This is a genomic window from Gordonia sp. DT218 (assembly GCF_049847105.1).
Taxonomy (GTDB): Bacteria; Actinomycetota; Actinomycetes; order Mycobacteriales; family Mycobacteriaceae; genus Gordonia.
The window spans coordinates 589321-646271 of sequence record NZ_JBNCNS010000002.1 but is presented as its reverse complement, the minus strand read 5'-3'; the positions used below and the strand labels follow the sequence as shown (position 1 = coordinate 646271).

Below are 56951 nucleotides of genomic sequence, written 5' to 3'. Positions count from 1 at the left end.
CGCCGTGACAGGGGGCACTAGTCTCGTGGGGATGAGCGAGTCACACGAGACCCTCGCGTTGACGGGCGAGCGAACCGTCCCCGGTATCGCCGAGGAGAACTACTGGTTCCGGCGGCACGAGATCGCCTACGCCCACGTCCTCGATCGCTGTTCGGGTGCGGACGTGCTCGAGGCCGGCTCGGGTGAGGGGTACGGCGCGGCCATGCTGGCCACCCGCGCACGCTCGGTGACCTGCGTCGACTACGACAGCAGCGCCGTCGAACACACCCGACGCAGGTACCCGGGGCTGATCGTCCACCAAGGCAATCTGATCGACCTCCCACTCCCCGACGAATCCGTCGACATCGTGGTGAACTTCCAGGTCATCGAACATCTCTGGGATCAGCCCGCATTCATCGCCGAATGCCGTCGGGTCCTGCGCCCGGGCGGACAGCTGTTCATCTCCACGCCGAACCGCATCACCTTCTCCCCCGGTCGCGACACCCCGCTCAACCCGTTCCACACCCGCGAACTCAATGCCGCCGAGATGACCGAGCTGCTCACCGACGCCGGGTTCGAGGTGACCACGATGTCCGGCGTTTACCACGGCCCGCGGCTGGTCACGCTCGACGAGAAGTGGGGTGGATCGCTGATCGACGCCCAGATCGAGCGAGCACTGGCCGGCGAACCATGGCCGGATGACCTCTCGGGTGACGTCGCGGCGATCGCCACCGACGACTTCGCCGTCCTGGATCCGGCTCGGGACGGCGTCGACATCGACGCCGGCCTCGACCTCTTCGCCATCGCCGTCCGGCCCTGATCAGCGGCGCCCGATGACCCCTCGATCCGGTTCCGCCGTACCCGGCCGATTCACGTTGGTCCTGCACTCCCATCTGCCATGGCTGGCCAATCACGGCCGGTGGCCGGTCGGTGAGGAATGGCTCTACCAGTCCTGGGCGGGCTCCTACCTACCGCTGTTCGCGATGCTGCGCCGGCTTGCCGACGACGGGGCACTGGATCAACTGTCTCTCGGCATCACGCCGGTCCTGGCCGCACAACTCGACGATCCGCACTGCGGCTCGTCGATGTACGAATGGCTCGCCGACTGGCAGCTCCGCGCCGTCGAGGCGGCGATCGCACCGGACCCGTCGCGGCGCGCACTGGGCAGTCGTGAGTACCGTGCCGCGGCGGATGCGATGGCCGAGTTCGAGACGCATTGGCGGCACGGCGCGAGCCCGCAGATCCGCACGCTGGCCTCGTCCGGCGTCGTGGAGGTCCTGGGCGGCCCGCTGGCCCATCCCTTCGCCCCACTCCTCGACCGCCGGCTGCGGCAGTTCTCGTTGGCCGAAGGCCTCGACGACGCGCGGGCACGGTGGGCGACTCGTCCGACGGGCATCTGGGCTCCGGAATGTGCATTCGACCCGGGGATGGAGACCGAGTACTCCGCGGCGGGCGTCGGGCATTTCATGGTGGACGGTCCGACACTCAAGGGCGACACCGCACTCGGCCGGCCCGTCGGTGACACCGATGTCGTCGCGTTCGGCCGGGATCTCAGCATCAGCTACCGCGTGTGGTCGCCGAAGTCGGGATATCCGGGGCATGCCGCCTACCGCGACTTCCACACCTACGACCACGCCACCGGCCTGAAACCGGCCCGGGTCACCGGACGGGGTGTGTCGTCGGCCGACAAGAAGCCCTACGACCCGGCGCGCGTGGACGCGGTGATCGACCGTCACGTCGACGATTTCGTCGACCACGTGCGACGCCGACTCGTCGACGAATCCGCACGACAGGGGCGACCGGCACTCGTGGTGGCCGCCTTCGACACCGAGTTGTTCGGCCATTGGTGGCACGAGGGTCCGGTCTGGCTCGAACGCGTCCTGCGTCGGCTCCCCGAGGCGGGGGTCGACGTCGGCACGCTCGCCTCCGCACGACGAGACGGCTTTGTCGGCACACCGGTGCAACTGCCGGCGTCGTCGTGGGGATCGGGCAAGGACTGGCGGGTGTGGAACGGGCCGCAGGTCGAGCACCTGGTCGCACTGAACGCCGAGGTCACCGAGACGGCGCTGAAGGCGGTCGACAAGATCCTCGCCCCGGGGGTCGGGGGTGCGCCCGGACACCCGGCCGGACGCAACCGGGTGGCCGATCAGATCATCCGGGAGACCTTGCTGACGGTGGCCTCCGACTGGCCGTTCATGGTCTCCAAGGACACCGCGGCCAACTACGCTGTGGATCGGGCACACAAACACGCGCACGCGACCCGCGAGATCTGCGACGCCGCACTCCGGGGACGCGACGACCTGGCGCACCGCCTTGCCGGCGCCTGGGCGCGCGCCGACAATCTGTTCGCCGGGCTCGATGCGCGACGACTGCACACCAGGGATGCGGTCGACGAGGTCCGGGGATGACCGCGACGGGGGATGGCAGATGAGGATCTTGATCGTCTCGTGGGAGTACCCACCCGTAGTCGTCGGCGGCCTCGGCCGCCACGTTCACCACTTGACGACCGAGCTCGCCGCCCAGGGGCACGACATCGTGGTGCTCACCCGCCGCCCGACCGGGACCGACGCGGTGAGTCATCCGACCACCGAGACCCGTGTCGACGGTGTCCGGATCATCGCCGCGGCCGAGGATCCCCCGGAGTTCGAGTTCGGCCGCGACATGATGGCGTGGACGCTGGCGATGGGCCATTCGTTTGTCCGGACCGGCCTGAGAGTTCTCGCCGGCGAGCGTAATTCGCCGGAACAGCAGCCCTGGCTGCCCGACGTCGTCCATGCCCACGACTGGCTGGTGGCGCATCCGGCCATCGCACTCGCTGAGTTCTTCGACGTTCCGCTGGTCTCGACCATCCACGCCACCGAGGCCGGCCGCCACAGTGGCTGGGTGAGCGGACCCACCAACCGGCAGGTGCACTCGGTGGAGTGGTGGCTGGCGAGCGAATCGGATTCGCTGATCACGTGCTCGGCGTCGATGCGCGACGAGGTCACCCGGCTCTTCGGACCCGACCTCCCGGATATCTCGGTGATCCACAACGGGATCGACATCAGGACCTGGCCCTTCGCGCCACGGCCGACGCGCTCCGGCCCACCGGAACTGTTGTTCGCGGGGCGGCTCGAATATGAGAAGGGTGTGCAGGATCTGCTGGCCGCGCTCCCCCGCATCCGCCGCACCCACCCCGGCACCACCCTGACCGTCGCCGGAACCGGCACACAACTGGAATGGCTGGTCGAACAGGCCAGGCGCCACCGCGTGACCAAGGCCGTCCGGTTCCTCGGCGCCGTCGACCACCAGGGTCTGATCGGGCTCATGCATCGATGCGCCGCCATCGTGCTGCCCAGCCGCTACGAACCGTTCGGGATCGTCGCCCTCGAGGCGGCCGCGACCGGCGCGCCGCTGGTGGTGTCCACAGCAGGCGGGCTCGGTGAAGCGGTGACCGACACGACGACCGGACTCACATTCGATCCGGGCGACGTCGCGGGCATTGCGACGGCGGTGCGCGCCGCGCTGAGCGATCCGGCGGCCGCCGCCACCCGCGCGGCCCGGGCGCGCGACCGGCTCACCGAGGAGTTCTCGTGGAGCGAGGTCGCCGAGCGCACCGCAGGCGTCTACCTGGCCGCCAAACGCCGGGTCCGTCATCCGGTCGGACGCCCCAGCATCCCCGAGCGGCCCCTGCCGGAACGCGATCCGGGGCAATCGGACTGAGAAATCACCGAGCAGGTCACCGCTCCCGTTCGGCTGCCGCCTTCTTCCGCTCGATGTCGGCCAGCGCACGTTCGAGCTCGGCTCGCTCCTCGGCGCTCGTGGCCCAATCGTCCTTGCGATTCTTCACGACCCGAGCAGGCGCTCCCACCGCGATCGAGAAGTCCGGGATGACACCTCTGACCACCGCGTGCGAGCCGAGTACGCAGCCGCGGCCGACGATCGTGTTGCGCAACACCGACACCTTGGCCGCGACCCACGTGTCCGGCCCGATCCGGACCGGGCCCTTCACGATGCCCTGGTCCTTGATGGGCAGCGTGATGTCGTCCATCTTGTGGTCGAAATCGCAGATATAGCACCAGTCCGCGATGAGGGTGGAGCCGCCGATCTCGAGATCGAGGTAGGAGTTGATGACGTTGTTGCACCCGAGAACTGTCTTGTCGCCGATCTTCAGGCTGCCCTCGTGACAGCGGATCGAGTTGCCGTCGCCGATGTGCACCCAACGGCCGATCTCCATCCTCGACATCTGAGGGGTCGCGTGGATCTCGACGTTGCGTCCCAGGAAGACCATGCCGCGCAGCACCACGTGCGGGTTGGCGACCCGGAAGCGCGCCAGACGGTAGTACCGGACGAGATACCACGGCGAATAGGCCCGGTTGCGCACCACCCACCGCAGCGAACCAAGGGTCAGAAACCGCGCCTGTGCTGGGTCTCGGCGCCGGCCCGCCGTCCACCGGGACCGATAGGAGGCATTCCACATCGTGGTCATGACGACAAACCCTAATCGACCCGAATTCCCGGCACGATAGGCTCTCTGCTGGCACGTCGTCCGACGGGGCAGATCGCGATGAGAACAGGAGCTTCGATGGCTGTGACGGCCGGTGGGCGTGGGGTTCCCCGTCGTGTTGCGACAACCTTCGCGGCGCTGCTGATGACCGTCATCGCCGTGGTGGCGTCGGCCTGCTCGGACGGCGAGGTCGATGTCCGTTCGGTCGCCGGACCGGGGTGGTCGAGCTATGGCGGCAACGCAGCCAACTCGAACTTCGCCTATCCCGCCGTTCCCGACGACCTCGCGCTGAGCTGGACCCGCCCCACCGGCGGCCCGGTGACCGCACCGATCACGATCTCCACCCAGTCCAACGTCGGCGTCACGTCGAACACGGCGAGCGGGTGCAATCTGCTGATCCTCGATCCGCACAGCGGTCGGAAGAACTTCTGCAAGCGGATGCGCCCGGGAATCGAGGTCAACTCTCTACTGTCCGACCAGTTCGACCAGCCGTACGTCGGTGAGGAGACAACCTTCCTGGCGTTCAACGCCGGTGGTGCGATCCGGTGGCGGATGCCCGTGCTGGGAGTCCCGTTGTCGGCGAAGTTCGCCGCACCGGGGCAGGTCCTCGTCGCCACCACCCAGGGGCAACTGCTCCTCATCGACAGCCAGACAAACGAACTCGTCGCACCCGAGGTTCGGCTGCGCGCCGATGCCAACCCCGACGACCCGACCTACGGCTTCGGCGAGTGCGTCACCAACGGCCCACGCTGCGCGGTCCCCGCACCACCGGCGGTCGACGAGGCGCATCAGCGGTTCTTCCTCAACTTCTGGCCGCAGGGTGCCATCGCCTCGCAGGTCCGCGCGATGTCCTACGCCGAGCAGAACGGTGCGCGCGTGATGCGCGAGGCCTGGCATGCCGACGTCCCCGGCGGTGTCGTCGGCTCCCCGACGCTGTCCGCCGACGGCGGCACGGTGTACACCTTCAGTCGTCTCGGCAAGCTCGTGGCGCTGGATGCGGCCACCGGCAAGACGCGGTGGACCTATGACAACGGCGGCTACGGCTTCGGCACCATGTCGGTGTCGCCGGACGGCCTGATCATGCCGACGGGTGTGCTCGGTGCCCCGCTCACCCTGCTGCGCGACCGCGGCGACCACGCCGAACAGGTCTGGCAACGCAAGGATCTCGCATCGGTGAGCCTGTCCACCCTGACCGATCAGGGCACCGCGTGGACCGTCATCCGAGACAAGGGCAAGGACACCTTGTCGCTGGCCGAGGTGTCGACCGCCGACGGCTCGACGAAACGCACACTGCCGCTTCCGGAATCGGGCGGATTCGCGACGGGCGTCGCCGTGTCGGCGAGGGGCCAGATCGCGACCGCGACGAATATCGGCAAGGTCTACTTCTTCGACAGCAAGGCCGAGATCGACTGATCAACGATGGAGCGGACTCGCCTCGGCCGCATCCGGATCGAGGAAGAACAGACCCGCGATCCTGCCATCGGTGTCGTAGGCGACCCGCATCGTCGTTGCTCCGGCTTCCTGTTCGATCGCCACGTCCACGACCGTATGCAACCCGTGTAGGCGCACGAAGGGCGAACCGATCGACTCCACCTCGCCACCGAGTGCGATCACCGACGCCCATGCGTCGGCCAGGCCGGGCCCGTCGATGGCGGCCGCCATCTGCGCCGTGAACCTCGACACGACAACCGCCCACTCACCACCGCGGATCCGGTCCAGCAGGTCCACCGCCATCACATCTGCCTGTGGTATCAACGTTTTCGTCATCGGTTCTCCCGTCCTCGGATCGATCGGCTTTCCGAAACGCTGGAAGGCCGCCTGTCGCGTGACGCCGACGACGTCACCGATCTCCTGCCAGGTGCATCCACACTCCCGCGCCCGCCTCGCGGTGGCGCTCAGCAACTCCTCGGCACGACGACCGAGTTGGAGCGCGTCGTACACCTGGGCCAGCGCACCGGTTTTCGCCACGGCGTCGCCACCGGATCCGATACTGCGCGCGTACCGCTCGACCTCGTGGGACAGTTCATGCACCTCACCCATGCGTAAACCGTAGATTTACACATACCTTGTTGTCAAGGTTTGGTTTACACGGTCGTCCCGGGTCGGAAGCGAATGCCCGCCTCACAGATGAACCCGACGCCCTTTCGTCCGATCCGGGTGAGTACGAGCGTCAAGGATCGTGACCCTTTGGGCTTCAACCGCTTACGCAGCCGATCCGGGTCCACATCGAGTCCGCGGACCAAGATCTCGAGGCTTCCGCAGTCGTGTGCGGCAAGGCGCTTGCGCAGCTCCTTCTCCGTGACACCGGTGGCCTCGATGACCCGAAAGCCTCGCTCGCCGACCGGCACGTCGTCGCCGGTGAGATAGGCGATCTGCGGGTCGAGCTGCCAGAGTCCTTGCCGGCGAGCATAATTGCGGACCAGTCCGGCACGCACAACTGCGCCGTCCGGGTCGACGATCCACTGCCCTACCTCCCCGACCGACTCCTGGTCGTCACCGTCGTCGACGATCTCGTAGCTCGCCACCGAGCCGTCCGGACGTGACCGCAGAACAGTCGCGCGCCGACTCGGCTCACCATCGCGTTCGGTCCACAGACATGCCTCGCGGACCGCCCCGTCCAGCGAGGTGATCTGCACCTGACCGGCGAATCCGAAGCGATCACGCAGCATCCGGTAGTCCAGCCCCGGAGCGCATTTCACAGCGATCGGCCGGCCGGCATAGGTGGTGAGCACATCGAGCAGCGGTGGCGTGAGCTGGTCGAGCCGGAACACCCGGCCCGCCCCGGAGCGACGGGCCGGATCGGCGAGCACCACGTCCGCGATGGAGGTCGGGGTCAGGGCGTCGGCCCGCACGATCGTGGTCGGGCGGTCGGACAACGATCCATTGTGGCGCGCCATGCGCAGGCGCACCGGGTCGATGTCGCTGCCCAGGACACCCGAGATCCCCTCGTTCGCCGCGAGCTCCATGACCTCGGCGCCGATCGAACATGTGACGTCGTGTACCACGGCCCCGGGGAAGCGGTCGGCGATCTCCGCCGCACGGTGTCGGGCCACCGCGCCGGCGGTCGCCTGTTGCAGCGCGTCATCGGTGAACAACATGTCGTCGGCCGCCCGAAGTCTCGCGCGCCCCCGACGACGGCACAGCACCGTCTCGATCAGCGCGCCGTCGTATGAGCCGTACCGTCGGCGCAGATCACCGATGTCGGCGAGCATCGACGCCGCCGACAGGTCGAGCATCGAGGTGGAGTCGAGCGCCGTGACGCCCTGTCGCGACCGTAAGAAGGCGACGTCGTCGAGGGTGAACCGGTACCCCATCACCGATATCCTTCCCGGCCGACGTCCGTTGCACAGACCCCCGTGTTACCGCTTCGTACCGGTGACGATGGCGTTGTAGAAGAACTTGGGCGGCACCACTTTCCGCAAGACCTTCTCGTCCAGCCAGGACAGCCGCTTCCACCCGTTGAACGCGAACATGGCCCAGCCCCAACCGAGCTTCGACGGCGGGACCGCCGCCTCGAAGGTCCGGACCGGCCACCCGAGCATGGCCGCGGCGAGTTCCTCGGTCGCGGTCTCCACCTTCGTCGCTCCTGCGGCGCGCGCCATGCCCTCGAGCTCGGCGGGATCGAAGGTATGGATGTCGACGACGGCCTCGAGAGCAGCGGCGCGCGACGACTCGTCGAGTTCCTCCTGCGGACGTCGCCACGACTGCAGCGGTCCGAGCTTGGTGATGTTGGTGGTGGCCGCCCAGGTCGCCCGGCTCATCCACCGAGCATAGAAATCGCCGATGGTCGTCGGTTCCCCGGCAAACACGAAGCGACCGCCCGGCTTGAGTACCCGCAACACCTCGCGCAACGCCTGCTCGACATCCGGGATGTGATGCAGCACAGCGTGTCCGACGACGAGGTCGAACGTATTGTCGTCGTAGGGGATCTTCTCGGCGTCGGCGACGCGGCCATCGACGTCGAGGCCGAGGTTCTCCGCGTTACGCAACGCCACCTTGACCATGCCGGGCGAGAGGTCGGTGACCGAGCCCTTCTTCGCCACACCCGACTGCATGAGGTTGAGCAGGAAGAACCCGGTGCCACAACCGAGTTCCATCGCACGCTCGTACGGCAACTCCACGTCCGACGCGACCGCATCGAAACGTCCACGCGCATAGTCGATGCAGCGCTCGTCGTAGGAGATGGACCACTTGTCGTCGTAGGTCTCCGCCTCCCAGTCGTGGTAGAGCACCTGCGCGAGTTTGGTGTCCTCGAGGGCCGCTTTGACCTGCTCCTCGGTGGCGTGCGGATTCGGCTCCGGATCGATTCCCGGCGTCACATTCGTGGTCATTCCTCGGCTACTTCCTCGTCGTCGGGGGTGAATCGCGGTCGGTGGGTCACTTGCCGGTGAACTGGGCCTTGCCGGGCCCGTTCTCGATGAAGGACTTCATCCCGACGGCACGGTCCTCGGTGGCGAACAGGGCCGCGAAGAGCTGTTCCTCGATCTTCAGACCCGTCGCGAGATCGACTCCGAGTCCCTGATCGACCGACTTCTTGCCGGCTGCGAGCGCGATGGATGCCGCATTGCGGAACTGCCCGGCCCACGTCAATGCCGCGTTGTAGACCTCGTCGGGAGCGACGATCTCGTCGACAAGCCCGATGGCGAGCGCTTCTTCGGCCCCGACGAAGCGACCCGTGAAGATCATGTCCTTTGCCTTGGCCGGCCCGACCAGTCGGGCGAGCCGCTGGGTTCCGCCGCCACCGGGGATCACACCGAGCAGGATCTCTGGCACGCCCAGTTTGGCGTTGTCCCCGGCGATGCGCCGGTCCGCGCCGAGGGAGACCTCGAGACCACCACCGAGCGCGTAGCCGGTGATCGCGGCGACCGTCGGCTTCGGGATGTCGGCGATGGAGCCCAGAGCGGACTGCAGACGACCGGCGACCTTGCTCATCTCGGCGTAGGTCATGTCGTTCATCTCTTTGATGTCGGCGCCTGCGGCGAGCACCTTCGGTCCGCCGTAGATGACCACCGCCTTGATGTCGTCACGCCGGGTCGCTTCCTCGGCGGCCGCGGCCAGTTCCGTCTGCACCTGCCGATTCAGCGCGTTCATCGGAGGACGGTTGAGCAGGATGGTGCCCACGCCGGGATGATCATCGGATGTCTCGAGGGTGACGAACTCAGCCATGGTCGAAGGCTACCGTCTGTCTTTCGTGTGCAGCCCCGCCGGGGGAGGTCACGGCTCTACAGTTGGCTCATGGCGAAGGCCTCGCAAGCCGGTGAACCGGTCGAGCTCGGGGTGGGCGACCGGACGATCCGTCTGTCCAGTCCCGATCGCGTGTACTTCGCCGAACGCGGCGAGACGAAACGCGACCTGGCCGAGTACTACCTCGCCGTCGGAGACGGGATCGTCCGCGCGCTGCGTGACCGACCGTGCATGCTGCATCGGTTCCCGACGGGTGTCAGCGGGAAGAAGGTGCACCAGAAGCGGATCCCGGCCGGTGCGCCCGACTGGCTGGAGACCGTCGAGATCTGGTTCCCGCGCTTCGGCCGCACCGCAGACGAACTCTGCGTCACCGAGTTGGGCAGCGTGATCTGGGCCGTCCAGATGTCGACGGTCGAGTTCCATCCGTGGAACTCGCGGCGCCCGGATCCCGAGTGCCCCGACGAATGGCGGATCGACCTCGACCCCATGCCCGACTGCCCGTTCTCCCGGATCCAGCGCGTCGCACACGTCGTCGAGGAAGTGCTCGACGAACTCGGCATCCGCGGATTCCCCAAGACGTCGGGCGGGCGGGGACTGCACATCTACGTGCGGATCGAACCGGAATGGGGCTTCCCGCAGGTCCGTAGCGCCGCGCTCGCCTTTGCGCGTGAGGTGGAACGCCGCGCCCCGGCCGACGTGACGACGACCTGGTGGCGCAAGGACCGTGACCCGGCCGCGGTGTTCGTCGACTTCAACCAGAACACCCGTGATCACACCATGGCCTCGGCATACTCGGTGCGTGGGAACCCGCGCGCGACGGTCTCTGCACCCATCCGATGGACTGAGATCGACGACGTGGCGCCCGACGATTTCACCATCGCGACCATGCCGGCGCGGTTCGCCGAGATCGGCGATCTCCACCGCGAGATCGACGATGTCGCCCACCGGCTCGACACCCTGCTGGAGTGGGCCGAGCGCGACGACTCGGCCATCGACGACGTCGATGCCGACGGCGTCGTCGACCTCGATTCCTGAGCGACCCGGCTGTCCGAGCTCAGCGACTGAGGCCGGGTACCTCACGGTCCGCGGCCACGGCGAAGTACCGATCCGATCCGGCGAACTTCAGACCGGCCAGCCCTGCGCCGGGCGTGACGGACGGTTCGATCGGCTCGATCACCCGATCGGCCGCCAGCAATTCCGCGACCGAGGAGAACTCGGCCAGATGATTCAGCTGCGCCCAGGTCGGCGGGAGTAGGGTGTGCTCGTTCGCGATCCACGCGTCGAGGGCGGCCCGCGGCGTGGCCCAGGCGGTCACCTCGGCCTCGGTGGTCTTGCCGTCGGCCGACTGTCCCGCCGGCAGCGCGGCCAGGAAGAAGCGGGTGTCGTAGCGACGCTTCTCGATGATCGGGGTGATCCAGTGGGCCAGCGGGCGCAGGAGATCTGCCCGCAGACTCAGTCCCTCCCCGCGGAGGAGATCACCCAGGGACAGCGTCTTGTCGACGAGTTGGTCGCGATGGGACGCGTACGACTGCGGATCGACCGGGGTGCCGTCGGGTCGGCTGGCCAGCAGGACGCCGCACTCTTCGAAGGTCTCGCGGACCGCGGCACACACCAGCGCCTGCGCCGTCTTGGCGTCGGTGTGGAACGCGTCGGCCCACCACTGCGCGTCCGGCCCGGTCCAGTCGATGTCGGCGTCCGCATCGCGCGGATCCACCCCGCCACCGGGAAAGACCGTCACCCCGCCCGCGAACGCCATCTGCTTCACCCGGCGCTGGAGGAAGACCTCGACCCCGCCCTCCGAATCACGGACCAGGACCACCGTCGCCGCCCCGCGCAGCGGGGCCGGTTCGGTTGACGTCGGTTCCGGGGCGGGCTCGGATGGGCTCATGGCAGACACTCCTGTCGAACGATCACCGTATGACGGTAGCGCGCGACGATCAGCCCGCCGCCCGGCGATGCCCACCGGGACGCCGGGTCCGCCGAGCGAAATAGCGTCCGTCGACCTTGCTGAGGGTAATCTGCTGCCGGAACGCCGTCGACAGGTTCTCGCTGGTGAGGACGTCGTCGAGAAGCCCCTGCCCGACGATCTCGCCTTCGGCGAGAAGCATGACGTGGGTGAATCCGTCGGGGATCTCCTCGACATGGTGGGTGATCAACACAATCGCCGGCGCCTCCGGATCGGACGCCAGCCGGCCGAGGCGGTCCACGAGTTCCTCGCGGCCGCCGAGGTCGAGGCCGGCGGCCGGTTCGTCGAGCAACAGGAGTTCCGGATCCGTCATCAGGGCGCGTGCGATCAGGACCCGTTTGCGTTCGCCTTCGGACAAGGTGCCGAACAGGCGGTCGGCGAGGTGTTCGGCACCCAGCGACTCCAGGGACTCGACGGCCTGCGCGCGGTCGATGTCGTCGTAGGTCTCGCGCCATCTGCCGATGACCGAGTACCCGGCCGAGATCACCACGTCGCTCACCACCTCGTCCGCGGGCACCCGCTCGGCCAGTGCGGCGCTGGACACGCCGATGCGCGTCGAGAGCTCCCGGACCTCTACCTTCCCCAGCGGCTCGTTCAACACGAAGGCCATACCGGCGGTCGGGTGGACCTGCGCGGCGGCCAGCCTCATGAGCGAGGTCTTGCCCGCGCCGTTCGGCCCGATCACCACCCAGCGTTCATCGAGTTCGACCTGCCAGGAGACGGGCCCGACCAGGGTGTTGCCACCACGGACCAGCGTCACGTCGCGGAAATCGACCAACAGGTCCGGATCGGATTCGTACACCTCGTCATCGTCGGTCGCATCTGTCACTCCCCCATCGTGCCCTACGACGATGGCGGCCGCGTGGAGCCATGCGACACATGGTCGCCGACAAGGGAATCCGTCCGACCGGAATACACCGGGGCGCCGGCGCCTTGACCACTACATGAGTGTTGATCTGTCCATCCTCGACCTGGCACAGGTCGGCCCCGGTGAGACCGTGCATGACAGCTTCGTCGCGAGTGTCGACATGGCGCAGCGCGCGGAGCGCTGGGGCTTCCGTCGCATCTGGTACGCGGAGCACCACAACATGTCGTCGATCGCTTCGGCCGCGCCTGCTGTCCTCATCGCACATGTGGCCGCGCACACCGAATCTATCCGCCTCGGCGCGGGAGGTGTGATGTTGCCGAATCACTCCCCGCTCGCCATCGCCGAACAGTTCGGAACTCTCGGCGAGCTCTACCCGGGTCGCATAGATCTCGGGCTCGGCCGTGCGCCGGGCGGCGATCAGCAGACCTTCGCCGCGCTGCGACGCACGATGGCGTCGGCCGATCGGTTCCCGTCGGATGTGCTGGAACTGCAGGGGTACCTGCGTGGTCAGTCCCGCGTCGAGGGTGTGGCGGCGACGCCCGGCGCCGGCACCGACATCCCGCTGTACATCCTGGGCTCGTCACTCTTCGGTGCCCAGCTCGCCGCCGCGCTCGGCCTTCCCTATGCGTTCGCATCGCATTTCGCACCGCAGGCCCTCGAGGAGGCCGTCGCGGTGTACCGGCGCGAGTTCCAGCCGTCCGAACAACTCGAGTCCCCCTATGTGATCGCCGGCGTCTGTGTGATCGCCGACGACGACGAGGCGCTCGCCCAGGACCAGCTGCGCCAGGCGAAGCGCCATCGCGTCAATGCGCTCTTCGGCCGCGGCCGAAAGTTCACCGACGAAGAGGCCGACATGATCCTCGACATGCCGCAGGGCCGCCAGATCGATTCGATGATGACCTACGCGGGTGTCGGCACCCCGACACAGGTCCTCGACTACCTCGACTGGTTCGCCGGCCACGCCGAAGCCGACGAACTCATCGTCGCGTCCATCGCTCCTGATCGCGAGATCTGGCGGAACACCTTGGGGCACATCGCCCCGGCGACCGCGCGCACCGCAACGTCCTGACGTCCCGGGCGCCGGCCCCTTGCCGTTCGTGGCGGCCGGGCGTGGCGGCGGGTCAGGTCGCGTCCGGGGCCAGACGGAAGTCCGCGAAGTCGAATCCGGGCAGCACCAGACAGCTGACCAGCGAAGGCTCGTCGCCGACCGGTCGCGCGCGCTGCCAGGTACCGGGCGGCACGACAGCCTGAGGCAGGTGACCCGCGGCGATGTCGGCACCGACCACGACTTCTGCCGGCGCATCCGGCCCCGATCCGTCGCCACCGAGTTCGAGCAACACCGGCGAGCCGCGGTGGTACAGCCACAACTCCGCACCGCGGACCGTGTGCCACGCCGAACGCTCATCCGGCAGGAGCAGGAAGTAGATCGCCGTACCTACCGCTCGATCACCCGGATAGCCGTGCGGGAGAATGTCGGCCGGGATCGTGACGTCGCTGCGCCACGTCTCCCGATACCAGCCGCCTTCCGGATGCGGCGAGAGTCCCAGCCCTCGTGCCCAGTCGGGCAGGTCCGCGGCTTCACTCATGCCTCGATCACCTCCGCGATCACCGTCACCGATCCCGGTGCGATCTCGGTGAACCCCGCGTCGCGGACCGCAACCGCGCGACCCGCCGACTCGGCGTCGAGCAGGGCCGCCCACCGCTGCGGCGTCGCCTCGCGAACCGCAAGAGCACACGCCGTCTCTCGCCATTCCTGTGCCCGCCGGGCGGACATCAGTGTGACGGCGAGCATCGCACCATGACCGACCTGGGCGGCGGCCTTACCCACGGTCATCTCGAGACCGGGATTGATCCAGAGGCACACTCCCGCGTCGGGTGGTGTGGACGCGACATCGCCGTCGATCTCCGTCCCGCCGATCTGCAGGCGGGCGATCCGCTTGTCGACGTCGCCGACCCGACCCGGCACGATCGCCCGCGCCTCTGCGGTGCCCTGCGCGACGGTCAGGCCCCAGACCTCCTGCGCCGCCGCCCACTGCGCACCGCGTGCGCGGCGGGCGATCTTGCGGATGCGGGCGTCACACCAGGCATCCATCGGCGCCGACCACGGGCCGTCGGCGCCCGACCGGTCGTCGAGGCAGAGCATCGCCACCGAGCGGGCCGCGGCGCTCAGCAGCTCGGCGCGGTCCGGCGGGTCCGCCTTCTCGATCCGCACCACCATCTGCATGGCCAGCACGTCGCCCGGATCGTCCGGGTCCTCACCCCCTCCGACGTAGCCCACCAGGCGTCGATAGGCGACGTCGAAAGGGTCCGCGGCATCGATCCCGGTCGCCGTGTCGGTCACCTCCACATCACCCCCAGTTCTCTGCCTTCGTGAGGCAGAACGGATGGCCCGACGGGTCCAGCAGCACCCGCCAGGTCTCGCCAGGCTGCTCGGCCGGTACCGTCGCACCCAGCTCGACGCATCGCGCCGCCGCCGAATCGAGGTCCTCGACGGCCAGGTCGAAGTGGAATTGCTTGGAGCCGTTGGGGTTCGGCCACGCCGGCGGCACATAGTCGGGAATCGCACCGAACCCGAGCGCGGCTCCAGTGCCCGTGAGCATCGCGTACCCGTCGCCCGATGCGGTGATCTGCCAACCGAGCACCGCCGACCAGAACTCGGACGACACCTTCGCGTCGGCACAATCGAGCGTCACCATCGCCAGATCGCCGACCTTGTGTTCACTCGTCATCGGAATGTCCTCTCCCTGGGTGATTCGACGTTCCGATCATGCTCCTCGCCGCCGACAATGGCTTGAAGGAATACGACACGTACATCGCTCAACCGAGCGGCACCCGCCGTCCGACCCCGTCCGCGGCGTCGGCCGCCTCGATCTCGTCGCGCGTCACGCCCAGGATGAAGAGCACCGCATCGAGGAACGGATGACTCAGTGCTGCGTCGGCGACCTCGCGCAGGGCCGGTTTGGCGTTGAAGGCGATACCCAGGCCGGCCACGCTGAGCATGTCGATGTCGTTGGCGCCGTCCCCGACTGCGATCGTCTGCTCCATGGGAACACCGACCTGATCGGCGAAAGCACGCAGTGCCTTGGCTTTTCCCGCCCGGTCGACGACCTCCCCGACCACCCGCCCGGTCAGTTTGCCGTTCACGATCTCGAGCGTGTTGGCTCGCACGAAATCCAACTCGAGTTCGTGTGCGAGTCCCTCGATCACCTGGCGGAATCCGCCGGAGACCACGCCACAGTGGTAGCCGAGACGATGCAGGGTCCGGACCGTGGTCCGCGCACCAGGGGTGAGTTGCAGGGAGCTCGCCACGTCGTCGATAACGCTCGCATCCAGACCGGCCAGGACGGCGACCCGTTGATGCAGCGACTCGGAGAAGTCGAGCTCACCGCGCATGGCGGCCTCCGTGACCGCGGCCACCTCGGCTTCCTTGCCCGCCTTGGCCGCCAGCATCTCGATCACCTCACCCTGGATGAGGGTCGAGTCGACGTCGAAGACGATGAGACGCTTCGCGCGCCGGGCCAGTCCGCCGCGCTCCACCGCGATGTCGACCCCGTGGTCGATGGCGACGGCCGCGAGGCCCTTGCGCAATGCCGAGTCGGCGGCGACGTCGTCCCGGTTGGTGCTCACCATCAGTTCCAGGCCGGTGAGCGGATAATCCGCGACACCCCGGATGGAGTCGATGTTGCCGCGCTGACTCGCGAGTTCGGCGGCGATCGCCCGGAAGGCGCGTGCGGTCACCGGACTACCGAGAACAACCACCGCGTGGCTCGACGGACGTCGGGTCCCGGTGTCCGGACCGACCTCGACGATGACGTCGATGCCCACCGAGTCCATGGCCTGTTCGACGACGTCCTGGAGCGCCTCGGGATCTCCGGCGGCGGACACCAGGACACCCAGCGTCAGTCGGCGCCGGATCACCACCTGCTCGACGTCGAGGAGGCTGACCTGCTGGCCCGCCAGCGCACCCATGAGCACCGACGTCACCCCGGGCTTGTCCGGCCCGGTGACGGTGATCAGGACTGTCGTGTCACCCGATTCCTTCGCCACGTGTTCGCGGTTGCCCGTGGCGTCAGCGCGGATCCGCGTCCCCGGACGCCTCATGGTCGCCGGTGGTGAGTGGCGCTCGACGGATGTGCTCGGCTTCTTCGGCGACCTGCCGGTCATGGCCGTGCTCGTTGTGTCCCGGGCCGACGTGGGCCTCCGCGCGCATCCGGTCGATCATGTGCGGATAGTGCAGTTCGAAGGCCGGACGCTCGGAACGAATCCGGGGAAGCTCGGTGAAGTTGTGCCGCGGCGGCGGGCAACTGGTTGCCCACTCGAGCGAGTTGCCGAAGCCCCACGGGTCATCGACCGTCACGACCTCGCCGTAGCGGTAGCTGCGGAAGACGTTCCACAGGAACGGCAGGGTCGACAGACCGAGGATGAAAGCACCCAGAGTCGACACCATATTCAGTGTGGTGAAACCGTCCGACGGCAGGTAGTCGGCGTAACGACGCGGCATGCCCTCGTTACCCAGCCAGTGCTGCACCAGGAAGGTGGTGTGGAAGCCGATGAACGTCAGCCAGAAGTGGATCTTGCCGAGACGCTCGTCGAGCATGCGGCCGGTCATCTTCGGGAACCAGAAGTAGATACCGGCGTACGTCGCGAACACGATCGTGCCGAACAGCACGTAGTGGAAGTGGGCGACGACGAAGTAGCTGTCGGACAGGTGGAAGTCCAGCGGCGGGCTGGCCAGCAGCACACCGGTGAGACCACCGAAGAGGAACGTGACGATGAAGCCGACGGAGAACAACATCGGCGTCTCGAACGTCATGTTGCCCTTCCACATCGTGCCTATCCAGTTGAAGAACTTCACACCGGTCGGCACTGCGATGAGGAACGTCATGAAGGAGAAGAACGGCAGCAGCACGGCACCGGTGACGTACATGTGGTGCGCCCACACGGCCACCGACAGCGCCGCGATGGACAGCGTCGCGTACACCAGTCCCGAGTAACCGAAGATCGGCTTGCGGGCGAACACCGGGAACACCTCGGAAACGATGCCGAAGAACGGCAGGGCGATGATGTAGACCTCGGGGTGGCCGAAGAACCAGAACAGGTGCTGCCACAAGATCACACCGCCGTTGGCGGGGTCGTAGAGGTGCGCGCCGAACTGCCGATCGACCTCGAGGCCCATCAGAGCAGCGGTCAGCAGCGGGAACGCGAGCAGGATCAGCACGCTGGTCACCAGGATGTTCCAGGTGAAGATCGGCATCCGGAACATGGTCATACCCGGTGCGCGCAGACACACAACGGTGGTCACCATGTTGACCGCGCCGAGGATGGTGCCCAGACCGGACACGGCCAGACCCATGATCCACATGTCGGCACCGATACCGGGCGAGTGGATCGCATCGGTCAGCGGCGTGTACGCCGTCCAGCCGAAGTCGGCGGCACCACCCGGGGTCAGGAAGCCTGCGACGGCGATCGTCGAGCCGAACACGAACAGCCAGAAGCCGAAGGCGTTCAGTCGCGGGAACGCGACGTCGGGCGAGCCGATCTGCAGGGGCAGCACGAAGTTCGCGAAGCCGATGACGATCGGTGTCGCGTACATCAGCAGCATCACCGTGCCGTGCATGGTGAACAGCTGGTTGAACTGCTCGGTCGACAGGAACTGCATGCCCGGATGCGCGAGCTCGCCACGCATCAGCAGCGCCATCAGGCCACCGATGAGGAAGAACGCAAAGCAGGCGGTGATGTACATCATGCCGATCAACTTGTGATCGGTGGTCGTCAGCAGCTTGTAGATGAACGAGCCCTTGGGCTGATAGCGCTCCGGAAACGGACGCACTGGTGCCACTTGCGTGGTGGGCTGGTCTACCGCGGTCACAGATCCTCCTCGTTGCGCAACCGATCAGGGCCGGTCAACTCCCGTTTCCCCGCGGTCGCCACATGAACAAAGCGAGCGCTGGTTACTGATCCTAAACCCTCACACGGGCAGTGGCCGAGTGGGTCCTACGATACGTCGTATTCGACTGTCCGACCCCCTCATCGACACAGTTCAGGGCCTACTTCGGCGGCGACGCGCGGGCCGTGGGGCGCCCGCGCCCGTCGTCACCGGTGACGCGGCGCGACCGCGGCGGGACAACCGATCGCCCGGTGCTAGCGTGATCGCGTGCACCGCAGCGGCGAAACCCGGTTGGAACGGTCGGATCGAGGGGCCCGGGGCATGGTTCGGGCGATCGGGGCCATGTCGTCGATCGCCGTCGTCCTGGCCGTGGCCGCCTGCAGCGACAACGCGCCGCTGACGACCCCCGAGGGCCAGCCGGTCTCCACGGTCACCACGCGAGTGGCCGAGGTGAACATCATCAACGCCGACCGGGACCTCGACAAGACGTGCCTCGCACCGACCGCACCCGACCCGGGTGTCACCGACGTCACGCGCATCGTCGTCACCGACCCGAATCTGCTCGATGCGATCTGCGCGCTCGGCGTCGGCCCCAAGGTCACCGCTGTCGCGGCCGCACCCGGCAGCATCCCCACCTATCTCGGACCGCAGTTGGGGGCTGTGCCCACGATCGGTTCCACTCCCGACGCCGCCGCGGTGGCCGCGGCCGACCCCGACGTCGTGCTCACGACGCCACAGACGGCGGCTGCCGCAAAGAGCTTCGGCGACGCGCGGGTCGAGGCGATCGGGCCGGTGGCCGGCTGGAAAGCACGGTTCCAGGCGGTCGCCGATGCGCTCGGCCGATCGTCGACCGGCACGCGACTGCTCGACGAGTTCCACTCCGAGACCCAGAAGACCGGACGGCGCATGGACGCTCCGCACAGCCAGGTCTCGCTGGTCCGGTTCACCGGGGATTCCGAGATGATCGCCGGGACCCAGACCTTCGCCGGTCAGATCCTGTCGGAGATCGGGGTGCAGCGACCCGAACCACAGCGCTCACCCCGCTCGTTCACCGTCACCGACAAGAATTTCACGGACGCCGACGGCGATCTGATCTATGTCAGCTTCCAGGGCGAGCGCGGCCTCGAGCACGGGAAAGAGGTGCTGCTGAGCGATCGCTGGCTCGACATGGGTGCGCCGACGTGGAAGCGGGTCCTCTCCGTCGACGATCAGATCTGGTACGGAACGTCCGGCCTCGCTGCCGCCTGGCTGGTCCTGAACGATGTGAAGGGGTCCCTCGATGGCAACTCGTGATCTGGCCGCGCAGGCCCGGGAACTGCTCGATCTGCACCGGCCCGGCGACCCCGGGGTGTTCCCGACGGTGTGGGACGCCTGGTCGGCCGGTCTGGCCGTGAGCGGCGGGTTCGCGGCGCTCACGGTGGGCAGCCATCCGGTCGCCGATTCGATCGGTCGAGCCGACAACGAGGGCATGACCTTCGACGAGTTGCTCACCCGGGTGCGCCAGATCAGCGACGGCGTCGACGTGCCCCTCTCGATCGACATCGAGTCGGGCTATGCCGAGTCACCCGAACGCCTCATCGACGGATTGCTCGAGGCCGGCGCGGTGGGCCTCAACATCGAGGACACCGTGCACTCCGAGGGCGGTCGTCTCCGCGAGGCGCAGGAACACGCCGATCTGGTCGCCGCCTTGCGCAGTGCCGCCGACGCGGCCGGTGTGCCGGTGGTCATCAACGCACGGACGGATCTGTTCCTCAAGCAGGTCGGCGACGAGGCCGATCGGGTCGACCGGGCGGTCGCGAGGTTGACCCTGTGCGCCGATGCCGGTGCCAGTTCCCTCTACCCCGTCGGGTTCCACACCGACGACGTCCAGCGGCGGCTGTGCGCCGAGCTCCCGCTGCCGGTCAATGCCATCGGCAACCCGGCCGACGGCTCGCGCGCCCACTTCGCCGGGCTCGGCGTCGGCCGGATCAGCTTCGGCCCGCTGTGGCAGATGGCGATTGCCGGGCGGGCCACCGACCTGCTCGCCGACTGGCACTGAATCGATCCCCAAGCAGTGCACCTGGGACGGCTCGCATCTGCGGGTGAGCCAGACCATCCCCCGCAAGAAGTTCGTGAGTCTGCAGGCGAACCCGAATTACTGCCTTCATGATCACCGGCCCCGACGCACCGGCCCGCTACCTGAAGGTCCGGGGCCGGCTGGTCAGCGTGGAAGACGACAAGGGGCGCCCAGTTCTATCTCGACCTCGGCAAGAGGTACGGCGAGACCGACGGTGAGCCGCCGTCGGATGCCGACGATAGGGTGATCATGATCCTCGATGCCACTCGATTCCTCACGAAATAGGTCGAGCCCGACCTCGACCGCCGACGCCTCCCCGACCTTGCCGCTGCACGCGCTCTGGCGGCCGGGCGTTGGCCTGTCGCTGTGGTGGGCGACGCCCGGGGCCGGCCCAGACGACCTCCCCGAGCCACTCACCGACCACCTCGCCCGCAGGCGTGCACGTCGCGAGCTCGCCGTCATCGGCGAATCCGGGCGCCGCGAGTTCGTACCCACCATGACGCTCGGGGCCGGTTCCGGTGTGGCATTTCTCGACCTCACCCGGCCACACGCGGTCAGCGGGGAGATCCGCTGGTACCGATACCTCCTCGACGGCGTGCGAGCCCACGTCGCCGCAGGCGCGGTCGCACCCGGGGTCGCCGAGATCGACGGCGAACCGATGCTGCGCTGGCAGGCCGTACCGACAGCGTCGTGGCAGAGCTGGATGTCCGTCGTGTCGGCCACAGCGCCGGCGCTGGTGGCGGAGAACGGTGGCACCGCCGCGATCAACGACCTGCTCGGCGAACTCGTCGATCACGAATGCCGCGGACGGATCGCCGCCGCCGGCCCGGTCGTCGTCGACGGGCAGCCGTCCGGATGGCTCGCGCGTGCCCTGTGCCCCGATCCACCGGAACTCGAGGCCGACGGCCGCGCACGGCTACGAAGTGCATCCGCGGCCTGGATGCACTGGAACAATGCCGCGCCGCAGGATGACTCGACCATCGTCCTCCGCCTGCACGAACCGGAGGATGAATCCGCCGACGACCTCGGTCACCGTGGACGACCCGACGGCGCCCGGTGGCGCTTGGAGGTGTGCCGGCGTGCATCGGACGGCCGGATTCTCGCCGTGGTGCCGCACCGGCTCGACGGACATGAGCTCGATCAGGTGACCACCGGACTCGCCACCGCCGTCCGCGCCTTTCCCGAGTTGTCGCAAGCGGAACCGGATCGCCATACCCTCGACTTTCTGCTGACCACCCCGGTGGTGGAGAAGCTGTTCGCCGGTGGCGCGGCCGTCCTGACCGATGCCGGCTGCCCCGTCCTGCTCCCCCGCACCATCGCCGAGGTGCGTCCGGCGCTCGGGCTGCGCGCTCGGCCGGTGGCGACCAGCACCGGCCGCGCCGCGCAGATCGGGGTCGCCGAGGTCGGCGAGTTCGAGTGGCGCCTCGCGCTCGGCGACGATCCCGCCGCCCTGACCTTCTCCGACGCCGACCTCGCCGACCTCGCCCGACAGCAGGGCGACCTGGTGCGGATTCACGGGGTCTGGGTACGCGCGGAGGGTGCCGCCCTCACCCGCGCGGCGGCGTTCGTCATCGCGCAGCGCGCCCAGGCGGCGTCGGATCAGCCGGCGGACATGGGCGAACTGTTCAATCTGGTCGTCGACACCGTTCCGGTCCCGGTGACATCGATCGAAGGACTCTCCTGGCTCGACGACATCGCGACCGGCGGCACCCTACGACCCGCGCCGGTCACCGTTCCGCCGTCGCTGCACGCCGAGCTCCGGCCATATCAGCAGCGCGGCCTCGACTGGCTGTCCTACCTCACCACCCACCGAATCGGCGGTGTCCTCGCCGACGACATGGGCCTCGGAAAGACCGTCCAGGTGATCGCACTCTTGTGCCATGAGCAGGCGACCGATCCCATCCCCGGACGACCGACGTTGATCATCTGCCCGATGTCGGTGGTGGGCAATTGGGAGCGGGAGATCGCCCGATTCGCCCCCGATCTACGGGTGGCCGTCCACCACGGGACCGCGCGAGCAGCGGGGAGCCGATTCGGCGCCGTACATGCCGGCGCCGACGTCGTCCTCACCACGTTCGCCATCGCGACGCGCGACCGTGACCTGCTGAAGGCCCACCGGTGGCGGCGGGTCGTCGTCGACGAGGCGCAGCACGTCAAGAACGTCGCCACCAAGGCGGCCAAGGCGATTCGAGCGGTACCGGCGGACCATCGCATCGCGCTGACCGGCACCCCGGTGGAGAACCGCCTCGAAGACCTGCGGGCAGTCATCGATCTCGTCAATCCGGGACTCCTCGGCTCGGCCTCCCGATTCCGGGCGAGGTTCGCCGAACCCATCGAACGCGACCGCGACCCGGCGGCGATCCGCAGACTGGGCGCGCTCACTCGTCCGTTCATCCTCCGGCGGGAGAAGTCGGACCCTACGATCATCTCGGATCTGCCGGAGAAGACCGACATCACCGTTCGGGCAAATCTGACCGTCGAGCAGGCCGCTCTCTATCGCGCGGTCATCGACGAGCTCATGGAGGCGCTGCGCAGCAAGCAGCAGCGGACCATCCGCCGACGGAACATCCTGGCCGCGCTGACCCGCCTGAAGCAGGTGTGCAATCATCCGGCCCATTACCTGGCCGACGGGTCGGATCTGTTGCGCCGCAACAGGCACCGGTCCGGCAAGGTCGAGTTGCTGGTGGACATCCTGACCACCGCGGCTGCCGAGGGCGACCGGGCGCTGGTGTTCACCCAGTTCGCCGCGTTCGGCGAGTTGTTGTCGGAGTGGCTGGCCCCCTACCTCGGTGAGCCCGTACCCGTCCTGCACGGAGGTCGCACCCGTGGGGAGCGGGATCAGATGGTCGCGCGGTTCCAGGACGGTGACGGGCCCCCGGCGATGATCGCCACCCTGAAGGCGGGCGGCACCGGCCTCAACCTCACCGCGGCCAATCATGTGGTGCACGTCGACCGGTGGTGGAATCCCGCGGTCGAGGACCAGGCCACCGACCGCGCGTACCGGATCGGTCAACAGCAGCGTGTGCAGGTGCACCGCTTCCTCTGTGTCGGCACGCTCGAGGAGCGGATCGACGAGATGATCTCCGCGAAACGGGAACTCTCGCGCCTGACCGTGAGCTCCGGCGAGAGTTGGCTGTCCGATCTCGGCGACGACGAGCTCTTCGACCTGTTCCGGCTCCGCGACGAGGCGGTGAGCGAATGAGTCGCGGCAGCGAACGCCGGGTGAGCGGACGGCTCACATCGACCCGGGGGTTCGGGCTGAGCCAGTGGGGACGCGCATTCGTCGATGTGATCGAGGGCGTGCACAGCGGCGACGCGGACCGGCGGCGGATCACCCAGGCCCGCCGCTACTTTCGGGATCACCATGCCGAACGTCTGGCGATCTCGGACGCCGAGGTGACGGCCGCGGTCCGGGGCAGTCAGCTCGATCCCTTCGAGGTGACCCTGACCATGCGGCCCGTCGACGTGCCGACCATCATCGCCCTGCTCCGGACACGTGACGCCACCGGCGACCTGATGGCGCTGGCCCGGGGCGAACAACCGGCCGCGGTGGGCGAACTGCTGCTCCCCACCGAATCGGCGGATATCGCCGCTGACTGCACCTGTCCCGACGAATCCCCCCGGTGCATCCACGTGCTGTGCGTCGCCTACGAGGTCGCGGCCGAGATCGACCGCAGCGCGGTGACGTTGCTGACGGTCATGGGAACCGACCTGGCCACCCTGCTGTCCTCGGCGACCGAGGTGTCACAATCGCGCGACGACGGTCCGTCGTCGCGCGAGCACGCGTCCGCACCGGTCGTCGACTTCTACGGCACCAACGCCGTGCTGCCTCCCCTGCCGAGCCCGCCCCGACTGAACCCACTCATGGACCTGGACCCGGATGCGTTGCGCAAGGCACTGCGCGCCTCGGGCGTGGCCCCCGCCGACGTCGGAGAGACCCTGGACCTGCTCGACGAGCTGTACGAGCGACTCCGCGCGTAGCCATTTCGTAGCAATAACCCGCGGTGAGCGCGGATTGTTGCTACGAAATCGGCGGGGCGGCTAGAAGTCCCAGTCCTCGTCTTCGGTGTTGACGGCCTTGCCGATCACATACGAGCTACCGGACCCGGAGAAGAAGTCGTGGTTCTCATCGGCATTCGGCGACAATGCGGACAGGATGGCGGGGTTCACGTCGGTCTCGTCGCGCGGGAACATCGCCTCATATCCCAGATTCATCAAGGCCTTGTTGGCGTTGTAGCGCAAGAACTTCTTGACGTCCTCGGTGAGCCCTACCTCGTCGTACAGAGCCTCGGTATAGTCGGACTCGTTGTCGTAGAGCTCGAAGAGCAACTCGAACGTGTAGTCCTTGAGCTCCTGCCGGCGCTCCGCGGTCTGCACCTCGAGTCCGCGTTGGTACTTGTACCCGATGTAATAGCCGTGCACCGCCTCGTCGCGGATGATCAGGCGGATGAGATCGGCGGTGTTGGTGAGCTTCGCACGGCTCGACCAGTACATCGGCAGGTAGAAGCCGGAGTAGAAGAGGAACGACTCCAGCAGCGTGGAGGCGACCTTGCGCTTGAGCGGGTCCTCGCCACGGTAATAGTCCATGACGATCTGCGCCTTGCGCTGCAGGTGCTCGCTCTCCTCCGACCAGCGGAATGCCTCGTCGATCTCCTTGGTGGAACACAGTGTGGAGAAGATCGAACTGTAGCTCTTGGCGTGCACCGACTCCATGAACGCGATGTTGGTGAGCACCGCCTCCTCGTGCGGAGTGGTGGCGTCGGGGATCAACGAGACCGCACCGACCGTGCCCTGGATGGTGTCGAGCAGCGTCAGGCCGGTGAACACCCGCATGGTGAGTTGCTTCTCGTACTCGGTCAGCGTGTTCCACGACGGGATGTCATTGGACACCGGCACCTTCTCGGGCAGCCAGAAGTTGCCGGTGAGGCGATCCCACACCTCGGCGTCCTTCTCGTCGGGCACCCGGTTCCAGTTGATCGCGGAGACCCGGCTCACCAGTTTGATCGGGGCGCCATCGGCCGGGCTGTGACTTTCGGTGGACGTCATCGGTCCTCCCTGTTCGCTCGCTGATCTGAAAGTGACTGACCTGAAAGTGATTGTGCAGTAATGAATCTCGCTGTCATAGCATGCACGAGACGCAACCCTCCACCTCAGTGCCCTCGAGTGCCAGCTGACGAAGTCGGATGTAGTACAGCGTCTTGATCCCCTTGCGCCATGCGTAGATCTGCGCCTTGTTGACGTCGCGGGTACTGGCGGTGTCCTTGAAGAACAGCGTCAGGCTCAGCCCCTGGTCGACATGCTGCGTCGCGGCCGCGTAGGTGTCGATGATCTTCTCGTAGCCGATCTCGTACGCGTCCTGGTAGTACTCCAGGTTGTCGTTGGTCATGTAGGGGGCCGGGTAGTAGACGCGGCCGATCTTGCCTTCCTTGCGGATCTCGACCTTCGCGGCGACCGGGTGGATCGAGCTCGTCGAGTGGTTGATGTAGCTGATCGAACCGGTCGGCGGCACCGCCTGCAGGTTCTGGTTGTAGATGCCGTCACGCTGCACGGCCTCTTTCAGCTCACGCCAGTCGTCCTGATTGGGGATGTGAATCCCGGCCTCGCCGAACAGATCCCGGACCTTCTGGGTCTCGGGCTCCCAGGACTTGGTGATGTACTTGTCGAAGAACTCGCCGCTGGCATACGTGGAGCGCTCGAAACCGGCGAACGGCCTGCCTCGTTCCCGTGCGATCCGGTTCGACGCCCGTACGGCGTGGAAGAGCACGGTGTAGAAGTAGATGTTGGTGAAGTCGACACCCTCGTCGCTGCCGTAGAAGATCCGTTCGCGCGCGAGATAGCCGTGCAGGTTCATCTGACCGAGGCCGATCGCGTGCGAGTCGTTGTTGCCCTTCTCGATCGACGGCACCGAGGTGATCGCGGTCTGATCACTGACCGCGGTCAGACCGCGGATCGAGGTCTCGATGGTCTGGCCGATGTCCGGCGAATCCATCGTCTTGGCGATGTTCAGCGAACCCAGGTTGCACGAGATGTCCTTACCCACACTCGAATAGGACAGGTCATCGTTGAAGGTCGACGCCGTCGAGACCTGCAGGATCTCCGAGCAGAGGTTCGAGTGGGTGATCTTGCCGTCGATCGGATTGGCCCGGTTCACCGTGTCCTCGAACATGATGTAGGGGTAACCCGACTCGAACTGGAGCTCCGCGAGGGTCTGGAAGAACTCGCGAGCCCGGATCTTGGTCTTGCGGATCCGCCGGTCCTCGACCATCTCGTGGTACCTGTCGGTGACGTTGATGTCGGCGAACGGCACGCCGTAGACGCGTTCCACGTCGTACGGGCTGAACAGGTACATGTCGTCGTTGTCCTTGGCGAGCCGGAACGTGATGTCCGGGATGACCACGCCGAGCGACAAGGTCTTGATGCGGATCTTCTCGTCCGCGTTCTCCCGCTTGGTGTCGAGGAAGCGGTAGATGTCCGGATGGTGCGCGTGCAGATACACGGCGCCGGCACCCTGACGGGCACCGAGCTGGTTGGCGTAGGAGAACGAGTCCTCGAGCAGCTTCATGATCGGGATGACGCCGGAGCTCTGGTTCTCGATCTTCTTGATCGGTGCGCCATGTTCACGAATGTTGCTGAGCAGCAGGGCGACTCCACCACCGCGCTTGGAGAGCTGCAGCGCCGAGTTGATCGACCGGCCGATCGACTCCATGTTGTCCTCGATGCGCAGCAGGAAGCACGACACCGGCTCACCGCGCTGCTTCTTGCCGGAGTTGAGGAACGTCGGGGTCGCCGGCTGGAACCGACCCTCGATGATCTCGTCGACCAGATTGCGTGCGAGCGCGGTGTCACCGTCGGCCAGGGTGAGCGCGACCATGCACACGCGGTCCTCGAACCGCTCCAGGTAGCGCTTGCCGTCGAAGGTCTTGAGCGTGTAGCTCGTGTAGTACTTGAACGCGCCCAGGAAGGTCGGGAACCGGAATTTCTTCGAATAGGCGTGGCCGAACAGGAGTTTCACGAACTCGCGGTCGTATCGCTCCAGCACCTCGGGCTCGTAGTAGTTCTCCTCGACCAGGTAGTCGAGCTTCTCGTCGAGGTCGTGGAAGAAGACGGTGTTCTGGTTGACGTGCTGCAGGAAGTACTGATGGGCGGCCTCGCGATCCTTGTCGAACTGGATCTTGCCGTCCACGTCGTACAGGTTGAGCATCGCGTTGAGTGCGTGATAGTCGAGCTCGCCGGGCTCGTGCCCGGCGGGACCCGAGTGCATACCCGACTGGCTGGCGGATGCGGTATCGGAGACGGGGGCGGCGGTTGGCGACACGAAAGACTCCTGGCAGATAGGTGTTCTTATGAGGAAAAGCTACTCGGCGGGTCCGACAGTTCAGGCGCGCGCGGCGCTGAGTTCGGCATGCTGCGGATCGATGAACGCGGGACTCAGGACGAAATCCGCCAGACCCGCGAGCACCCGATCGACGTCGTCTGCGGTGCCCATCAGCTCGAACCGATACAGATACGGCACCATACATTTGCGCGAGATGATGTCGCCGGCGTGACAGAACTCCTCACCGAAGTTCGTGTTGCCGGCCGCGATCACACCTCGGATCAAGTCCCGGTTGTGGGTGTTGTTCAGGAACTTGATGACCTGCTTCGGCACGTAACCGGAACGGTCCCCGGTCGCCTTGCCGCCTCCATACGTGGGAGTGATCAGCACATAGGGCTCGTCGACGGTGAATCCACCCGAGTCGGTCGTCCCGTGAACCGGGATCCGCACGCTCCGGGTACCGAGCTTCTCGACGAATCGGTGGGTGTTCTCCGAGACGGACGAGAAGTAGACGATCAACGGCGACTCACGAGTTCCGCCCGCCATCGTCCACCTCCCGTCAGCTCGTCTCGTCCGATATGTGGTGTGGCCGCCACGCGGTATGGCTGCGACCTGCGGCGCTCCCCACGATCCGGCTTCCCCGTCGGATCGAGCGGCGCACTCCGGGCGCGTCAGGCAGCGGCGACGGCCAGCGCCTTGATGCGATCAGGGCGGAACCCCGACCAGTGATCGTCACCGACCACCACGACCGGAGCCTGCAGGTACCCCAGCGCCATCACGTAATCGCGCGCCTCGGCGTCCTGACTGATGTCGACGACGTCATAGGCCAAACCGTGCTTGTCGAGTGCCTTGTAGGTCGCGTTGCACTGAACACATGCCGGCTTGGTGTAGACGGTGATGGCCATCGAAGATTCTCCTTGCTGGATCAGGCTGCTGTATCTGGCTGCGTGCTGGATCGGTATCGGTGTACGCGGTCCTGGTGATCACCATCCGGTGACCCAAGTCGGTGCCGTCGTGTCACCGGGTCGTCGTCTCGCGGTCTGCTTGCCATGGCCGGCTCGGGCCCAGAAGACCTCTGCCGTTCGCTCCCAGGAGCGAACCCGCCGCCCCGATCAGCGCCGATCAACGTCCTCATGACGTTCAACACTGCCCGTGGGCGGACACTTTCCCAACGTGAAGAAAGTGATTCTGGTCACCGTCTCCGTGGCTTCTCTCGCGCGGTCACACCGGTCTGCGACGTCCGCCTTGCTGGTCTTCAAAACACTACACCTAGTGCCTGACATTTGGAGACACCACAACAAGTTGTGAATAACATTCGTGAAAGTCGCAGGTCGCGGCGCATGCGCGATCGTGAAGTCGGGTGTGTCCGGCGTGTCCTCCACAGGTTGTCCCAGGACTCTCCACAACGTGTCCCCAAGCTGCCCACAGGACGGACGCAAAGACGCGCTGTCGCAAGCTCCTGAGAGCCCGCGACGGCGCGTCTGCGGTCAGCCGGATCGCGTCGGATCAGGCGGCCACGGTCACCTCGGCGACGAGGCGGTTGACGGCCACGACGACCTGCTCCACGACCTCGGCGGCGGCGACGCCGTGCTCACCCAGCGCGGAGGTCTGGACTCCCACCTCGACGTCCTCGATCACACGGCCGCCGGCGATGCCGACAGACTTTCGGGTGTCCTCACGCGACCACGTGCCTGCGAACCGGCCCAGCGCGGCACCGATCACACCGATCGGCTTGTCGGACACGGCACCGGCACCGTAGGGCCGCGACAGCCAGTCGATGGCGTTCTTCAGGACGGCAGGAATCGTGCCGTTGTACTCAGGCGTGACGAGCAACACGGCGTCCGCGGCGCCGACGGTCTGCCGCAAGGTTGCCACCCCGCCGGGAAGAACGGCCTGCGCCTCGATCGACGGGTCGTGATCTTCGCTGTAGAACGGCAGGTCTCCGAGCCCCTCGACGATCGTGACACGGACGCCCGCCGGGGCGTTGTCAGCAGCGACCTGCGCCAATTGACGATTGACCGACCCCTTGCGCAGGCTTCCCACAAGCGCGACGATCTCCACGTTACGTTCGGACACGGTGCTCCCTTCGATGTTCAGCAAGTCGAAATATTCAACCGGACCACAGTCCGATTAATTCCACGACGAGTCAAGCGTTACGCTCGTCACGTGTCGAACGGTCCCGACGGCAGTCTCATCCCACTCCGTCTGTCCGACGGGTCCGATCCCGAACGGGCAGACGCCGCCCGTAATCGGCGACTCCTGCTCGACGCTGCCATGAATCTGATCGACAACCACGGCGCCTCCGCGGTGACCATGGACGCGGTGGCCCGTGAGGCCGGCGTCGGCAAGGGCACCGTCTTCCGCCGTTTCGGCAGCCGTACCGGTCTGATGGTGGCGCTGCTCGACCATTCGGAATCCGAGATCCAGCGCGCATACCTGTTCGGACCGCAGCCCCTCGGGCCCGGCGCTCCCCCGTTGGACCGGCTGCTCGCCTACGGCCGTGCCCGACTCAAGATGACCCTCGACCATCTCGACATCCTCATCGAGGCCGGCGGCTCGGGCGCCGAATTCCTGAGTCATCCGGTGTGGGCCGCATCCAACCGCCATGTCCAGATCCTGCTGCAGCAACTCGGTTTCGGCGATCGGGTCGACGTGGTCGCGGTCGCCGTGCACGCTCCCCTCAATGCCGGCGCGGTCAAGCACCTCCGTGACATCGTCGGTCTCGACCTGGAGACGATCACCACCGAGTGGGAACAGTTGGTGACCACCCTCGCCGCCGGCCTGTCCGTGAATTGAGCCCCACCGGCGGCCTCGACGCGCGGGGAACCGCCGGCGGTCTTAGCCTGAATGAACTGCGGGGGCACCAGATACAACGGAAGGCACAATTCAGTGAAGGCTGTCATCATCGGCGCCGGTATGGGCGGGCTCAGTGCCGCCATCGCACTCAAGCAGATCGGCGTCGACGTCGAGGTCTACGAACAGGTCACCGAGAACAAACCTGTCGGAGCAGCCATCTCGGTATGGTCCAACGGCGTCAAGTGCCTGAACCACCTCGGACTGGAGAAGGAGACCGCGGCTCTCGGTGGGATCGTCGATTCGATGTCGTACATCGACGGCTTCACCGGCAACACGATGTGCCGCTTCAGCATGCAGCCGCTCATCGACGAGGTGGGACAGCGGCCCTACCCGGTGGCACGCGCCGAACTCCAGTTGATGCTGATGAACGCGTACGGCATAGACGACATCAACTTCGGGAAGAAGATGGTCGCGGTCACCGACGGACCCACGGCCGCGACAGTCGAATTCGCCGATGGGACAACCGTATCCGCAGACGTGGCGATCGGCGCCGACGGTGCGCGGTCGCTGGCTCGGGAGTATGTCCTCGGCCATCCGGTCGATCGCCGCTACGCCGGATACGTCAACTTCAACGGCCTCGTCGACGTGGACGAGGCGATCGGGCCCGCCACCGAGTGGACCACCTACGTCGGCGACGGGAAGCGCGTCTCGGTGATGCCGATCGCGGGCGATCGGTTCTACTTCTTCTTCGACGTGACGATGCCCGAGGGGCGGCCATATGAACGCGGTACGGCGCGCGAGGTCCTCGCGGAGAGTTTCGCCGACTGGTCGCCCGGCGTCCAGCGCCTGATCGGCGCGCTGGATCCGGCGACCACCAACCGGGTCGAGATACTCGACCTCGACCCTTTCCACACCTGGGTCAAGGGCCGCGTCGCGGTGCTCGGTGATGCCGCCCACAACACCACGCCAGACATCGGACAGGGTGGCTGCTCGGCGATGGAAGACGCCGTGGCCCTTCAGTTCGCGTTCAAGGAGCATCCCGACGACGTCCACGCCGCGCTCGGCGCGTACGAATCGGCACGGACCGAACGCGCCGGTGAGCTCGTCCTCCGGGCGCGTAAGCGCTGCGACGTCACCCATGCCAAGGACCCGGAGGCCACCGCCGCCTGGTACGACGAACTCCGCTCGGAGGACGGGACCCGGGTCATCGGCGGCATCGTCTCGAACATCGTCGGCGGTCCGCTCACATCCTGAGCGGACCGGACGGTCGGCAGGACGAGGATCGACGGATCAGTTGTCCGGCTGCGGGATCGCCTGACCGTTCTCATCGGGCGCCATGCCGTCGTGCGACACCAGGGCTGCCGAACGGGACAGCGACGGCCCGGCGGTGAGCAACGAGATCACCGACCACGGCGCTCTCGTCGGGCCGTCCCCGAGCCCGAGGACCTGCCCGGTCCCGGCGTCGGAAACCCCGTATCTGATGCCGAAATCGCTGATGTAATAGCGCGATTCGGCACGCTGACTGCTCGGCTCCGACCCCGTGGTCTGGATGTACTCACCCGATCCCGGCCGCAGATAGACCTGATCGACACCTGGCCCGGAACCGTCGGCCGAGCTGACCTGCACCGGCGCGGCGCCCTCGGCGAGCGGCAACTCGCGCCCCACCAGGAACCGCGTCGTCGCCGCTGTGTCCCCGGCACCTCGCGACCACGACTGGCAGAGCGTGCCAGCGGACTGGACGTCCACCAGACTCGGTGTGTGACCGGGGAAGTCGTCGACCGGCAATCGCTCGCCGGTGGGGCTGGCGGCGACCTGACCAGGTGCGACGGTCCGCACCGGCGCGGCGCCGTCGCGGTCGGCGAGCCGCAGGATCTCCGCGGTCGCCTCACCGATCTGCTGGACACCGTCACGCAGCACGACGTAGTAGCTGGTCTGGTCGTCGATGCCCACCGACTTCACCACCGAACCCACCTGCACGTCGTCGTCGTGCAGCGCACCGGGTTTTCCGGCACCGTCGATCTCGGGGACGGTGAGGGGATCGACCTCCGGGAAGGTGTTGAGCAGACCTGCGCTCATCTCGCGCGGAGTCGCACCCTCGAGGTGTAGCGCGCGCATCACCGGGACACTCGAGGTGTCCACCTGGGCGCGGACCGCGGCGGGCTCACCGTTGCGCTCGACGGTGTAGATCAGGAAATCCTTGCCGCCGTTGGTGACCAGCGCCGCCTCGTCGGGGCGCGCGGTACCGATCGACCCGCCGAGTTCAGGGCGGTCGCCGATGACAGTCAGCTCGATCGCCTCACCCGAGACGTCGGGCGAGACGGTCGCGGTGTCGCAGACCGTCCAGAAGGACTGTCCCCCATGAGCGGAGGACTGCAGGGCCGCTGGAGCACCCGGGATACCCAGCAGTGGTCCACGCCGATACGAGGCCAGCTTGCCGTCGCTCACCGACTTCGGGCTCTCGCTGCTGCCCGTGATCAGTCGTGCCGACGCGAGATTGAGCACCGGGTGCATCGTGTCGTCGATGAGGACGTAGTTCCCGCCGCTGTCCTTGCTGACGACGATCTTGGCATCGCCGACAGAACCCTGGGGCTTCACGAGTCCCCAGACGCCACACCCACCGAGTACCAGGAGCCCGAGCACGGTGCCGACGAGGAGCGCCTGGAGTTGCGAACGCATCGGGTCGTGCAACATGCGGACATCGCGACGCACCAGCGCATGCTCGAGCCGGCGCAACAGGAACCGATAACCGTTCACCTGCGCCTTGGTCGTGAGCTGCCGGGCCATCGTCCCCCCTTCCGGCCGCATTACCGACCTGGTCGCGCCGTCGTTTCCACTGATCTGGTGGTCACGGACGAATCGACGCGTAGTAGCGTAACCGATACATTTTCCGCGGGTGTCGCGCCGGTCACCCGTAGAACGGGGGGGAACGATGGCGATGGCAGGCGTGCCGGGGTCGACGACCGGTCGTCCGGAAGCCGCACCATCCGGCGGCTCGCCCACGACGCCGACCGATCGGGGCACGCGACGCACCGGCGGTGCCCGTCGTGGACGTGACCGCACCGGCCGCCGACGCGTCACCCTGCAGACATTCGTGCTCATCGAGGTCGTCCTCGGCGTCGGCCTGATCGTCTGGGCGACCAGCGACAGCGCTCTGGGTTGGATCGCTCTCCTCGTGGCCGCGGTGACGTCCCTCGCCCTCATCCCGTTTCGCGGCGGACGCTCGGTCGTCGGCGGGTGGGCACAGCGATGGGGTTTCGTCTGGGCACGATCACGCCGCAGGTCCACCGATCTCGCGCCCGTACCGTTCGACATCCCGGCGGGACCGCAGCAGGGTGCTCGCACGTCGATGCGGACACCGGCCGGCGGTGGCGACACGATCGGTGCGCGCTGGGCCGGGGACACCCTGATCACTGTTCTGCGGGTGTCGCCCGGCTCGCCCGCAGCCACCTTTCTCACCCCCGGCACTGCCGACGTCACCGATCCGACCGGCCAGGTCGTGCCGCTCGACGCGCTCGCCGAATGCATCAACCCGTTCGACATCCCCCTGGATTCGATCGAGGTGATCAGCCACGGTGTCCGCAGCTGGGGCAGCGGCCCGATCGCGCAGACCTACCACCGGACCCTGGGCCCCCTGGCGGCGACCGCACATCGTTCGGTGCTGGTGGTGTTGCGGCTGAATCCGCTCGACTGTGCCGACGCCGTGGCCCGCCGCGGCGGTGGTGCGGTCGGTGCCCTCCGGACCGCCACCATCACCAGCAGACGCGTCGCCAGGCGTCTCACCGAGAGCGGCCTGCGGGTCTCGCTGCTCAGCGGCGCTGAGATCACCGCGGTCACCGGCCAGTTGTCGGAGGGCCTGGCACTCGACGACATGGCCGAGCAGTGGGATTCCATCGGATCGGGCCAACTGCGTTTTCGCAGTGCGGCCATCGAGCCGCAATCGATCGGTTCCGTCTTGTCGACGGTGTGGGTGAACTCGGCCTTGTCGACCACCGCGACCGTGCGATTGCGCCACGATCCCGACGGCGTCCTCGAGGTCACCGGCATGGTGCGGTTCGCCGAACTCCCGTCCGCCAAGCGCAGTGTCGAGTCGTGGCCGGACGGCCTCACGCCGCTCGACGGCCACCAGTTCGACGCGCTGGCCGCGAGCCTGCCCATCTCCATCCCCGCTCGGCTGGATCGCACCCTCGGCGCCGTGCACGGCGCCGAGGCGGACCGGCTGCTGCGTGCCCTGTCCCTACCTGCCGGCGGGTGTGGCCAACTGGTCGGTGCCGACCACAGCGGCCGCGCCGTCGCCGTCCCACTGCTCGGCCCCGATCTCCGCTCGGTCGCGATAACGGCCGGCCCACAGCTGGTCTCACAGGTCACGCTCCGCGCCGTGGCCATCGGCGCCTCGGTCACCGTGCACACGGTCCGACCCGGGCAATGGCAGCACCTGGTCGCCGCCGTGGGAGACCTGCGACAGCTGGCCTTGAGCTCGGATCGCGTCCGGTCACCCTCCGGACACCGCGTGGTGATCTTCGACGGATTGACCGGTCCCCCGCCCGAGGCGAATACCACCCACATCACCGTGTGCGCCGCCGGAGATCCGCGGGTGGCCGAGCTGGCCCCCGACGCCTCGGTGTTCATCCGCCAGAATCCGCGTGCACCGCAGGACATCTCGGTGACCACCGCGACCGAGCGGGTGGCCGTGACGATGGTCGCGACGCCGGACGAGTGGACCTACATCGGACGCTGACACCCGGCGGGACCCTGCCGCCTGGAGGGACTCTGCCGCCCGGTCAGCCGTGCGGTCCGGCAGGCACCAGCGCGCGGAAGAACACCGCACGAGACGACGCCGCGTGGACGACCACGTCAGGCTCGGCAGCTCCGATCCAGATCGCCTGACCGGCCGGGATCGTGGTTGCCTCCCCGCCCGCCGGCCGGACGTCGATCGAACCATGCAGCACGGCGAGGATCTGCGGGCCCGGCATGTCGAAGCACACCGACGATGCGTACCGCAGCCCGGTTCCGTCGAGCTCGACACGGGACAGCCGGAACTCGGGCGCCGGCGTCAGGTAGACCCGCTCGGCGCCCACGGTGCGGATCGGGGCGGTGATCTCGGCGACGTCGGCCGGGGTGAAGTCGAGGACCCGCAGCAGTTCGGGGACGTCGATGTGCTTCGGTGTGAGCCCCCCGCGCAGCACATTGTCGGAGTTCGCCATGATCTCGATGCCGATCCCGCACAGGTACGCGTGCAGGTTGCCGGCCGGGAGATACAGACCCTCACCGGGTTCGAGACGAATACGGTTGAGCAGCAACGAGGCCAGCACACCCGGATCGCGCGGATACACCTCTCCCAGTTCCAGCACGGTCCGCAGTTCCGCCGCGAACCGGCTGCCGTCGCCCGACCCCAACAGGGACACCGCTCCGGCGAGCACCGCCGGGATCAAGGTGGCGATCGACGCGTCCGGCAGGGTCAGCCAGGTGGTGAAGAGGGCACGCAAACCTTCCGAATCGGGTTGCCCGGCAAGCATTCCGAGATAGGGATCGAGCTCGCTCACCTGGAGTTCACGCAGCAACTCGACGGTGGTTGCGGGATTCCGGAATCCCGCCAGCGCATCGAATTCGGTGGTCGCAACGATCAATTCGGGTTTGTGCCAGGGGTCGCGGTAGTTGCGGTCCGGGGCGTCGATGGGCACTCCGGCGGCGTTCTCGCGGTCGAATCCCTCGCGAGCCTGCGCCAGGCTCGGATGCGCTTGCAACGACAGCGGTTCGTCGGCGGCGAGCACCTTCATCAGGAACGGGAGCCGACCCTCGAACGTCTCGATGGTGCGCCGGCCCAACATGTCCACCGGGTCGGCGTCGATCGCGCTCAGCAGATCGGTGTCGTGCCCGCCGTCCGGCCGCAGACAGACCGCCGGCCCGGCCGGATGAGCGCCGAACCACAACTCGGCCTCCGGATGCGGCGACGGCACCGGCCGTCCACGCAGTGAAGCAATCGCGGTGCGCGATCCCCACGCATAGGGACGCACCACCCCCTCGAGAGTTCTCATCGCGTCAGTTCCCGATCAGCCGGAGATAGACGGCAGCCATTTCGATGCGCAGGACCAGCACCATCAACGACACGAGGTCGCCCGGCGCATCGGCGGCGAGATCGTCCATGGTGGGCATCGCCGGCGGACCGGCACGTCCACCCGCGCCGGGGCCGGCGTCGGCGGCACCGTCGCCGGTGAGCACATCGAGATCGCCGAGCCCGTCGAGCCGTCGGCGCACATACCAGTCCCGCGACGGTGTGGTCGCCACGAAGACCCGCGGCGGGCTCGGTGGGGCCGGTCCGTCGATCTCCGGGTCGTAGAAGATGGATTCGGATGGGGTCGAGCCCGTGCGTTCCGACCATTCGCGCACCAATCGCGCCACGTCACCCACCTCCGCGACCGCACTGATGACGCCCGCGAGCGCAAGCAGCGAGCGGGAGGCCTGGCCGGCCACCACCGCGGTCCCGACCGTATCGCCCACCCACACCGACGAACGGCCTTCGAGCCTGGCCGCGAGCAACTTGGCCCGGTTGTGGAAGCTCTCGTTGCCCGGATGGTTGGCGACCGCCTCGCCATCGAGTGCGTCGGCGAGATCCGCGACCTGGGGAGCCTGTCCGGTGAAACGGACCTGGGTCAGCGAGACGAACACGGCGAGAAGGGCCGCGACGAATCCCGGAAACCGGAACCGGGAATCCACCGTAACGCGCGGCGACAGGTCGATACCGTTGCCGCCCAGCGCATCTCGCAGCGGCCCCTCGATCGGGGCCGCGACCACCACCTCGGCCCGGCGCCGGACGGATCGGGCGGCCGCGTCCGCGAGGACCATGTCGCCCGCATCGTCGCCGGCCACCACCACCACGTCGAGCGGACCGATCCACCCCGGCAGGGCCGGAGCGGCGACGATCGGGACGTCGATGCGTGAGCTGATCGCGGCGATCACCAGCTGCGTCGCCGGAGATGCCGCCCCGGTGGTACCGCAGACGATCACCACGCTGCGTGGCCGCAGCTTCGTCAGGGGCTCGAGGACCCCTTCGCGCTGTGCCTCCGCGACCGATCGCACCTGGGCACCTGCGAGTGCGACGGAAGGCAGTAGACCGTCCATGTCGGCCGCGATCAGTTCCTCGACATCATCGAGATCGGGGGCACCGGTACGCATGACGTCCAGCCTAGTCACGCACACCGTCGGCCGCGCATGTGCCTGCACCGATGGCGGTATGCGAGATCGGGACGCCGGCACCGGACGACATGCGCGGAACGCCGGTCAGTCGGTCGGGTCGGGCAGCACCCGGAGATGACCACGGCGACCCGGCCGGGGGCGCGCCGATTGCGACGCCCGACCGGGACCGTCGTCGCCCGGCAGCGGCGTGTCCTGGTTGCGGCCCCGGGAGCCGCGACGACCTGGCGCGACGTCGTCCGATCCGTCGAACAGGTCGGGCCACTGCGACGAATCCACCCGCCCGGCACCGCCGACCTCGCGCACGGCCTCGGCGAGAGCGGTCAACTCGTAGTCCTCGGCGACGGGGGCCGAGAACCCGCGCTCACTCCGGAGCATCTCCCAGCCACGCGGCACAGTGATCCGACGAGCATGATCGTCACAGAGATCCCACGAGTGCGGCTCGGCCGAGCTGGCCAGTGGACCGATGACGGCCGTCGACTCGGAGTAGACGAACGTCAGGGTAGCCACCGCGGAACGGGCGCAGCCGGGCCTGCAGCACTGTCGGGGAAGCTTCACGGTGACGAGGTTATCCCCGGCGGCGGGTCCACACCGGCGGCGACACGCTAGCTCGCGCGAAACGCACCTCACACGCGACAGACACGTCACAAATCCCTACACTCTCGTCATGCGCTTCGATCCACCTCGCCCTTCCCGGGGCCGCGCCGACGAACCTCGTGGTCGCGCCCAGGATCCGCGCGGTCGGGGTGCCGATCCGCGGGCACAGGATGCGCGCGGTCGTGGTGCGGAGGTCCGTCGGGGTGCGCTCCGCAGCCCCACCCGGTCGGTTCGAGTCCGCGATCGGCGCGGTCGGGGACTCAGATCACCGTTGCTTCCGCAGACGGTGCCGGCGTTCGCCAGCCGCGCCGACTCCTTCGACGTGATCGCTCTGGAGGCGTTCGCGGAGATCGATGCGAACTGGCACGATCAGCTCGCCGGCCTCGACATCGCAGTGGATGACATCCCACGCATGTTGCCGCACGACCCCGACTCGATCCAGTGGCCGGACGAGGTCACCGCCGACGGGGCGGTGCCGCTGGCCAGGCTCATCCCGGCCGGCGTGGACGTGCGGGGGCTACCGACCCGGGCGCAGATCATCTTGTTTCGTCGACCACTCGAGATCCGTGCCAAGCGTGGCGCCGATCTATTGGAGTTGGTGCACGAGGTATTGGTCCAGCAGGTCGCCACCCACCTCGGCGTCGACGAGGACACCATCGATCGCGGGCCGGAGTAACCAGCCGGTCGCGCGGGAGTCAGATGATGCCGCGCTTGAGCCGCCGACGCTCACGCTCGGACAGCCCGCCCCAGATCCCGAAGCGCTCGTCGTTGTGCAGGGCGTATTCCAGGCACTCCGGCTTCACCTCGCACCCCTGGCAGATGCGCTTCGCCTCGCGAGTCGATCCGCCCTTCTCCGGGAAGAAGGCCTCGGGGTCGGTCTGGGCGCACAACGCCCGCTCCTGCCACTGCTCCTCGACGGCCTCGAAGAGATCGTCGAAGTCGTTGGCCACCAACGAAAGATGGCGCGGCTGTGACCACGGAGAGTTGTCGCTCAGCCCCGCCGTGACACCGCCAACACTCGGCGCCGTCAGTGAATCTCCCACCAGCCCAAGACGATTGGCCGCCACGTCGGCGCCGGCCAGCTCTTCCGAACGATGCACCGGCTCAACGGGTTTGCGGGGATCGGAGTAGTCGCGTGGTTCAAGTGGATTGCCGATCGGGTTCTCAAAAGCCATCGTCGGCGCCTCCTAGCTCGAGAAGTCTGTCAGTTCCAGTCGTCGGTGTCCGCGGCCACCCTGCCGCCCCACCACATCTGCCCACACCATCGATCTTCACCGTGTGTCCGGGTATCGCACCCAATGAGTCATTCGAACAAATGATCGAAAACGTTGCGCTCCATCAATTCTCGATCTCAAACTCATAATGACACTGATGTGATTACACACGGCATGGACCGCTGCGGTCAAGTTAAACCGAAAAGATTCCTTAATACCATCAGTCGTCGGAAACCCTCGGTCTCGACACGGGGGTCGGGCGCAGACATCAGCAATCTCACAGATGAACAATCCCCTCCCCCGGGATCGAGACCATGGTAGCGAACCCACCGCCGGCGAGTGGCATCCCGCAGATGACGGCCCGCTGACCACGCGCAACGTCGGCACCCACCGCGGTCGACACCACCCGGCCGTCGATCACTAGAGTGAACGAGGTGAAAGTGACGGTTCTCGTGGGTGGCGTCGGTGGCGCCCGCTTCCTGTCCGGCGTCCGCGAATTGCTCGGCCCCACGCCGTTTCCCGGACCCGGTTATCCTGGCCAGGATAATGCGACGACACCCGACGGTGAGGTCGCAGACGGGGGTCACGAGACCACCGCGATCGTCAACGTCGGCGACGATGCGTGGATGCACGGCGTCCGGATCTGTCCCGACCTCGATACCTGCATGTACACCCTCGGCGGCGGGATCGACCGCGAGCGCGGGTGGGGACGGGTCGACGAGACTTGGCACGCCAAGGAGGAGCTCGCCGCCTACGGCGCCGATCCGGACTGGTTCGGCCTCGGCGATCGCGATCTCGCCACGCATCTCATCCGGACCCAGATGCTCGACGCCGGCTACCGCCTGTCGGACGTGACGGCAGCGCTGTGCAGACGGTGGCTTCCCGGTGTCCGCCTCATCCCCGCGACGGATGATCGTCACGAGACCCACGTGGTGGTGGCCAAGCCCGACGGCGCCGACGGCGAGCGCGTCGCGATCCACTTCCAGGAGTGGTGGGTCCGACACCGTGCACAGATCCCGACCTTCGGTTTCGCGCAGGTGGGTTCCGACGACACCCGCACCGCCCCGGGTGTCACCGAGGCGATCGCCGCCGCCGACATCGTGCTGCTGGCTCCCAGCAATCCGGTGGTCAGCATCGGCGCCATCGTCAGCGTGCCGGGTATCCGAAGCGCGCTGCGGACCACCTCGGCACCCGTCGTGGGCATCTCCCCGGTGATCGACAACCGCCCGCTGCGCGGGATGGCCGACGAATGTCTGTCGGTGATCGGCGTGGAGACCTCCGCCGAGGCGATCGCGGCACATTACGGCGCACGCAGCGGGAACGGGATCCTCGACGGATGGCTGGTCGCCGAGGGCGACCGGGCCGCCGTCGACGGCGTCGCGATCGGTTCCGCACCGCTGCTGATGACCGATCCGGCAACCACCGCACAGATGGTCCGCGACGCATGCGCGCTGGTCGGAGTCGCCACCCCCGATCGCAATATCGGTACAGCGGAACGGAGTACGTCGTGAGCAGCGCTTCGGGACCCGGCGACCACGGGTCCGTCGGAGGCCTGGAGATCCGCGCGGTCACCGGTCTCGGCGAGTTCGGCCCGGAGAGCGACATCGCCGCCGAACTCCTCTCCGCCGCGCCCTGGCTGGCCGACGACGACATCGTCGTGGTGACCAGCAAGATCTTCTCCAAGGTGGAGAACCGCATGGTGGCCGCACCGACCGATCCGGACGAACGAGATGCGCTGCGCCGCAAGCTCGTCGATGACGAGTCGGTGCGGGTACTGGCACGCAAGAACCGAACGCTGATCACCGAGAACCGGATCGGCATCGTGCAGGCGGCGGCCGGGGTGGACGGATCGAACATCGCCACCGATCAGCTCGCACTGCTGCCGGTGGACCCCGATGCGAGCGCGGCCGGGCTCCGGGCACGCATCCGCGATGCGGCCGGCATCGACGTCGCGGTGATCGTCACCGACACGATGGGCCGCGCCTGGCGTAACGGGCAGACGGACGTCGCCATCGGCGCGGCGGGCATCCGGGTCTCCCATCCCTACGAGGGCTCGGTCGATGCCTACGGGAATCCCCTGGTGGTCACCGACATCGCCGTCGCCGACGAGATCGCCGCGGCAGCGGATCTGGTGAAGGGCAAACTGGGTGGGGTCCCCATCGCCGTGGTACGCGGCCTCGCGCCGGTCGACGACGGCTCCGGGGCCGTCGATCTCGTCCGGCCGGCGTCGGAGGACCTGTTTCGGCTCGGCACCGCGGAGGCGATCGAGCAGGGCCGTCGCGAGGCGGTGCTGACGCGTCGGTCGGTGCGCACGTTCGCGCCCGGGGCCATCGAACCCGGGGTGATGTCCGCGGCTTTCGCCGAGGCACTCACCGCACCCGCACCGCATCACACCCATCCGGTTCGCTTCGTCTGGGTGCGCTCGGACGAACGCCGTACCCGGCTGCTCGACGCAATGGCCGCCGCCTGGCGACGCGACCTCGAGGACGACGAGAAGTCGGCGGAATCGATCCGCAAACGCGTACGTCGAGGCCAGATCCTTTATGACGCACCAGAGTTGGTGATCCCGTTCCTCGTCCCCGATGGCGCTCACGACTACCCGGACGCCCGGCGAGCGGCCGCCGAACACACGATGTTCACGGTCGCGGCGGGCGGCGCGGTGTCGTCGCTGCTCGTGTCGCTGTCGGTGCGCGGGGTCGGGAGCTGCTGGATCGGATCGACCATCTTCGCCGCAGACATCGTCCGCGAGGTCCTCGACCTCGACGAGCACTGGGAGCCGCTGGGTGCGGTCGCCATCGGACGACCCGAAGAGGACGCGGGGCTGCGGCCGCCTGCGGCCACCGAGGGGTTGGTGATCGAGCGATGACCACGGCGTCGTTACATGCGTCGGCCGTCGCATGCCTGCGCTCGTGGGCGGCACCGGATGCCGACCAGGACGCGTTGCGCCATACGTATCTCGCATTTCTCGATGCGGCGCCGGAAGCGTGCCTGCGCCGCAGCGAGCCGGGTCACCTGACCGCGTCCGCGATCGTCTTCGACGCGACGCTCACCCACGTACTGCTGACCCTGCACCCGCGGGTGGGCAAGTGGATTCAGCTCGGTGGCCATTGCGAGGAGTCCGACGAGACCCTGGCCGGGGCGGCCGCACGCGAGGCACGCGAGGAATCGGGGGTGCCGGATCTGCGACTGACGTCGGCGCCCGTCCACCTGCACACCCACCCGATCACGTGTTCCCTAGGCGTCCCGACCCGGCACCTCGATGTGCGTTTTGCCGCCGTCGCGCGGCCGACCGAGGACGATCGGCCACCGGCGATCGTGCGCAGCGACGAGTCGGTCGACCTCGCCTGGTGGCCGATCGACGACCTGCCACCCGACACCGACACCGTCGACGTCCCGGTTCTCATCGACCGCGGACTCGCCGCCTGGCGGCGCGAAACCACCTGAGCCGCGACCGGGCAGTCCCGCTCGAGCGGGCCCAGATCCCCGTCGAGCGGCACGGTTCCACGCCGACCGGGCACAGGGCAATGTCGCAACTCCAGCGTGCGCCCGCACGACGAGAAACTGCGCCCGATCGAGGGAAACCAGCCGCTCGGCGGCGATCTGACTCGCCCGAGGGCGTCCTAGATCCGGATACCCTTGCCGACGGTCACCACGCCACCGCCGCTGATGGAGAAGCGTTCCCGATCCGCTGCCGCATCCACACCGAGCTGCATTCCTTCACCGACGTGGACGTTCTTGTCGAGGATGGCGTGACGCACCACGGCCCCCTTACCCACCCGGACGCCGGGCATCAGGACGCTCCCCTCGACGACGGCGCCGTCCTCGATGACCACATTCGCCGACAACACGGAGTCGCTCACCGTACCGGCCGAGATGATGCTGCCGGCGCCGACGACGGAGTCCTGGGCGGTGCCACCCTGGACGAACTTGGCGGGCGGCAGATTGACCGTCTCGCCACGGATCGGCCAGCGCCGGTTGTACAGGTTGAAGACCGGGTGCACCGAGACCAGGTCCATGTGCGCGTCGTAGAACGCATCCAGCGTCCCGACGTCACGCCAGTAACCCTTGTCGCGCTCGGTGGCGCCGGGCACCTCGTTGTCCTTGAAGTCGTAGACGAACGCCGTGTTGCGGCGCACGAACCCGGGGATGATGTCGCCGCCCATGTCGTGATCGGAATCGGGGTCGGCGGCGTCGGCGCGGATGGCGTCGACGAGCGCCTCGGTGGTGAACACGTAGTTGCCCATGGATGCGAACGTGGCGTCGGGATCATCCGGCGTGCCAGGCGGATCGCTCGGCTTCTCGAGGAATCGGGTGATCCGGCCCGACGCGTCCGAGTCGATGCAGCCGAACGCCGTCGCCTCGGCGCGGGGCACCCGGATGCCGGCCACCGTCACGTCGGCGCCGGCGTCGATGTGCGCCTCGACCATCTGGGAGGGGTCCATGCGGTACACGTTGTCGGCGCCGAACACCACGATGTATTCGGGTTCCTCGTCGGTGATCAGGTTCATCGACTGGAAGATCGCGTCCGCACTGCCGGTGTACCAGCGAGGCCCGAGGCGTTGCTGCGCCGGGACAGGGGTGATGTACTCGCCGTGGAATCCGGCCGAGAACCACGTCTGCGAGATGTGCCGATCGAGCGAATGCGACTTGTATTGCGTGAGCACACAGATACGTTCGTAACCCGCATTCACGAGATTGGACAGGACGAAGTCGATGAGGCGGTAGGAACCGCCGAACGGAACCGCGGGTTTCGCACGATCCATCGTCAGGGGGTAGAGGCGCTTCCCCTCACCGCCTGCGAGGACCATTCCGAGCACGTGCGGCTGTGTTCTCACACTCCCCAACTTAACCGGCATCCAGGGCTCGGGCCAGACGAATGACCTGTCCCCGGTCGCGTGTTTCGCAGCACCGTTGGCGAACAGCCGACGTTGGCGTTAGCGTCGACCGCATGAGGGTGGCGATGATGACCCGGGAGTATCCACCCGAGGTGTACGGCGGCGCCGGCGTACACGTCACGGAATTGGTGCGGCACCTTCGCAGCCTCGCCACCGTCGACGTGCACTGCATGGGCGCCGAACGCGACACCGCCCATGTCTATCAGCCGGATCCGGGGATCGCCGGCGCCAACGCCGCCATCACCACGCTGTCAACCGATCTACGGATGGTCGTAGGTGCACAGGGCGCCGATCTGGTCCACTCACACACGTGGTACACGGGCCTCGCCGGCCATCTCGCCGCGCAACTCTACGGGGTGCCCCACGTGTTGACGGCCCACTCGCTGGAACCGATGCGGCCGTGGAAAGCCGAGCAACTGGGCGGCGGGTACCGCGTGTCGAGCTGGGTGGAGCGCAACGCGGTCGAATACGCCGATGCCGTCATCGCGGTGAGTTCCGGTATGCGAACCGACGTCTGCGACACCTACCCACGCCTCGATCCCGAGCGGGTTCACGTGGTGCGCAACGGTATCGACACCACCTCGTGGTTTCCCGTCGACGATGCATTCGGGCCCGAATCGACCCTGACGGGCCTCGGCGTGGATCCCGACCGCCCGATCGTCGCGTTCGTCGGACGGATCACCCGCCAGAAGGGCGTCGCGCACCTGGTCGCCGCGGCCCACCACTTCGCCCCCGACATCCAGTTGGTGCTGTGTGCCGGCGCCCCGGACACCCCGGAGATCGGCGCCGAGATCGAGGCCGCGGTATCGGAGCTGTCCGCGTCGCGCGATGGTGTGTACTGGGTCCGGGAGATGCTCCCCCAACCGCGAATTCGCGAAATACTCACAGCAGCAACAGTTTTCTTGTGCCCGTCGGTGTACGAGCCGTTGGGGATCGTGAACCTCGAGGCGATGGCGTGCGGCACCGCGGTGGTGGCCTCCGCCGTGGGTGGCATTCCGGAGGTCGTCCGCGACAACGTCACCGGCCGGTTGGTGCATTACGACCAGGTCGAGCCCCGGGCCTTCGAGGCCGGACTCGCCGACGCCGTCAACGCGGTCGTCGGCGACCCCACGGACGCAGCGGCCATGGGCTCGGCGGGACGGGAACGTGCCGAGGCCGAATTCTCGTGGGATGCGATCGCCGAACAGACACTCGAGGTGTACCGCGCGATCCTGCGGTGAGGGCGCCCTCAACGACGTCGAGGTCGACACGTCGTGACCGTGACGGACACCGAGACGTCGACGGGGCCGTCCGCTTCGGTGATCACGAGGTCGGCATCGGACCGGATCTGCCCCGGCGAACGATGAAATGCGGTCGGGCCCATGGCGACGACGTCCACGATGGCGTCGGCGTCGAGCGAGCGCCGGTCGCCGACGACAGTTTCGGAACAGACCTCGAACTCGCCGGCAAGCGCGCTGCGCAGTCGGTCGTCCTTGTCCGCACCGACCGCGAGCATCCCCATCGGAGCGATGATCTCGCCGAGATGATCGGCATTGGGTGTCACCACCACGAGGATCCCGCGGGGATGCAGCACGCGGACGAACTCGTCGACATTGCGCGGCGAGAAGACGGAGAGGACCGCCCCGATCGACGACGATCGGATCGGCAGGGGCCGCCAGACGTCGGCGACCACCGACGCGGCGCGCGGGTGCGATCGGGCGACCGACCGTGCACAGTATTTCGAGAGATCGAGTCCGAGTCCGTGCAGCCCCGGCGCGCGGTCCAGGGCGGCGGCCAGATAATGCCCGGTTCCCGCGCCGGCGTCGAGCACGAGGTCGAGCCCGTCCGGATCCCCTGTGCTCCGGACGGCCGTGTTCTCGGTGGCGGCTCGCTCGATGACATCGGCAACGACGTCGGACACCACACCGAAGAACCCGGAATCATGCACGCGCCGACGCGCGGCGACCATCTGCGCGGTGTCGGACAGGTGATTGGTCAACCGACCGTCGATCAATGAGACATACCCCTGCCGGGCGATGTCGAAACGGTGGGATGCGCCGCAGTGCAGCGACCGGTGGTCGGCGGCGACCGCCAGGTCGGCGGCGCACACCGGACACCGCAGCGCGGACTCGACCTCGCGCAGCGGCCCCGCCAATACGCCTTCTCGGCTCAGCCGGTGACCCCGCGCAATTCCTCGCCCAGCGCGGCCGCCTCGTCCGCGGTCAGTTCGACCACGAGTCGTCCGCCACCTTCGATCGGAATCCGGACAACGATTCCACGTCCTTCCTTGGCCGCTTCGAGGGGGCCGTCCCCAGTACGTGGCTTCATTGCCGCCATTCTCGAACTCCCTTCAGAGCTTTCGCCACACGGTGTGGAACGACACCCTCAACATCGGTCGGAAATGCTGCAGGTGCCAGGACAATGATACGTGTAGGGGTGGTCGTCACTGCTGCGCACGTGGCCAGTTGGTGTCACTGCTCGGCGGACGGCCGGTCCCGCGGGTCGCCCTCGGTCGCCGAGAGGTCGGCCGCCTCGCGGCCCTGGAGGTCGAGGACCACGCCACGTAATTCGTCGAGTTCACGTGCGAGTTTCTCCATGGCCCAGTCGACTTCGGCCGCCGAGTAGCCACGGAACTTCTGCGAGAACGTGAGCGCACGGACATTGGCCCCGGTGATGCCGGCCCGCGGGAGCCTGGTCAGCGTGGTACCCCGGTCGAGCGGCGGGAGATCCTCGCCGCGACCGAAGACGAACCAGACCACGGCAAAGACCGCGGCCACCACGACGGCCATGATCAGCAGGTACAGCAGGATCGTCTGCATACGATCAATACTGTCAGACGGTCGTCGGCATCACCCTCAGGAGTGACGGGTCAAGAGGCCATCTCCGCGGCGTCGGTCTCGACGGGCCGGATGGTGTTCATCGGCGGCCGATCCTCCAGGTAGACCTCGGTCGTGTGGGGGGTGAACGACCCGTCCGGCTCGGCGGTGAACTGCGTGAGCCCGATCCCGGAGTCCTCGATGCCGCACCGACGCATCAAGGTGCCGACGATCTGCCTGCTCATCACGCCCAGTTCGATCAGCGGTCGGTTCCGGTGCGTCCGCACCCCGAGATTCACCTGCCCGATGCCCTCGAGTCCGTAGCGGTCGAAGGTGTCGATCAGGAGGCCGATCTCGACGCCGTAGCCGGGCGCGAACGGCACGGACGAGAGCAGTTCGCGCGTTCCGGCGTACTCGCCCCCGAGGGGTTGCAGGATGCCGGTCAGATCTGGCCGCTGCGAAGCCAACAGAGGACGTGCGACGAGCTCGGTGACCCGTCCGCCACCGTTGGCGTCGTGCCGGCCACCGGTACGCAGCGGGCGCCGGTAGTAGCCCTTCACGAGCTGGATACGGGGATCGATCAGGAGCGGGCCGAGCATCTTGGGTACGAACATCGGATCCGGATCGATCAGGTCGGAATCGACGAACGCGATGATGTCCCCCGTGGCGACCGCAATCGACCGCCACAGCACCTCGCCCTTACCCTTCACAGGTTCGAGTTCCGGCACGGCCTGCTCACGTCCGATCACGGTGGCACCGGCGGCCCGCGCCCGCTCCTCGGTGGCGTCGGTGGACCCGGAGTCGAGCACGATCAACTCGTCGACCAGCGTGCCGCACAGGGGGCGGATCGAGGCGATCACATCGGCAACCGTCTCCTCCTCGTTGAGCGCAGGCAGCACAACCGAGATGGTCCGGCCGTCCTTGGCCGCGACGAGCTCGTCGAGCGTCCATTCCGGCTGTTCCCAGGTGTTGGTCGCCGCCCACCGCTGCTTGGTTCCGAGCGTGTCGGCAGGTGTCGGCCAGATGTTGGCCTTGTTGCGGCTGTTGGTGACGGTCGCCTTGCGACGCGTCTGGGTACGTCGTCCCTGTTCGGTCATGCGAGTCCCCTGACTGTTCGGGCGGGCGGTCGTGACCCCGCGATGGCAGCGACCATGTCGACCACGCGACGGGTGGCGGCGACCTCGTGCACGCGAAAGATCCGGGCGCCTGCGGCGGCACTCAGGGCTGTCGCGGCCAGAGTTCCCTCCAACCGTTGTTCGAGATCCACACCCAGAGTCTCCCCCACGAAATCCTTGTTGCTCAGCGCCATAAGCACTGGCCAGCCGGTGTTAACAAGATCGTTCACCTGGCGTAACAAGGCGAGCCCGTGGTGAGTGTTCTTGCCAAAATCATGTGTCGGGTCGATCACGATCGAATCACGGGCCACCCCCGCGTCGACGGCCCGTCGCGCCCCCGCCGTGACGTCGGCGATCACCTCGGCGACCACATCCGGATAGGCCACCCGGTGCGGACGGGTCCGCACGGTCGCCCCACCGGTGTGCGAGCAGACGATCCCGGCGCCGCGTGCGGCGGCAACCTTGACCAGATCCGGATCCGCTCCGGCCCAGGTGTCGTTGATCAGATCGGCGCCCGCCGCGCACGCACGCTCGGCGACCTCACTGCGCCAGGTGTCGACGCTGATGAGAACGTCCGGGAAGCGCTCGCGGACCCACGCGATCAACGGGACCACGCGATCGGTCTCGGTGGCCGCGTCCACCTCGGCGCCCGGTCCGGCCTTCACCCCACCGATGTCGACGATGTCCGCACCTTCGGCCACCACCTGGTCGATGCGAGCCTGGGCGGCAATATCCGCGAAGCTCGCACCCTTGTCGTAGAACGAGTCCGGCGTCCGGTTGACGATCGCCATCACGAGCGCGCGGTCGGTCGCGACGGGTTTTCCGCACAACGTCGGGAGCATGGCACCAGCGTAACGAGTGGTCTCGATACGGTTCCTCGCTACGCTCGTCACCTACTCGACCAGCGCAAACCACGGTTCCTCGCTACGCTCGTCACCTACTCGACCAGCGCAAACCACTCGATCAGTGTGTGACGAGCACGATCTGAGAGCTGCCGCTCAGCCCTTGGGCACCTTCGCCGCTGCGACGTCAGACGGGTAGTCGTCGTAAAAGTCGACGTACCCCTTGTCCCGGCCGGCGAGCACGTAGAGGTCGTCCTCGCCGACCTTCGTGAAGCCCTCTTCGCGCAATTCCACCTTCCGGTTCTTGAAAGTCGAGGTCTGTTCGAAATCATCGACGACCCGGACGAAGAGCGGTACCGCGTATGCGGGCAGGTGATCGTAGAGGTGGGCGGCGAGTTTGCCGGGGTCGAGGTCGGAGCCGTCACGCACCTTCACCGCACCCATGCCGGCGCGGCCGTCGGTTTTTTCGATCTCGACGCCGTAGACCACCGACTGGGCGATCGATGGGAAGGAGTCGAGTGCCGCCTCGACCTCGGTGGTCGCGACGTTCTCGCCCTTCCACCGGAACGTGTCACCGAGACGGTCGACGAATGCGATGTGGGCGAAGCCCTGATCGCGCACGAGGTCTCCCGAATTGAAGTAGGAGTCGCCTTTCTTGAACGCGTCGCGGATCACCTTCTTCTCGGTGGCCTCTGGATCCGTGTAGCCGTCGAGGGGCACGCGCTCACTGATCTCGGCCACCAACAGCCCGGTGCCGCCCTTGCCGACCTCTGTGAGGTGACCGTGCTCGTCCCGCTTGGGTTCGCCGTGGTCGTCGTACTCGACAATCTTGTACGGCAGCGGGCAGAAACCTGCAGTGCGCTTGACGCTGAAGGCGTTCACGAAGGCGAGATTCAGCTCGCTGGCGCCGTAGAACTCGACGATCCGATCGATGCCGAACCGCTCGGCGAACTCGTCCCAGATCTCGGGCCGCATACCGTTGCCGATGATCACCCTGACCGCGTGCTGACGGTCGGTGGCCTTCTCCGGCTGCGCCAGAAGGTAGCGGCACAGCTCGCCGATATAGCAGAAGGCCGTGGCGCGGTTGAGGATCACGTCGTCCCAGAATTTCGATGCCGAGAACGACTTCCCGATCGCGATGCAGGCACCCGAGGCCAGCACGGATCCGAGAGACACCGACAACGCGTTGTTGTGGTAGAGCGGCAGCGGCACGTACATGGTGTCGCTGTGCTTCAGTCGAACCGCGAGACCGCCGATGCCGGACAGGTTCGCAAGCCACCGGTTATGGCTCATCACACTGGCCTTGGGCATCCCGGTGGTGCCCGAGGTGAAGATGTAGAACGCCTTGGTCGCCGCGGGCAGTGTCGCAGTCACCGACGGATTGTCCTCCGGCCGGCCTTCGGCCGCGGCCTCGAAGTCGGCGAAATCGAAGACGTGCGGCGGCCGCCCCTCGGCCGGGATCGACTCGAACGCCTCGACGCAGTCCGGGTCGTGCACCAGCACTTTCGCATCGAGCAGGGCGACGCTGTGCGCCATGACTTTTCCGCGTTGGTTGTAGTTCAGCATCCCGGCAACCGCACCGAGTTTCACCGTTGCGAGCATGATCATCAGGTCGGTCGGTGAGTTCTTGGCGAGGAGGGCCACGACGTCGCCCCGGCCCACCCCGCTCTCGGCGAGCACGGCCGCGTACCGGTTCACCCGTCGGTTCACCTCGCCGTAGGTCATCGAGCGGCCCTGGAAGCGGATGAAGGGACGGTCCGGGTGGGCGTGCGCGTGCTTCTGGAAGATCGAGCCGATGGTGCGCTCGGCCTCCGGCGGCCGACGGATGAGTCCCGGCACGTGCTTGAGCATGCCGGGGGCCTGCGGTGCCATCTTCACGACGCCGCGGATCAGGTCGGTGATACCGACCGCGGTGTGCGTATCACTGCTCGACATCAGTTGTGTACTCCGCTTCCTCGTGCACTCGGGGTGTCATCCCGGCCGGGTTCGACAACGATCGTTGTCGAACGTCTCGCCTACCTTACCGAGCAGTAGCAAACCGGATGGCCATCGGCACCGATTCCGCGACGAGCAGCCGGTCGAGGGCGGTTCGGGAGACGAATCCCTGCCCGCGAAGGTCGCGCAACCAGCCGAGCAGTGGCGCATAGAACTCGAACGGGTCGAGGAGCACCACCGGCTTGTCGTGCATACCGAGATACCCGGCGGTCCACGTCTCGAACAGCTCCTCGAGGGTGCCGATGCCGCCCGGCAGGGTGATGAATCCGTCGGCGCGGTCGTCCATCAGACGCTTGCGCTCGCGCATCGTCTCGGTGACCACGAGTTCATCCGCGCCGAGATCGGCGACCTCGCGTTCCATCAGCGCGCGCGGGATGATGCCGACGGTTGTCCCGCCCGCCGCTCTCGCGGACTCGGCGAGTGCGCCCATCATGGAGATGTTGCCGCCGCCGGACACCACGGTGTGACCGGCGGCGGCGAGCGCGGTGCCGAGATCGGCCGCCAGATCGAGAAAACGCTGCTCGACCGGTCCTGATGCGCAGTAGACGCAGATCGCGCTCATCGACCACCACGCCCGGCCGCGGCCGCCGCGATGATCTCGACCGCCTCGGCCGGCTCGTCCACGAGATGCAGCAGATCGAGATCGTCAGGCGAGATCATCCCCTTGTTCAACAACACCTCGCGCATCCAGTCCACCAGGCCGGTCCAGTGGTCGCGGCCGATCAGCACGATCGGAAATCTGACGACCTTCTTCGTCTGCACGAGCGTCAGCGCCTCGAACAGCTCGTCGAGCGTCCCGAATCCGCCGGGCAGACAGACGAAGGCCTGGGCGTACTTGACGAACATCGTCTTGCGCACGAAGAAATAGCGGAAGTTCATGCCGACGTCGACCCACTCGTTGAGGTGTTGCTCGAACGGCAATTCGATGTTGAGGCCGATGGATTGGGCCCCGGCGTCCCAGGCGCCCCGGTTGGCGGCCTCCATGGCACCCGGGCCGCCGCCGGTGATCACCGCGTACCCCGCCTCCCCCAGCGCGCGGCCGAGCCGCACCGCGAGATCGAAGTCGTGGGAGCCGGGGACCAGGCGGGCGGACCCGAACACGGTGACGGCCTCGGCCACCTCACTCAACGCATCGAAGCCCGCGACGAACTCCGACTGGATGCGCAGCACCCGCCACGAATCCCGCATGGTCCGCTCGGCACGTAGATCCGCATCACGCGGATCGACCCATTCCAGGAGCCGACGGTCCGTGGTCTTGCTCGGTTCGCCCTGTTCACGCCGGACACGCACCGGCCCGACGTAGCAGGTCTCGAGATCGTCGGGGGACGGCACGTCACCGGCCCGGTGACGGCCCGGTTCGTCGGAGGGATCAGCGGATGACATGGCCATCACGCTAATGGCTACCCGGACAGGAACGCACGCAGAAGATCGGCGACCTGACCGATCTGGCCCACGGGCACCCGCTCGTCGACCCGATGTGCCAGATTCGGGTCGCCCGGCCCGAGATTCACCGCGGGCACTCCGAGCGCCGAGAACCGAGAGACATCGGTCCACCCGTACTTCGCCCGGAACCTGCCGTCGGCAGCGGCCACCAAGGCCGCGGCCGCGGGATTCGACAGTCCCGGCAACGCCCCGGCCGCCGAATCGGTGACGTCGAAACCCAGTTCACCGTCGGCGAGCTCGGCCGCGAACACCTGACGGACGTGCTCGGTGGCCTGCTCGGCACTCCGGTCGGGTGCGAAACGGAAGTTGACGTCGACGTACGCCTCGTCGGGCACGACGTTGCCGGCCACGCCGCCGCCGATCCCGACCGCGGACAGGCCCTCCCGATACTCGCAGCCATCGATGGCGACGGTCCTCGGGCGGTAGCCCGCCAAGGTGGTCAGCAAACCCCCGAGTTTGTGAATCGCATTGTCGCCCATCCACGATCGGGCCGAATGCGCGCGCACACCGCGCGCCGAGAACCGCGCACGCATGGTGCCCTGACAGCCCGCCTCGATCAGTCCGGCGGTCGGCTCCCCGAGAATCGCGACATCACCGCGGAGCCATTCGGGCAGTTCGCGCTCGATGACACCGAGCCCGTTGTACTTCGCGGCGATCTCCTCGCAGTCGTAGAAGATCAGGGTGATGTCGTGCGCAGGCGCGGCCATCGTTGCCGCGAGGTGCAGGAAGACCGCGTCCCCGGATTTCATGTCGACGGTGCCGCATCCGTGCAACACCTCACCCTCGGTCTCGTCGTTCGTTCGACGGTGCGGGAGATTGCCCGCAACCGGCACCGTGTCGAGGTGACCGGCGAGGATCACGCGACTCGGCAGTCCGCGATCGGTCCGCGCCAGGACTCGATTGCCGTGCCGGACGATCTCGAAACCGCTTGTCTGAGCGCGGAGGGCGGATTCGACGGCGTCGGCCACGGCCGTCTCGTTGCGGGATTCGCTCTCGATGTCGACGAGGGCGGCGGTGAGGTCGACGGGATCGGCCTGCAGGTCGAGGACGGGCGTGGTCACCGGTTCACCGTAACGCGTGGCCACACCGACGCCGACGGTCGCGGGACCGCCGTCACGCTCATTTCTGGTAGCGGGGCTCGTACAACTGGACGTTGAACCCGCCCGGAACCTTGAAGTACGTCACGAGCCCGTAGCCGTGATCCTCGACGTCCTGGGTGAACTCGACGCCGCGGCTCTTCAGTTCCTCGACCGTCTCGTCGATGCGGTCGCAGTAGAACGAAATGTCCACGGTCCCCGACGGAGGGCTCGTGCCGTCGGTCGGGTGCACTCCGAGGTCCGCCTCCGGTGCGTCGAAGATGAGCCAGCCGCCACCGGTATCGGTGGACGGCAGCTGCAGTTTGTCCTTGATGAAGTCACGAAGTGCCTGTTCTTCGGTGGAGTAGAACAGGCCGTGCATACCGCGGATCATCGGGTCCTCCACATCGGAGTCGTCAGGCGTGCGTGAGCCGAATCTACCCGCTCGCCGGATGCCGCCCGGCACCTTGGCCGGACCCGTCGAGTCGCGGTCGGGTCTCCGTATCTACCAGCCGAATGACAAACGACCGCTCGACACCTTCGGCCCGGACACCGCGGCCTACTCTTGACCCATTCTCCAGGGAAGGACACCCATGATCATCTTCGGCGGACGACAGACCTCATCCCTGCTGGCGGTGCTGTATTTCCACTGCGCCTTCTGCCGGGCACACGCCGCGCAGCGCCTGTTCCGCACCAGGACATGGTTCACCCTGTTCTTCCTGCCGATCTTCCCGATGGGCGACGGCTCCTACTCGATCCACTGCTCGTACTGCGGCAACGCCTGCGGCGTCTCCCGTGAGAACGCGGACCGCTTCGTCGCCGACGCCCACGCACAGACCCAGACGGCCGGCCCCGCGCCGGCGGCGACGCTGCCGCGCTGAGCGGAGAAACGATTGAGCGGAAAGACCCCGCCCGAAGTGTCCGAAACGTTCAAGACCGGATGAGGCCCGCACAGTACCGTCAGCGACATGACCTCCGACAACGCAGTACTTCCGACGCTGAACGCCCTGTCGATCGTGACCGCGGACATGTCCGCCGCACTCGCCTTTTACCGGCTCTGCGGCCTGGACATCCCGGCAGGCGCCGAGCAGGAGCCGAGCAGGAGCCGCATGCCGAGGCAACGACCGGTGGCATCCGCATCCTGTTCGACACCCGTGCGGTGGTCGAATCCTTCACACCGACCTGGCGCGAGCCCTCGGGAGGGCACCGGATGGCGCTCGCCTTCGAGTGTGCGTCACCCGATCAGGTCGACTCCCAGTACACATGTCTCGTCGATGCCGGCCACGTGTCTCAGCGTGAACCGTTCGACGCGTTCTGGGGTCAGCGGTACGCGGTGGTCCTCGATCCCGACGGCAACCCCGTCGACTTCTATTGCCCGCTGGCCTGATTCACGCTTCGCAGGTCGATGGTGCGCAGGTATGCCGACGGGCCCCGTCCGGTCAGTTCGACGAACTCCCGATGCATATGCGGCTGGTCGGCGTACCCGTGGCGGTACGCCGCCGCCGTCAGATCCCGGCCGACGGTCAGGTCGCCGAGCGCGGCGCGCATTCGGAGGATGCGCTGCAACGTCTTGGGTCCGTAGCCGTAGAACCGCGACGAGTGCCGGTGAAACGTGCGGACCGTCATCCCCAATCGGTCAGCGCACTCCTCGACCCGCACGCCCGCCGCCAGAAGGGCGGTAGCCGGGGCGAGCCAGGCCGGGGGGTCCCACACCATGGTGTGCGCGATCTCGTCGAGCACCGCCGCGGGATCGTCGGCCTCGGACAGTCGCGTGCACCAGCGTTGCGCCTCGGTATCGGACCAGAGGTCGGCGAGATCGACGCGTCGGTCCCGCAATCGCTCGGCCGGATGGCCCAGCACGTTGGGTGCCATACCCGGCGGGAGGCGCAGACCGACCATCGATTCCGCACTGTCCGCGCGGTACCGGTACGGACCGGTGTCCGGGCCTGCCACCAGCACCCGCCGTCCGGTCCAGATGAGGTCCATGCAGCCGTCGGGCAGGATCGTCGACTCCCCGGCCGTGTGCCGCGCACGCCACACCGTCCCTGCGCGCGGAGTGGCCCACCGGCCTGCGGTCATCGAGACGGTCACGAATTCGAGTATTCCCCCATCCCGGTAGGCTGTCCTCCCGTGACGACGAATGGCGCTTACGCAACCGGCATTGCCACCGTGACCAATGGCGGATCCGCTGATCCGGGAGCGGTCCTCGACGTGTGGTTCCCCGAACCGGAACTCGACAGTCCGGCGACGTCGGAGACCGTCGTCCTCGACGGCGACGACGTCCCGTCCGCGCTGCGTGACCTGGTCGGCACCGACAACTCCCGCGGCGTCAAGACCGTCGCCGTGCGCACCTCGATCACCGATCTCTCGTCGGCGCCGGTCGACGCGCATGACGTCTATCTCCGACTGCATCTGCTGTCGCATCGATTGGTGACACCGCACGGCGCAAACCTCGAGGGCATCTTCGGCCTCTTGAGCAACGTCGTGTGGACCAATTTCGGGCCCTGCCCCATCGAGGGTTTCGAATCGACGCGCTCCCGGCTGCGATCGCGCGGTCACGTCACCGTCTACAGCGTCGACAAGTTCCCGCGCATGGTCGACTACGTGCTGCCCGGCGGCGTGCGCATCGGTGACGCCGATCGTGTCCGCCTGGGTGCGCACCTCGCGCCCGGCACCACCGTGATGCACGAGGGCTTCGTGAACTACAACGCCGGCACGCTCGGCTCCTCGATGGTCGAGGGTCGGATCTCGGCCGGCGTGGTCGTCGGCGACGGCTCCGACATCGGCGGCGGCGCCTCCACCATGGGAACCCTGTCCGGTGGCGGCAAGGAGATCATCGCGCTGGGCAAGCGCTGCCTGCTCGGTGCCAACTCCGGTTGCGGCATCCCCCTCGGCGACGACTGCGTCGTCGAGGCCGGCCTGTACGTGACCGCGGGAACCAAGGTCACCGGACCGGACGGTTCGTCGGTGAAGGCACGCGAGCTCGCCGGGCAGTCGAATCTGCTGTTCCGCCGTAACAGCCTCACCGGCGCGGTCGAGGTGGTGCCGTGGAAGGGCGACGGAATCGCCCTCAACGAGGCATTGCACAAGAACTGACACTCGGCACGGCCTGATCCGACCGCTCGTCGTCGGGTCAGGCCGTCAGACGTGCGGCGGCCGCGACGATGCGTTCATCGGTGGCGGTCAGTGCCATCCGGACGTGCCGTTTCCCGGCCGGACCGTAGAAATCGCCGGGCGCCACCAGGATGCCCCGA

Annotated in this window: 56 protein-coding genes (1 of these 56 running past the window's edge); 21 read left to right on the top strand and 35 right to left on the bottom strand. The window is 67.4% G+C overall.

The window, feature by feature from the left end; translation table 11 throughout:
- The first annotated feature begins 31 nt into the window (after positions 1-31).
- The 3 genes from ACPXCG_RS09820 to ACPXCG_RS09810 are packed head-to-tail and all read left to right on the top strand — an operon-like array spanning position 32 to position 3681.
- Positions 32-799, top strand: coding sequence for a class I SAM-dependent methyltransferase (locus ACPXCG_RS09820; RefSeq protein WP_425791502.1), 768 nt, complete (start codon positions 32-34; stop codon positions 797-799).
- A 13-nt stretch (positions 800-812) separates the two neighbouring features.
- Positions 813-2387 (top strand): 1,4-alpha-glucan branching protein domain-containing protein, encoded by a 1575-nt coding sequence (locus ACPXCG_RS09815; protein ID WP_425791500.1) that lies wholly within the window; start codon positions 813-815, stop codon positions 2385-2387.
- Between the two features lie 19 nt (positions 2388-2406).
- Positions 2407-3681: a glycosyltransferase family 4 protein gene (locus ACPXCG_RS09810; RefSeq protein ID WP_425791498.1), complete on the top strand. Its 1275-nt coding sequence runs from the start codon at positions 2407-2409 to the stop codon at positions 3679-3681.
- Positions 3682-3697: 16 nt separating this feature from the next.
- Here the strand turns inward: ACPXCG_RS09810 and ACPXCG_RS09805 are convergent, their stop codons facing one another.
- Positions 3698-4447: an acyltransferase gene (locus ACPXCG_RS09805; protein WP_425791496.1), complete on the bottom strand. Its 750-nt coding sequence runs from the start codon at positions 4445-4447 to the stop codon at positions 3698-3700.
- A gap of 96 nt (positions 4448-4543) precedes the next feature.
- On the opposite strand from ACPXCG_RS09805, the gene ACPXCG_RS09800 reads away from it, so the two are divergent.
- Positions 4544-5878: a PQQ-binding-like beta-propeller repeat protein gene (locus ACPXCG_RS09800; protein WP_425791494.1), complete on the top strand. Its 1335-nt coding sequence runs from the start codon at positions 4544-4546 to the stop codon at positions 5876-5878.
- On the opposite strand, the gene ACPXCG_RS09795 is transcribed toward ACPXCG_RS09800, so the two are convergent.
- From ACPXCG_RS09795 to ACPXCG_RS09780, 4 genes are read right to left on the bottom strand one after another with little or no spacing between them, the layout of a single operon-like run.
- Complete coding sequence (locus tag ACPXCG_RS09795; RefSeq protein ID WP_425791492.1) at positions 5879-6505, bottom strand: DUF3887 domain-containing protein; 627 nt, start codon at positions 6503-6505, stop codon at positions 5879-5881. It lies immediately after the preceding gene.
- A gap of 44 nt (positions 6506-6549) precedes the next feature.
- Complete coding sequence (locus ACPXCG_RS09790) at positions 6550-7779, bottom strand: THUMP-like domain-containing protein (protein WP_425791491.1); 1230 nt, start codon at positions 7777-7779, stop codon at positions 6550-6552.
- Positions 7780-7824: 45 nt separating this feature from the next.
- The gene (locus ACPXCG_RS09785; protein ID WP_425791489.1) at positions 7825-8796 is read right to left on the bottom strand and encodes a class I SAM-dependent methyltransferase; all 972 of its coding nucleotides are present in this window, start codon (positions 8794-8796) and stop codon (positions 7825-7827) included.
- Positions 8797-8842: 46 nt separating this feature from the next.
- Positions 8843-9631, bottom strand: a complete 789-nt coding sequence (locus ACPXCG_RS09780) for an enoyl-CoA hydratase/isomerase family protein (protein ID WP_425791487.1) — start codon at positions 9629-9631, stop codon at positions 8843-8845.
- Positions 9632-9700: 69 nt separating this feature from the next.
- On the opposite strand from ACPXCG_RS09780, the gene ligD reads away from it, so the two are divergent.
- Positions 9701-10684: a non-homologous end-joining DNA ligase gene (gene ligD / locus ACPXCG_RS09775; protein ID WP_425791485.1), complete on the top strand. Its 984-nt coding sequence runs from the start codon at positions 9701-9703 to the stop codon at positions 10682-10684.
- Between the two features lie 19 nt (positions 10685-10703).
- On the opposite strand, the gene ACPXCG_RS09770 is transcribed toward ligD, so the two are convergent.
- Positions 10704-11537 carry an NUDIX hydrolase gene (locus ACPXCG_RS09770; protein ID WP_425791483.1) on the bottom strand — a complete coding sequence of 278 codons (834 nt, stop codon included), beginning with the start codon at positions 11535-11537 and terminating at the stop codon, positions 10704-10706.
- Positions 11538-11586: 49 nt separating this feature from the next.
- The gene (locus ACPXCG_RS09765; RefSeq protein WP_425792093.1) at positions 11587-12417 is read right to left on the bottom strand and encodes an ABC transporter ATP-binding protein; all 831 of its coding nucleotides are present in this window, start codon (positions 12415-12417) and stop codon (positions 11587-11589) included.
- Between the two features lie 142 nt (positions 12418-12559).
- On the opposite strand from ACPXCG_RS09765, the gene ACPXCG_RS09760 reads away from it, so the two are divergent.
- Entirely contained in the window at positions 12560-13552 is a 993-nt protein-coding gene (locus ACPXCG_RS09760) for an LLM class flavin-dependent oxidoreductase (RefSeq protein WP_425791481.1), read from the top strand.
- A 52-nt stretch (positions 13553-13604) separates the two neighbouring features.
- Here the strand turns inward: ACPXCG_RS09760 and ACPXCG_RS09755 are convergent, their stop codons facing one another.
- From ACPXCG_RS09755 to ctaD, 5 genes are all read right to left on the bottom strand, one after another.
- On the bottom strand, positions 13605-14069 hold the full coding sequence (locus ACPXCG_RS09755; RefSeq protein WP_425791479.1) for a cupin domain-containing protein: 465 nt from the start codon (positions 14067-14069) through the stop codon (positions 13605-13607).
- A complete protein-coding gene (locus ACPXCG_RS09750; RefSeq protein WP_425791477.1) occupies positions 14066-14824 on the bottom strand; it encodes an aminoacyl-tRNA hydrolase in 759 nt (252 codons plus the stop codon). The genes ACPXCG_RS09755 and ACPXCG_RS09750 overlap by 4 nt, the downstream gene beginning before the upstream one ends.
- A gap of 7 nt (positions 14825-14831) precedes the next feature.
- The gene (locus ACPXCG_RS09745) at positions 14832-15212 is read right to left on the bottom strand and encodes a VOC family protein (protein WP_425791475.1); all 381 of its coding nucleotides are present in this window, start codon (positions 15210-15212) and stop codon (positions 14832-14834) included.
- A gap of 88 nt (positions 15213-15300) precedes the next feature.
- On the bottom strand, positions 15301-16530 hold the full coding sequence (serB, locus tag ACPXCG_RS09740; protein WP_425791473.1) for a phosphoserine phosphatase SerB: 1230 nt from the start codon (positions 16528-16530) through the stop codon (positions 15301-15303).
- A 22-nt stretch (positions 16531-16552) separates the two neighbouring features.
- Positions 16553-18352 carry a cytochrome c oxidase subunit I gene (gene ctaD, locus ACPXCG_RS09735; RefSeq protein ID WP_425791471.1) on the bottom strand — a complete coding sequence of 600 codons (1800 nt, stop codon included), beginning with the start codon at positions 18350-18352 and terminating at the stop codon, positions 16553-16555.
- A 339-nt stretch (positions 18353-18691) separates the two neighbouring features.
- Here ctaD and ACPXCG_RS09730 point away from each other — a divergent pair, with 339 nt between their 5' ends.
- From ACPXCG_RS09730 to ACPXCG_RS09715, 4 genes are all read left to right on the top strand, one after another.
- Positions 18692-19663, top strand: a complete 972-nt coding sequence (locus tag ACPXCG_RS09730) for an ABC transporter substrate-binding protein (protein WP_425791469.1) — start codon at positions 18692-18694, stop codon at positions 19661-19663.
- On the top strand, positions 19650-20408 hold the full coding sequence (locus ACPXCG_RS09725; protein ID WP_425791467.1) for an isocitrate lyase/PEP mutase family protein: 759 nt from the start codon (positions 19650-19652) through the stop codon (positions 20406-20408). Before ACPXCG_RS09730 ends, ACPXCG_RS09725 begins: the two co-directional genes overlap by 14 nt.
- Before the next feature lie 277 nt (positions 20409-20685).
- On the top strand, positions 20686-23628 hold the full coding sequence (locus ACPXCG_RS09720) for a DEAD/DEAH box helicase (protein ID WP_425791465.1): 2943 nt from the start codon (positions 20686-20688) through the stop codon (positions 23626-23628).
- Entirely contained in the window at positions 23625-24407 is a 783-nt protein-coding gene (locus tag ACPXCG_RS09715) for a hypothetical protein (protein WP_425791463.1), read from the top strand. The genes ACPXCG_RS09720 and ACPXCG_RS09715 overlap by 4 nt, the downstream gene beginning before the upstream one ends.
- A 60-nt stretch (positions 24408-24467) precedes the next feature.
- Here the strand turns inward: ACPXCG_RS09715 and nrdF are convergent, their stop codons facing one another.
- The 5 genes from nrdF to ACPXCG_RS09690 form a co-directional block, all read right to left on the bottom strand.
- Complete coding sequence (gene nrdF, locus ACPXCG_RS09710) at positions 24468-25472, bottom strand: class 1b ribonucleoside-diphosphate reductase subunit beta (RefSeq protein ID WP_164309025.1); 1005 nt, start codon at positions 25470-25472, stop codon at positions 24468-24470.
- 73 nt (positions 25473-25545) lie between these two features.
- Positions 25546-27741, bottom strand: coding sequence for a class 1b ribonucleoside-diphosphate reductase subunit alpha (nrdE, locus tag ACPXCG_RS09705; protein ID WP_425791461.1), 2196 nt, complete (start codon positions 27739-27741; stop codon positions 25546-25548).
- A 60-nt stretch (positions 27742-27801) separates the two neighbouring features.
- The gene (nrdI, locus tag ACPXCG_RS09700; RefSeq protein WP_425791459.1) at positions 27802-28287 is read right to left on the bottom strand and encodes a class Ib ribonucleoside-diphosphate reductase assembly flavoprotein NrdI; all 486 of its coding nucleotides are present in this window, start codon (positions 28285-28287) and stop codon (positions 27802-27804) included.
- A 125-nt stretch (positions 28288-28412) separates the two neighbouring features.
- Positions 28413-28646 (bottom strand): redoxin NrdH, encoded by a 234-nt coding sequence (locus tag ACPXCG_RS09695; protein ID WP_425791457.1) that lies wholly within the window; start codon positions 28644-28646, stop codon positions 28413-28415.
- Between the two features lie 601 nt (positions 28647-29247).
- Entirely contained in the window at positions 29248-29817 is a 570-nt protein-coding gene (locus ACPXCG_RS09690) for an NAD(P)H-dependent oxidoreductase (protein WP_425791455.1), read from the bottom strand.
- 90 nt (positions 29818-29907) lie between these two features.
- Here ACPXCG_RS09690 and ACPXCG_RS09685 point away from each other — a divergent pair, with 90 nt between their 5' ends.
- Entirely contained in the window at positions 29908-30537 is a 630-nt protein-coding gene (locus tag ACPXCG_RS09685; protein ID WP_425791453.1) for a TetR/AcrR family transcriptional regulator, read from the top strand.
- A 93-nt stretch (positions 30538-30630) separates the two neighbouring features.
- A complete protein-coding gene (gene hpxO, locus ACPXCG_RS09680) occupies positions 30631-31791 on the top strand; it encodes an FAD-dependent urate hydroxylase HpxO (protein ID WP_425791451.1) in 1161 nt (386 codons plus the stop codon).
- A 36-nt stretch (positions 31792-31827) separates the two neighbouring features.
- Here hpxO and eccB read toward each other — a convergent pair whose 3' ends face one another.
- Positions 31828-33321 carry a type VII secretion protein EccB gene (eccB, locus tag ACPXCG_RS09675; RefSeq protein WP_425791449.1) on the bottom strand — a complete coding sequence of 498 codons (1494 nt, stop codon included), beginning with the start codon at positions 33319-33321 and terminating at the stop codon, positions 31828-31830.
- 151 nt (positions 33322-33472) lie between these two features.
- Between eccB and eccE the strand changes: the two genes are divergently transcribed.
- Positions 33473-35272 carry a type VII secretion protein EccE gene (gene eccE, locus ACPXCG_RS09670; protein ID WP_425791447.1) on the top strand — a complete coding sequence of 600 codons (1800 nt, stop codon included), beginning with the start codon at positions 33473-33475 and terminating at the stop codon, positions 35270-35272.
- Between the two features lie 43 nt (positions 35273-35315).
- Here eccE and manA read toward each other — a convergent pair whose 3' ends face one another.
- The 3 genes from manA to ACPXCG_RS09655 all read right to left on the bottom strand — a co-directional run bounded on the left by manA (position 35316) and on the right by ACPXCG_RS09655 (position 38283).
- Positions 35316-36569 (bottom strand): mannose-6-phosphate isomerase, class I, encoded by a 1254-nt coding sequence (gene manA, locus ACPXCG_RS09665; protein ID WP_425791445.1) that lies wholly within the window; start codon positions 36567-36569, stop codon positions 35316-35318.
- Positions 36570-36573: 4 nt separating this feature from the next.
- Complete coding sequence (locus tag ACPXCG_RS09660; protein ID WP_425791443.1) at positions 36574-37707, bottom strand: hypothetical protein; 1134 nt, start codon at positions 37705-37707, stop codon at positions 36574-36576.
- Positions 37708-37812: 105 nt separating this feature from the next.
- Complete coding sequence (locus tag ACPXCG_RS09655; protein WP_425791442.1) at positions 37813-38283, bottom strand: DUF3499 domain-containing protein; 471 nt, start codon at positions 38281-38283, stop codon at positions 37813-37815.
- A 109-nt stretch (positions 38284-38392) separates the two neighbouring features.
- Here ACPXCG_RS09655 and ACPXCG_RS09650 point away from each other — a divergent pair, with 109 nt between their 5' ends.
- Complete coding sequence (locus ACPXCG_RS09650) at positions 38393-38998, top strand: metallopeptidase family protein (protein WP_425791440.1); 606 nt, start codon at positions 38393-38395, stop codon at positions 38996-38998.
- A gap of 19 nt (positions 38999-39017) precedes the next feature.
- On the opposite strand, the gene ACPXCG_RS09645 is transcribed toward ACPXCG_RS09650, so the two are convergent.
- A complete protein-coding gene (locus tag ACPXCG_RS09645) occupies positions 39018-39275 on the bottom strand; it encodes a WhiB family transcriptional regulator (RefSeq protein WP_223309227.1) in 258 nt (85 codons plus the stop codon).
- Positions 39276-39970: 695 nt separating this feature from the next.
- Between ACPXCG_RS09645 and cofD the strand changes: the two genes are divergently transcribed.
- From cofD to ACPXCG_RS09630, 3 genes are read left to right on the top strand one after another with little or no spacing between them, the layout of a single operon-like run.
- Complete coding sequence (gene cofD, locus ACPXCG_RS09640) at positions 39971-41047, top strand: 2-phospho-L-lactate transferase (protein ID WP_425791438.1); 1077 nt, start codon at positions 39971-39973, stop codon at positions 41045-41047.
- Positions 41044-42402, top strand: a complete 1359-nt coding sequence (locus ACPXCG_RS09635; RefSeq protein ID WP_425791436.1) for a coenzyme F420-0:L-glutamate ligase — start codon at positions 41044-41046, stop codon at positions 42400-42402. Before cofD ends, ACPXCG_RS09635 begins: the two co-directional genes overlap by 4 nt.
- A complete protein-coding gene (locus ACPXCG_RS09630) occupies positions 42399-42980 on the top strand; it encodes an NUDIX hydrolase (protein ID WP_425791434.1) in 582 nt (193 codons plus the stop codon). The genes ACPXCG_RS09635 and ACPXCG_RS09630 overlap by 4 nt, the downstream gene beginning before the upstream one ends.
- Before the next feature lie 176 nt (positions 42981-43156).
- Here the strand turns inward: ACPXCG_RS09630 and glgC are convergent, their stop codons facing one another.
- The gene (gene glgC / locus ACPXCG_RS09625) at positions 43157-44371 is read right to left on the bottom strand and encodes a glucose-1-phosphate adenylyltransferase (protein WP_425791432.1); all 1215 of its coding nucleotides are present in this window, start codon (positions 44369-44371) and stop codon (positions 43157-43159) included.
- Positions 44372-44484: 113 nt separating this feature from the next.
- Here glgC and glgA point away from each other — a divergent pair, with 113 nt between their 5' ends.
- Positions 44485-45651, top strand: a complete 1167-nt coding sequence (gene glgA / locus ACPXCG_RS09620) for a glycogen synthase (protein ID WP_425791431.1) — start codon at positions 44485-44487, stop codon at positions 45649-45651.
- An 8-nt stretch (positions 45652-45659) separates the two neighbouring features.
- Here glgA and ACPXCG_RS09615 read toward each other — a convergent pair whose 3' ends face one another.
- From ACPXCG_RS09615 to ACPXCG_RS09570, 10 genes are all read right to left on the bottom strand, one after another.
- Entirely contained in the window at positions 45660-46565 is a 906-nt protein-coding gene (locus ACPXCG_RS09615; RefSeq protein ID WP_425791429.1) for a putative RNA methyltransferase, read from the bottom strand.
- 14 nt (positions 46566-46579) lie between these two features.
- Complete coding sequence (locus tag ACPXCG_RS09610) at positions 46580-46747, bottom strand: DUF3117 domain-containing protein (protein ID WP_004019232.1); 168 nt, start codon at positions 46745-46747, stop codon at positions 46580-46582.
- Between the two features lie 134 nt (positions 46748-46881).
- A complete protein-coding gene (locus ACPXCG_RS09605) occupies positions 46882-47229 on the bottom strand; it encodes a DivIVA domain-containing protein (RefSeq protein WP_425791425.1) in 348 nt (115 codons plus the stop codon).
- A 50-nt stretch (positions 47230-47279) separates the two neighbouring features.
- Positions 47280-48323: a glucosyl-3-phosphoglycerate synthase gene (locus tag ACPXCG_RS09600; protein WP_425791423.1), complete on the bottom strand. Its 1044-nt coding sequence runs from the start codon at positions 48321-48323 to the stop codon at positions 47280-47282.
- Positions 48320-49183, bottom strand: a complete 864-nt coding sequence (folP, locus tag ACPXCG_RS09595) for a dihydropteroate synthase (RefSeq protein WP_425791421.1) — start codon at positions 49181-49183, stop codon at positions 48320-48322. The genes ACPXCG_RS09600 and folP overlap by 4 nt, the downstream gene beginning before the upstream one ends.
- A gap of 156 nt (positions 49184-49339) precedes the next feature.
- Positions 49340-51118 carry a long-chain-acyl-CoA synthetase gene (locus tag ACPXCG_RS09590; RefSeq protein ID WP_425791419.1) on the bottom strand — a complete coding sequence of 593 codons (1779 nt, stop codon included), beginning with the start codon at positions 51116-51118 and terminating at the stop codon, positions 49340-49342.
- Between the two features lie 85 nt (positions 51119-51203).
- Positions 51204-51740 (bottom strand): TIGR00730 family Rossman fold protein, encoded by a 537-nt coding sequence (locus ACPXCG_RS09585; protein ID WP_425791417.1) that lies wholly within the window; start codon positions 51738-51740, stop codon positions 51204-51206.
- Positions 51737-52561 carry a TIGR00730 family Rossman fold protein gene (locus ACPXCG_RS09580; RefSeq protein ID WP_425791415.1) on the bottom strand — a complete coding sequence of 275 codons (825 nt, stop codon included), beginning with the start codon at positions 52559-52561 and terminating at the stop codon, positions 51737-51739. The genes ACPXCG_RS09585 and ACPXCG_RS09580 overlap by 4 nt, the downstream gene beginning before the upstream one ends.
- A gap of 17 nt (positions 52562-52578) precedes the next feature.
- Positions 52579-53682, bottom strand: a complete 1104-nt coding sequence (gene dapE / locus ACPXCG_RS09575; RefSeq protein WP_425791413.1) for a succinyl-diaminopimelate desuccinylase — start codon at positions 53680-53682, stop codon at positions 52579-52581.
- A gap of 58 nt (positions 53683-53740) precedes the next feature.
- Positions 53741-54091 carry a VOC family protein gene (locus tag ACPXCG_RS09570; protein ID WP_425791411.1) on the bottom strand — a complete coding sequence of 117 codons (351 nt, stop codon included), beginning with the start codon at positions 54089-54091 and terminating at the stop codon, positions 53741-53743.
- Positions 54092-54290: 199 nt separating this feature from the next.
- On the opposite strand from ACPXCG_RS09570, the gene ACPXCG_RS09565 reads away from it, so the two are divergent.
- Together ACPXCG_RS09565 and ACPXCG_RS09560 are read left to right on the top strand one after the other, a co-directional pair.
- The gene (locus tag ACPXCG_RS09565; protein WP_425791409.1) at positions 54291-54578 is read left to right on the top strand and encodes a zinc-ribbon domain-containing protein; all 288 of its coding nucleotides are present in this window, start codon (positions 54291-54293) and stop codon (positions 54576-54578) included.
- A gap of 59 nt (positions 54579-54637) precedes the next feature.
- A complete protein-coding gene (locus tag ACPXCG_RS09560) occupies positions 54638-55084 on the top strand; it encodes a VOC family protein (protein ID WP_425791407.1) in 447 nt (148 codons plus the stop codon).
- Here the strand turns inward: ACPXCG_RS09560 and ACPXCG_RS09555 are convergent.
- On the bottom strand, positions 55066-55788 hold the full coding sequence (locus ACPXCG_RS09555) for a helix-turn-helix domain-containing protein (protein ID WP_425791405.1): 723 nt from the start codon (positions 55786-55788) through the stop codon (positions 55066-55068). The two genes, ACPXCG_RS09560 and ACPXCG_RS09555, sit on opposite strands and share 19 nt — an antisense overlap.
- A 39-nt stretch (positions 55789-55827) precedes the next feature.
- On the opposite strand from ACPXCG_RS09555, the gene dapD reads away from it, so the two are divergent.
- A complete protein-coding gene (gene dapD, locus ACPXCG_RS09550; protein WP_425791403.1) occupies positions 55828-56793 on the top strand; it encodes a 2,3,4,5-tetrahydropyridine-2,6-dicarboxylate N-succinyltransferase in 966 nt (321 codons plus the stop codon).
- Between the two features lie 37 nt (positions 56794-56830).
- Here the strand turns inward: dapD and dapC are convergent, their stop codons facing one another.
- Positions 56831-56951 carry the end of a succinyldiaminopimelate transaminase gene (gene dapC, locus ACPXCG_RS09545; protein WP_425791401.1) on the bottom strand. 1001 nt of this gene lie beyond the right edge of the window, so only the last 121 of its 1122 coding nucleotides appear in the window; the start codon falls outside the window, past its right edge — the gene reads right to left on this strand; it ends in the stop codon at positions 56831-56833.

Coding starts and splice junctions, on each gene's coding strand:
- folP (WP_425791421.1), bottom strand. CDS start 49,183: ATGCTCCCGACGTTGTGCGGAAAACCCGTCGCGACCGACCGCGCGCTC.
- ACPXCG_RS09785 (WP_425791489.1), bottom strand. CDS start 8,796: ATGACCACGAATGTGACGCCGGGAATCGATCCGGAGCCGAATCCGCAC.
- ACPXCG_RS09810 (WP_425791498.1), top strand. CDS start 2,407: ATGAGGATCTTGATCGTCTCGTGGGAGTACCCACCCGTAGTCGTCGGC.
- ACPXCG_RS09570 (WP_425791411.1), bottom strand. CDS start 54,091: ATGATCCGCGGTATGCACGGCCTGTTCTACTCCACCGAAGAACAGGCA.
- nrdI (WP_425791459.1), bottom strand. CDS start 28,287: ATGGCGGGCGGAACTCGTGAGTCGCCGTTGATCGTCTACTTCTCGTCC.
- ACPXCG_RS09795 (WP_425791492.1), bottom strand. CDS start 6,505: ATGGGTGAGGTGCATGAACTGTCCCACGAGGTCGAGCGGTACGCGCGC.
- ACPXCG_RS09745 (WP_425791475.1), bottom strand. CDS start 15,212: ATGACGAGTGAACACAAGGTCGGCGATCTGGCGATGGTGACGCTCGAT.
- ACPXCG_RS09725 (WP_425791467.1), top strand. CDS start 19,650: ATGGCAACTCGTGATCTGGCCGCGCAGGCCCGGGAACTGCTCGATCTG.
- ACPXCG_RS09610 (WP_004019232.1), bottom strand. CDS start 46,747: ATGGCGGCAATGAAGCCACGTACTGGGGACGGCCCCCTCGAAGCGGCC.
- ACPXCG_RS09560 (WP_425791407.1), top strand. CDS start 54,638: ATGAGGCCCGCACAGTACCGTCAGCGACATGACCTCCGACAACGCAGT.
- ACPXCG_RS09695 (WP_425791457.1), bottom strand. CDS start 28,646: ATGGCCATCACCGTCTACACCAAGCCGGCATGTGTTCAGTGCAACGCG.
- ACPXCG_RS09780 (WP_425791487.1), bottom strand. CDS start 9,631: ATGGCTGAGTTCGTCACCCTCGAGACATCCGATGATCATCCCGGCGTG.
- ACPXCG_RS09720 (WP_425791465.1), top strand. CDS start 20,686: ATGCCACTCGATTCCTCACGAAATAGGTCGAGCCCGACCTCGACCGCC.
- ACPXCG_RS09590 (WP_425791419.1), bottom strand. CDS start 51,118: ATGTCGAGCAGTGATACGCACACCGCGGTCGGTATCACCGACCTGATC.
- eccE (WP_425791447.1), top strand. CDS start 33,473: ATGGCAGGCGTGCCGGGGTCGACGACCGGTCGTCCGGAAGCCGCACCA.
- ACPXCG_RS09715 (WP_425791463.1), top strand. CDS start 23,625: ATGAGTCGCGGCAGCGAACGCCGGGTGAGCGGACGGCTCACATCGACC.
- ACPXCG_RS09580 (WP_425791415.1), bottom strand. CDS start 52,561: ATGTCATCCGCTGATCCCTCCGACGAACCGGGCCGTCACCGGGCCGGT.
- ACPXCG_RS09585 (WP_425791417.1), bottom strand. CDS start 51,740: ATGAGCGCGATCTGCGTCTACTGCGCATCAGGACCGGTCGAGCAGCGT.
- ACPXCG_RS09650 (WP_425791440.1), top strand. CDS start 38,393: ATGCGCTTCGATCCACCTCGCCCTTCCCGGGGCCGCGCCGACGAACCT.
- ACPXCG_RS09820 (WP_425791502.1), top strand. CDS start 32: ATGAGCGAGTCACACGAGACCCTCGCGTTGACGGGCGAGCGAACCGTC.
- ACPXCG_RS09565 (WP_425791409.1), top strand. CDS start 54,291: ATGATCATCTTCGGCGGACGACAGACCTCATCCCTGCTGGCGGTGCTG.
- manA (WP_425791445.1), bottom strand. CDS start 36,569: ATGAGAACTCTCGAGGGGGTGGTGCGTCCCTATGCGTGGGGATCGCGC.
- ACPXCG_RS09605 (WP_425791425.1), bottom strand. CDS start 47,229: ATGCAGACGATCCTGCTGTACCTGCTGATCATGGCCGTCGTGGTGGCC.
- ACPXCG_RS09790 (WP_425791491.1), bottom strand. CDS start 7,779: ATGGGGTACCGGTTCACCCTCGACGACGTCGCCTTCTTACGGTCGCGA.
- ligD (WP_425791485.1), top strand. CDS start 9,701: ATGGCGAAGGCCTCGCAAGCCGGTGAACCGGTCGAGCTCGGGGTGGGC.
- ACPXCG_RS09760 (WP_425791481.1), top strand. CDS start 12,560: ATGAGTGTTGATCTGTCCATCCTCGACCTGGCACAGGTCGGCCCCGGT.
- eccB (WP_425791449.1), bottom strand. CDS start 33,321: ATGGCCCGGCAGCTCACGACCAAGGCGCAGGTGAACGGTTATCGGTTC.
- ACPXCG_RS09630 (WP_425791434.1), top strand. CDS start 42,399: ATGACCACGGCGTCGTTACATGCGTCGGCCGTCGCATGCCTGCGCTCG.
- nrdF (WP_164309025.1), bottom strand. CDS start 25,472: ATGACGTCCACCGAAAGTCACAGCCCGGCCGATGGCGCCCCGATCAAA.
- ACPXCG_RS09800 (WP_425791494.1), top strand. CDS start 4,544: ATGGCTGTGACGGCCGGTGGGCGTGGGGTTCCCCGTCGTGTTGCGACA.
- ACPXCG_RS09660 (WP_425791443.1), bottom strand. CDS start 37,707: ATGCGTACCGGTGCCCCCGATCTCGATGATGTCGAGGAACTGATCGCG.
- ACPXCG_RS09805 (WP_425791496.1), bottom strand. CDS start 4,447: ATGACCACGATGTGGAATGCCTCCTATCGGTCCCGGTGGACGGCGGGC.
- ACPXCG_RS09600 (WP_425791423.1), bottom strand. CDS start 48,323: ATGACCGAACAGGGACGACGTACCCAGACGCGTCGCAAGGCGACCGTC.
- ACPXCG_RS09755 (WP_425791479.1), bottom strand. CDS start 14,069: ATGAGTGAAGCCGCGGACCTGCCCGACTGGGCACGAGGGCTGGGACTC.
- ACPXCG_RS09770 (WP_425791483.1), bottom strand. CDS start 11,537: ATGAGCCCATCCGAGCCCGCCCCGGAACCGACGTCAACCGAACCGGCC.
- glgA (WP_425791431.1), top strand. CDS start 44,485: ATGAGGGTGGCGATGATGACCCGGGAGTATCCACCCGAGGTGTACGGC.
- ACPXCG_RS09730 (WP_425791469.1), top strand. CDS start 18,692: ATGGTTCGGGCGATCGGGGCCATGTCGTCGATCGCCGTCGTCCTGGCC.
- ACPXCG_RS09815 (WP_425791500.1), top strand. CDS start 813: ATGACCCCTCGATCCGGTTCCGCCGTACCCGGCCGATTCACGTTGGTC.